The organism is Undibacterium sp. SXout20W, from assembly GCF_049340285.1.
Classification (GTDB): Bacteria; Pseudomonadota; Gammaproteobacteria; order Burkholderiales; family Burkholderiaceae_D; genus Undibacterium.
In genome coordinates this window covers 1-46,411 of sequence record NZ_JBMPPH010000036.1, presented here as the reverse complement: position 1 = coordinate 46,411, position 46,411 = coordinate 1, and the positions used below count along the sequence as shown (strand labels likewise).

At 46.6% G+C, this 46,411-nt stretch carries 36 protein-coding genes and 1 pseudogene; 28 read left to right on the top strand and 9 right to left on the bottom strand.

From position 1 onward, the window contains the following. Nucleotides 1–119: pseudogene (locus ACO0K1_RS15725) on the top strand (IS30 family transposase); the annotation flags it as partial. A 31-nt stretch (nt 120–150) separates the two neighbouring features. Here ACO0K1_RS15725 and upp read toward each other — a convergent pair. After that, complete coding sequence (gene upp / locus ACO0K1_RS15720) at nt 151–783, bottom strand: uracil phosphoribosyltransferase (RefSeq protein ID WP_423027387.1); 633 nt, start codon at nt 781–783, stop codon at nt 151–153. Nucleotides 784–997: 214 nt separating this feature from the next. Here upp and ACO0K1_RS15715 point away from each other — a divergent pair, with 214 nt between their 5' ends. Next, nucleotides 998–6,424, top strand: coding sequence for a hypothetical protein (locus ACO0K1_RS15715; protein ID WP_423027385.1), 5,427 nt, complete (start codon nt 998–1,000; stop codon nt 6,422–6,424). A 211-nt stretch (nt 6,425–6,635) separates the two neighbouring features. On the opposite strand, the gene ACO0K1_RS15710 is transcribed toward ACO0K1_RS15715, so the two are convergent. Together ACO0K1_RS15710 and ompR are read right to left on the bottom strand one after the other, a co-directional pair. After that, the gene (locus tag ACO0K1_RS15710) at nt 6,636–7,997 is read right to left on the bottom strand and encodes an ATP-binding protein (RefSeq protein WP_423027383.1); all 1,362 of its coding nucleotides are present in this window, start codon (nt 7,995–7,997) and stop codon (nt 6,636–6,638) included. Between the two features lie 20 nt (nt 7,998–8,017). After that, complete coding sequence (ompR, locus tag ACO0K1_RS15705) at nt 8,018–8,788, bottom strand: two-component system response regulator OmpR (RefSeq protein ID WP_423027380.1); 771 nt, start codon at nt 8,786–8,788, stop codon at nt 8,018–8,020. Between the two features lie 456 nt (nt 8,789–9,244). Between ompR and ACO0K1_RS15700 the strand changes: the two genes are divergently transcribed. Beyond that, a complete protein-coding gene (locus tag ACO0K1_RS15700; RefSeq protein WP_423027378.1) occupies nt 9,245–9,586 on the top strand; it encodes a hypothetical protein in 342 nt (113 codons plus the stop codon). A 154-nt stretch (nt 9,587–9,740) separates the two neighbouring features. On the opposite strand, the gene smpB is transcribed toward ACO0K1_RS15700, so the two are convergent. Next, a complete protein-coding gene (gene smpB / locus ACO0K1_RS15695; protein ID WP_186910631.1) occupies nt 9,741–10,190 on the bottom strand; it encodes an SsrA-binding protein SmpB in 450 nt (149 codons plus the stop codon). Nucleotides 10,191–10,300: 110 nt separating this feature from the next. On the opposite strand from smpB, the gene ACO0K1_RS15690 reads away from it, so the two are divergent. Together ACO0K1_RS15690 and ACO0K1_RS15685 are read left to right on the top strand one after the other, a co-directional pair. After that, on the top strand, nt 10,301–10,735 hold the full coding sequence (locus ACO0K1_RS15690) for a type II toxin-antitoxin system RatA family toxin (protein ID WP_423027376.1): 435 nt from the start codon (nt 10,301–10,303) through the stop codon (nt 10,733–10,735). Continuing rightward, the gene (locus ACO0K1_RS15685) at nt 10,725–11,018 is read left to right on the top strand and encodes an RnfH family protein (protein WP_423027374.1); all 294 of its coding nucleotides are present in this window, start codon (nt 10,725–10,727) and stop codon (nt 11,016–11,018) included. Before ACO0K1_RS15690 ends, ACO0K1_RS15685 begins: the two co-directional genes overlap by 11 nt. A 27-nt stretch (nt 11,019–11,045) precedes the next feature. Here the strand turns inward: ACO0K1_RS15685 and ACO0K1_RS15680 are convergent, their stop codons facing one another. Next, entirely contained in the window at nt 11,046–11,540 is a 495-nt protein-coding gene (locus ACO0K1_RS15680; protein WP_423027372.1) for a DUF4124 domain-containing protein, read from the bottom strand. A gap of 104 nt (nt 11,541–11,644) precedes the next feature. Here ACO0K1_RS15680 and guaB point away from each other — a divergent pair, with 104 nt between their 5' ends. The 3 genes from guaB to guaA are packed head-to-tail and all read left to right on the top strand — an operon-like array spanning nt 11,645 to nt 15,779. Further along, nucleotides 11,645–13,105, top strand: coding sequence for an IMP dehydrogenase (gene guaB, locus ACO0K1_RS15675; RefSeq protein ID WP_423027370.1), 1,461 nt, complete (start codon nt 11,645–11,647; stop codon nt 13,103–13,105). A gap of 28 nt (nt 13,106–13,133) precedes the next feature. Next, nucleotides 13,134–14,183 (top strand): GGDEF domain-containing protein, encoded by a 1,050-nt coding sequence (locus ACO0K1_RS15670; protein WP_423027368.1) that lies wholly within the window; start codon nt 13,134–13,136, stop codon nt 14,181–14,183. 3 nt (nt 14,184–14,186) lie between these two features. Further along, nucleotides 14,187–15,779, top strand: coding sequence for a glutamine-hydrolyzing GMP synthase (gene guaA / locus ACO0K1_RS15665; protein ID WP_423027366.1), 1,593 nt, complete (start codon nt 14,187–14,189; stop codon nt 15,777–15,779). 376 nt (nt 15,780–16,155) lie between these two features. Here the strand turns inward: guaA and ACO0K1_RS15660 are convergent, their stop codons facing one another. Both ACO0K1_RS15660 and ACO0K1_RS15655 read right to left on the bottom strand, forming a co-directional pair. Beyond that, nucleotides 16,156–16,704 (bottom strand): nuclear transport factor 2 family protein, encoded by a 549-nt coding sequence (locus ACO0K1_RS15660; protein WP_423027364.1) that lies wholly within the window; start codon nt 16,702–16,704, stop codon nt 16,156–16,158. Nucleotides 16,705–16,785: 81 nt separating this feature from the next. Further along, nucleotides 16,786–17,601, bottom strand: coding sequence for an inositol monophosphatase family protein (locus ACO0K1_RS15655; protein WP_423027362.1), 816 nt, complete (start codon nt 17,599–17,601; stop codon nt 16,786–16,788). A gap of 79 nt (nt 17,602–17,680) precedes the next feature. Here ACO0K1_RS15655 and ACO0K1_RS15650 point away from each other — a divergent pair, with 79 nt between their 5' ends. Beyond that, nucleotides 17,681–18,472, top strand: a complete 792-nt coding sequence (locus ACO0K1_RS15650; RefSeq protein ID WP_423027360.1) for an AraC family transcriptional regulator — start codon at nt 17,681–17,683, stop codon at nt 18,470–18,472. A gap of 305 nt (nt 18,473–18,777) precedes the next feature. On the opposite strand, the gene ACO0K1_RS15645 is transcribed toward ACO0K1_RS15650, so the two are convergent. Continuing rightward, nucleotides 18,778–19,029, bottom strand: a complete 252-nt coding sequence (locus ACO0K1_RS15645) for a hypothetical protein (protein WP_423027358.1) — start codon at nt 19,027–19,029, stop codon at nt 18,778–18,780. A 353-nt stretch (nt 19,030–19,382) separates the two neighbouring features. Here ACO0K1_RS15645 and queE point away from each other — a divergent pair, with 353 nt between their 5' ends. The 8 genes from queE to ACO0K1_RS15605 all read left to right on the top strand — a co-directional run bounded on the left by queE (nt 19,383) and on the right by ACO0K1_RS15605 (nt 31,258). Next, nucleotides 19,383–20,018 (top strand): 7-carboxy-7-deazaguanine synthase, encoded by a 636-nt coding sequence (gene queE, locus ACO0K1_RS15640; protein ID WP_423027356.1) that lies wholly within the window; start codon nt 19,383–19,385, stop codon nt 20,016–20,018. Nucleotides 20,019–20,025: 7 nt separating this feature from the next. After that, the gene (queD, locus tag ACO0K1_RS15635) at nt 20,026–20,469 is read left to right on the top strand and encodes a 6-carboxytetrahydropterin synthase QueD (RefSeq protein ID WP_423027354.1); all 444 of its coding nucleotides are present in this window, start codon (nt 20,026–20,028) and stop codon (nt 20,467–20,469) included. Further along, nucleotides 20,432–21,022: a tRNA adenosine(34) deaminase TadA gene (gene tadA / locus ACO0K1_RS15630; RefSeq protein ID WP_423027352.1), complete on the top strand. Its 591-nt coding sequence runs from the start codon at nt 20,432–20,434 to the stop codon at nt 21,020–21,022. Before queD ends, tadA begins: the two co-directional genes overlap by 38 nt. 10 nt (nt 21,023–21,032) lie before the next feature. Beyond that, on the top strand, nt 21,033–21,959 hold the full coding sequence (locus ACO0K1_RS15625) for an LD-carboxypeptidase (protein ID WP_423027350.1): 927 nt from the start codon (nt 21,033–21,035) through the stop codon (nt 21,957–21,959). A gap of 373 nt (nt 21,960–22,332) precedes the next feature. Continuing rightward, entirely contained in the window at nt 22,333–23,655 is a 1,323-nt protein-coding gene (locus ACO0K1_RS15620; protein ID WP_423027348.1) for an MdtA/MuxA family multidrug efflux RND transporter periplasmic adaptor subunit, read from the top strand. A 15-nt stretch (nt 23,656–23,670) separates the two neighbouring features. Next, a complete protein-coding gene (locus tag ACO0K1_RS15615; RefSeq protein ID WP_423027346.1) occupies nt 23,671–26,772 on the top strand; it encodes an MdtB/MuxB family multidrug efflux RND transporter permease subunit in 3,102 nt (1,033 codons plus the stop codon). After that, nucleotides 26,769–29,861, top strand: coding sequence for a multidrug efflux RND transporter permease subunit (locus tag ACO0K1_RS15610; RefSeq protein ID WP_423027344.1), 3,093 nt, complete (start codon nt 26,769–26,771; stop codon nt 29,859–29,861). Before ACO0K1_RS15615 ends, ACO0K1_RS15610 begins: the two co-directional genes overlap by 4 nt. 11 nt (nt 29,862–29,872) lie before the next feature. Continuing rightward, a complete protein-coding gene (locus ACO0K1_RS15605; RefSeq protein ID WP_423027342.1) occupies nt 29,873–31,258 on the top strand; it encodes an efflux transporter outer membrane subunit in 1,386 nt (461 codons plus the stop codon). Nucleotides 31,259–31,465: 207 nt separating this feature from the next. Here ACO0K1_RS15605 and ACO0K1_RS15600 read toward each other — a convergent pair whose 3' ends face one another. Beyond that, nucleotides 31,466–33,130 (bottom strand): MFS transporter, encoded by a 1,665-nt coding sequence (locus ACO0K1_RS15600; protein WP_423027340.1) that lies wholly within the window; start codon nt 33,128–33,130, stop codon nt 31,466–31,468. 654 nt (nt 33,131–33,784) lie between these two features. On the opposite strand from ACO0K1_RS15600, the gene ACO0K1_RS15595 reads away from it, so the two are divergent. The 11 genes from ACO0K1_RS15595 to ACO0K1_RS15545 all read left to right on the top strand — a co-directional run bounded on the left by ACO0K1_RS15595 (nt 33,785) and on the right by ACO0K1_RS15545 (nt 45,916). Next, entirely contained in the window at nt 33,785–34,963 is a 1,179-nt protein-coding gene (locus ACO0K1_RS15595) for an acetyl-CoA C-acyltransferase (protein ID WP_423027338.1), read from the top strand. A 106-nt stretch (nt 34,964–35,069) separates the two neighbouring features. Continuing rightward, the gene (locus ACO0K1_RS15590) at nt 35,070–36,887 is read left to right on the top strand and encodes an acyl-CoA dehydrogenase (protein ID WP_423027336.1); all 1,818 of its coding nucleotides are present in this window, start codon (nt 35,070–35,072) and stop codon (nt 36,885–36,887) included. Between the two features lie 164 nt (nt 36,888–37,051). After that, nucleotides 37,052–37,834, top strand: coding sequence for an SDR family oxidoreductase (locus ACO0K1_RS15585; protein WP_423027391.1), 783 nt, complete (start codon nt 37,052–37,054; stop codon nt 37,832–37,834). Nucleotides 37,835–37,836: 2 nt separating this feature from the next. Further along, complete coding sequence (locus ACO0K1_RS15580) at nt 37,837–38,301, top strand: PaaI family thioesterase (RefSeq protein ID WP_423027334.1); 465 nt, start codon at nt 37,837–37,839, stop codon at nt 38,299–38,301. Between the two features lie 215 nt (nt 38,302–38,516). Continuing rightward, on the top strand, nt 38,517–39,746 hold the full coding sequence (locus ACO0K1_RS15575) for a serine hydrolase domain-containing protein (RefSeq protein ID WP_423027389.1): 1,230 nt from the start codon (nt 38,517–38,519) through the stop codon (nt 39,744–39,746). Nucleotides 39,747–39,756: 10 nt separating this feature from the next. Continuing rightward, nucleotides 39,757–40,752, top strand: a complete 996-nt coding sequence (locus ACO0K1_RS15570; protein ID WP_423027332.1) for an NADP-dependent oxidoreductase — start codon at nt 39,757–39,759, stop codon at nt 40,750–40,752. Nucleotides 40,753–40,812: 60 nt separating this feature from the next. After that, nucleotides 40,813–41,718: an SDR family oxidoreductase gene (locus ACO0K1_RS15565; protein ID WP_423027330.1), complete on the top strand. Its 906-nt coding sequence runs from the start codon at nt 40,813–40,815 to the stop codon at nt 41,716–41,718. 93 nt (nt 41,719–41,811) lie between these two features. Beyond that, entirely contained in the window at nt 41,812–42,708 is an 897-nt protein-coding gene (locus ACO0K1_RS15560) for an alpha/beta fold hydrolase (RefSeq protein WP_423027328.1), read from the top strand. A 10-nt stretch (nt 42,709–42,718) separates the two neighbouring features. Further along, complete coding sequence (locus ACO0K1_RS15555; RefSeq protein WP_423027326.1) at nt 42,719–43,159, top strand: acyl-CoA thioesterase; 441 nt, start codon at nt 42,719–42,721, stop codon at nt 43,157–43,159. A gap of 1 nt (nt 43,160) precedes the next feature. Continuing rightward, nucleotides 43,161–43,604, top strand: a complete 444-nt coding sequence (locus ACO0K1_RS15550) for a GNAT family N-acetyltransferase (RefSeq protein ID WP_423027324.1) — start codon at nt 43,161–43,163, stop codon at nt 43,602–43,604. Between the two features lie 536 nt (nt 43,605–44,140). After that, nucleotides 44,141–45,916: a methyl-accepting chemotaxis protein gene (locus tag ACO0K1_RS15545; RefSeq protein ID WP_423027322.1), complete on the top strand. Its 1,776-nt coding sequence runs from the start codon at nt 44,141–44,143 to the stop codon at nt 45,914–45,916. The last annotated feature ends 495 nt before the right edge of the window (nt 45,917–46,411 follow it).

The window sequence follows — 46,411 nt, the reverse complement described above, 5'->3', positions numbered from 1 at the left end:
TATGGGCGATGAACAGCTTAAATCATCGTCCCAGAAAATGTCTCGGCTTCAAAACGCCGCACCAAGTATTTATGAAGCAGTTACAATCGCATCAACATGTGGTTGCACTTCGAAATTGAATCCGCCTTTTATTATTTTATTTAGATTCGTTTATTTGGTACCAAATAAACGGTCACCTGCATCGCCCAAACCTGGGACGATATAACCGTGGTCGTTTAAGCACTGATCTATTGATGCCGTAATGATAGGCACATCTGGGTGTGCATTTTGCATGACTTTGATGCCTTCAGGGGCTGCTAACAGGCAAACAAATTTGATACTGACCGCGCCGCCAAGTTTCAGACGTGCGATCGCAGCGGCGGCAGAATTGCCGGTTGCTAACATTGGATCAACCACGATGACCAGGCGGTCAGCGATATCTTCAGGCACTTTGTAGTAGTACTCAACAGGTTCTAATGTTGCTGGGTCACGGTATAGGCCAATATGACCAACTCGGGCGTTAGGCAAAATATCCAGCATGCCATCCAAAATTCCATTGCCAGCGCGCAACACTGAAATAACACATAATTTTTTACCGCTGATGGTCGGCGCATCGATCGTTTGAATCGGGGTCTCGATTTTGGTGAATTCGATTGGCAGATCACGCGTTACTTCATAGGCGAGCATTTGGCTGATTTCTCGTAGCAAACGACGAAAATTGTCTGTCGGCGTATCTTTGCTGCGCATTAACGATAATTTGTGTTGCACCAATGGGTGCTTAATTTCAGTGACTAATTCATTCAAGATATTTCTCCAGCTAAATTTGAAGTGACCGCTATTTTACGTCTCCTGACAACGTTATGGGGATGTTTGCATTTGAATAAGCGCGAATAGAGGGGTTTTTCTTGCTTTGCTTTAACGTTTGTTTGTTTTTTCTTCATTGATAATTCAGGGTAAGAAGTTCCGCAGCAGCTAGGCCGGCTGATGTTGGGGGCAGCTATCAAATCAGGAGTGAAGAATGGACAGCAATCAGACACTGTTAAATAAATTTTCTTTGGGAGGATTTTCCCTCGATCGCCATGCCGATCAAAAAGATGATTTCTCGTCCTCTCCTGACGCTCTCGAAACGAATTCCCGTATTGACGTTAAAGGTATACGTGAGGCCATAGCTCGAGTTGAAGCAGAAGCGCGGGCTACGGTGGCAGCTGAAACTCGCCTTAAAGCAGAAATGCAAGCGCGCGCGCTAGCGGAGTCGCGTGCTCAGGTTGAAGCCGAATCGGCAGAGTTGGCACAAAAAACACTTCAACTGGAACAAGAGGCGGTTGAAAGTAGTCAGGCACGATTGTTGGCGGAAAAAAAGTCCCAAACAGCAAACGTTGCCCGCATCGCTGCAAATGAACAAGAAACACGGGGTCTGCACGAGCGTGCAGAGATGGAAAGCAGAGCGCGGGCACAGTCCGAGGAACGGCAAAAATTAGAACAGGAAGCCAAAGTTAAAGCAGAGTTGCAATTTAAAGCTGAGCAGGAAATTGCAGCAAAGGCAAAGGCAGCAGCGATCAAGCTAAGCAAAGAGACAGAAACCGCACGTAATTGGGCGGCTGAGCGTGTAGCAGCATCCGAAGATGCGCGTCAACAAGCCGTCGAACGGGCACGTGCAGATGCGCGTATTGCCGAGCTTGCGCGTGAACGCGAAAGGCGCGAACGCGAAGCGCGTGAAACCTCAGAAGCCTTGATGAAGGTGCGTACCGAGAGTTTGCAAGTCACAAAAGAGCGTGAAGAAGCAGAAACAATGGCGCTGGAATTTGCCCTTAATCGTGCGCCACTCGAAGCACGTGCGCGTGAAGATGCATTGGCACGCGTGGCGATTGAGCAAGAACACGATGCCATTGCTCAAGCGCGCCTGGAATCTGAACGTCGTGCCGCAGAAGCCATTCAGTTGCGTATGCAAGCTGAGCAAGAATTGCATATGGCGGCCAGTCGACGTGAACAAGCCGAATTGACGGCGGCAGCAACAGCCAAAGCGCGCCGTGAAGCCGAAGATAAAATACGTCAGGTGACAGAGTCCAGAATCCGTGCCGAACGTGAGCTGCAATCGACCGCGATGAGCCGGATTGAAAATGAACAGCAAGCGGATGCGCAGGCGCGCACGCGCATGCAGGCGGAAGCAGAAGCGGCTGAGGAAGCGCGTCAACGTCGAGTTGCCGATCAAGAAGCGACAGAAATTGCACGTCAGCGCGTTGCAGAAGAGCAACGTGCTGCCAAGTTGGCGAAAGAAAGAATTGAGATTGAAAAGGTCGCCGTTTTGGCAGCACGCCAGCAAGCGGATGCGGAACAGCAGGCGTTGAGTGCAAGCGCATTTCAGGCTGAACTCCTTAAACGAGCCAATACCGCGGCTGAACTCAAGGCCAAACGTGCACAAGAACTGGCAATAGCCGAAAAAATGCGCGCCGATGCTGAGCAAAAGGCCGCCGCCGCTTTAGAAGGAAAACTGCAGGCTGAGCGTCAAAAAACTGAAGAAGCCGACGCCCGTGCTAAAGCAGATCAAAATCATGCAGAACTCATGCGTATGCAAGAAGGTGCTGAACGCGCTGCCCGTATTGCCCAAGAAACGGAGTATGTTGCGGAAAAAATTGCACTGGAACAAGCGATGGAGCAAGCTGACTTGCAACAACGCATGGCAGAGGCAACTGTCAAAAAAAGCCGCGATGTCACTGAATTACTACGCGTCCAACAACAGCGTGCGCAAGATGAGGCGAAAGCAATGGAGTTACTTGACGAAAAACTCGATGCTGAGCGCCGTCGCGCTGAAGCAGTGCAACAAATGCTGAAGACGGCGGAAGAAAAGCTGGCAATCGAGCAAGCAGCCCAATTGGAAGCAGAAAATAATCAGCGCATTGAAGAAGAGATGAAAGCGTTGGCGCAAGCCAAGGAGCAAGCAGAACGTGAGCAAAGGATTGCTCTCGAATTTGCTGCGCAAGCTGAAAAGCAAGCTTTAGAACAGGCTGAAATCCAGAAAGAAATGCAACGCAAAGCGGCGGCAATGGCTGAATTGAAAAGTCGTCAAGCGGCGGAGTTGACGCGTGCAGAACAAGTCCGCAATGAGGCTGAAAAGCAAGCCATTAGCGCTGCACAAGCAAAATTAGAAGCTGAACAAGCAACGGCGGAAGAAGTCATTGCAAGAGCGCATGCCGATCGCGAACACGTTGCAGTCTTGCAAGCACGTCAACAACAAGAAGCTGAGACTCGGAATGCCCGATTAGCGCTGATTCAAGCAGAGCAAGCACGCTTGCAAAAAATGCAGGAGCATGCCGTGCTACAAAAGCAGGCAGTCAGCGCAGCACAAGCTAAAGTTTTGGAGGCAGAAGAATTAGGTAAAACGCTGAAATTACGTGCAGAATCCGAACAAACGGTATTGAATTCGATTCGGCAGAAGTTGCAAGCTGAGAAGCAATTGACGGCAGAGTTGCAAGCTAAGGCCAAAGTTGAAGAGCAACAACGTAATCAACATTTGACCTTGCTCGAAACCGAGCGCAATCTGCGTGCCGCGACAGAATTGAAGTTAGCAGAAGAAACGAAATTAGCGGAAGAAACTGCGGCGCAAGCCAAAAATGAACAATTGGCTGCAGAAGCTGCTGCGGCACGCGCTAAAGCAGCTGCACAACTGTCGCGCCTTGGTCAGGAAAAAGTGCAATCCCAACAGACCGTTGTAGCCGCATTGGAATTACAAGCCAGGTTAGAACAAGAAAAAACTGAAGCAGCAAAAAATGCAGCACGAGCCGCTGAAGAGAAGTTAGCTGCCGAAAAAATCGCGCATGCCTCAGCGATGGCGGCCGCCAAAGCGGAACAAGAGCAAGCTGTTGCCGCGACCGCCCGCGCTCATGCGGAACAGGAGGCAAGTGAGCTTGCCGAACAAAAATTGCTCGCGGAAAAAGCATTGCAAGAACAAGCTGAGGCTTACGCCGCCAGTCAACACAGGGCGCACCAACTGCTTGTTGAAAAAAATCGCTGTATCGCTGAACTGGAACAAGTTGTATTGCAACGCGTTGCCGAAGATGGCGCGTTGTTAGCAATGACAGAGCAAAAACTGGTTGCGGAGCAATCGGTGCAGCAAGATATACAACGCCGACTTCTGAGCGAAACTGAAGCTAAGGAGTTTGCTGAGGCGAATGCGCATGCAGAACGCGTTGCCCGTCTGGCGGCGGAGGCAACTTTGGCAGCACAACGCGCCTTGCACCAGGAACTTGCCGCCCACGTAGATGCTCAGAATTTGATGGCTGAATTAGCTCGCCAACGCCTGCAGCAAGAGCAACAATTGTTAGCTGCACAACATGAGCGGAATACAGCAGAACAAACCTTAATCGACATGCTTGCTGAAAAAGAGCAAGCAGAAATCAATGCCGCGCAGGCTGCGGAGGCTCGTCTCGCTGTTGAAAAAGAACACGTTACATTGATCTATGCGCGTCAGCAAACTGACGAATCCGCCAAGCAAGCATTGGAAGAATTGAACTCAGCCGAAAAGCGCTGGTTAGCGCAATCCTCTGAAGAAGCCTTAGTAAAGCGTCAGGCTGCAGCGGCGCTGGAGCAAAAAACTTCTCTATTGCTGGAATCGAGCAGAGCAGAGCAGCAGCGACTCGCGATTGAGCAACAATTAAGTTTGGAGTTGGATGCGAAGCTACACGCCGAACTGCAGGCACAATACGCGGCAGAGCAACGTTTAGTTGCTGAAAAAGCGTTTATGAAGCTGACGATTGAGCGTAGCGAACAGGAACAATTAGCCAATGCTGCCGCACAACAGCAACTTTTGACAGAACAATCGATTTTTGCGAAGTCTGAAGAACATGCGCACGCTCAGCGTCTGGCAGCCGAAGCGATGGCTGGGAAGCTGCGCGAAACTGAAGCCTTAGTCACAATGGAAAACCGTCGTGCCGCCGTTGCGCTGGAAGAGTTGAGTGCGGTTCAACAGAAACTTGTTGCCGAACAAAACGCGTTCATGGCAGCCGAACAACGGCAGCAAGCAGAGCGAGAATACTTGCAGCTTGCGGAAATCCGTGCGCAGGCAGAAGAAGATGCGAATGTCGCAATGCAAATGAAATTAAATGCCGAAAAAGACGCCGTTGAATTGGCGCGTATGCATGCGGCCGTCGAAATAGAAGCGTCCGAATTGGCCCAAATTCGTGCAAATGAGTTGCTGGCGTTGCAGCAACTCGAAGCACGTAACGCTGAGTTATTGCAACAAGAAATTGCAGCGATTGCATTGCAAAAACAACGTGAACAAGAAAATGCCGAATTAAAACAGCAAACTTTGCAAACAATTCACGAAAAAATGGACGCGGAGAAACTGATTATGAAAGCCTCTGAAGATCGCTTGAAGGCAGAATCTGAATTAGCAGCTCAAAGCCAACTTCGCGCCCGTCAACTATTGGAAGCTGCTGCAATAGAGCAAGAAAAATTAGCCCTTGAGCAATCCTTGCTGATCTCTACTGACGCGCAAATGCAGCAAGCGCAACTCGCCAACGCTGCATTGAACGAACGTATTCAGCAAGAGCAAGTCTTGGCGGAGCTGGCAGCACAACGGATTGCGGCAGAAAAAAAACTGGCTTGTGATATTGCGTTAAGAGTTCAAGAGGAACAGGCTTTGTTGGCAGATTTGGAGGAGCAAGAGGAGCAACAAGCTGCCTTTGCAGATTTGCTGCTGCAACGTCGCGCTGAACAAGCGGCTGCAAAGCGGGCCTTAGAGCAAGCGCAGGAACAAGCAGTGAAGATGAGCGCCGAGGAATTGCAACAAAAGGCATTGCAGGAAAAGTTAGTGCAACAACTTCGCTTGCGTGAAGAACAACAATTAGCTGGTGTTGTTGCTTTGCAACAGGCGATTTCTGAACAGGAAATAGCATTGCAGAACGAGGCTGAGCAAGCACGTTTGAAATTGGAGGCTGAATATCAGCAGGCAGAAGTTTTAGCAAATGAACTGATTGGCAAATTGCGTCAAAAACAACAACATACGCAAGAGTGGCGCCAACAAGCGCAGCAAATATTGGTCAATGCGCCAGTTGCCGTTACTGCTACTGATGAAGTACAAGAGCAAAGTTCCGTGCAAGTACAGGAACGCTTCCGTTTCCGTATGCGTCCTTCAGTATTTGCTGGGTTGCTTGTGTGTGCCGGCATTGTCGGTGCGGCAGGTGTTGCAGGAGTTGAGTCATATTTTCCTATTTCATCCGCTTTTGCTATCAATACGCCAGCGAAAGTGCAGACTGTTGCAGTCGCTGCGCCTCAGCAAGTTAATTCAAATATGCAATTAACTTATGAGTTGGCGATGCCTTCACAAGCACCTCAACCAGTCTCGGTAAAGGTTTCGCAAAAGAAAGCATCACAACACCAGGCCGCGAAAGAGGATTTGACTGATAAAGCGAAAGCAGACGTGCAAATCGCCCTGTTCGGTTCAAAATGAACTAATGTGTCTTACGAAGCGCTCAATACGAATCCCGTTATTTTTATTAAGTAGCGGGGTTTTTTTTGTAGTGTGAATTTTGAGAGGAGTTCTGGATTGCGGTATTAACGCCACCGTTCAAGACATATACTTTTTAACCATCTAAAGTGAACCCATTTGTCCGGAATGGCGATATTTGCAGGATTGCTCAACAGACTGTATCGAATGAAAGTTATTTAAACTTAATTTCAGGGAATATCATTACAGCGACAAAACCTTTTTGCTCATGGTTGTAAATGCGCATTCTGCCCCGGTGTCTGCGAACAATGCGGTCAACGATGGCAAGTCCTAAACCGGATCCGTTGGCTTGACTTCTGGACGCGTCAGCGCGTGTAAACGGCTTCAGAAGTCTTGCAAGATTATCGCTCGCCGCCCCCTCGCCGTGATCGCGGAAACTGACCAATATGCCTTGTTTTTTACCCCTGCTTTTCAAGCTGCACTGTATTTCGATCACCGTATTGAGTTGATCAGGATTCTTTCCATATCGACAGGCATTTTCGATAAGATTGCTAAAAATCCGACGTAATTCCGTGCTATTGCCAGAAATAATTTGTCCTGGCGTGATCGCTGAGCGGATGTGCAAGTAATTGATTCTCGAATACTCCTGTATCACTTGCTCTAGTAGTTCGCTTATATTAATTTCTTCAAAACGGAGGTTGTCAATTGGCTTGGCATAATCCAGAAATTGATTAATGATCGCATCCATCTGCGTCAGATCTGATTGCATGCCAATCCTTGCTTGCTCGTCGAGCGTTGCCATTTCAACTTCCAGTTGCATGCGCGCCAGAGGCGTACGCAAGTCATGTGAGATTCCCGCGAGAATAACGGTACGATCCGTTTCAATTCTGGCCAAATCTTCGACCATACTATTGAAGCTCGCATTAGTTTCGCGAATTTCTTTTGGGCCGAGTTCTGGTAACGCAGGTGGTTGTTTTCCTTGTGCCAAAAGACGTGCTGCGGAACTCAGACGTGATAATGGGACGTTGATCAATTTTGAAATCACCGCTGCTCCAAGGAGGGTGATAATCAATGTTGTTGATGTCCAGCTGAGAAAAGGCAAAGTAATGGGCGGCTCGATACGATCTTCGTCGAGGCGAAGCCAATACTTGTCGCCTTCGATGTCGAAGCTGACCCAGAACCCTTCAACACCATTGACTGATTTGGCAAAACGGGTGTCTTTGCCCAAATGTATTTTCATTAGATTATTTAACTCTGAGAAAAACGCGCTTGGGGCAGGGGGAGCGGTTCTGTCTCCGTCGTTCAAGAGATAGATCCTGACACTCTCATTATTGGCGAGGTCAAGCAGTAGTTCCTTGCGCCTCTCAGGTGCTGCATGTGTCAGGGCAGCGCGGGTTATGGTAACAATCGACGTGATTTGTGCAGTGAGTTGTTGAGCGCGGGGGTAACGCTCAACTGTGCGAAAACTGACAAACCATACTGCCATACTCGACATGACCAGTATAGCCAGCATAAAAAAAGTACGCCAAAATAGACCACTGCGTAGCCATTCAAAGCTATTTAAATAGGAACGCATTTGCATCTGAAATTAACTACTTAGGCTTTTTGACCATCAGGGATGAACACGTAGCCAAGTCCCCATACGGTTTGAATATAGAGTGGATTGGATGGGTCTGGCTCAATCAATTTTCTAAGTCTGGAAATTTGTACATCGAGACTGCGATCAAACACCTCGTATTCACGACCTCGCGCAAGTTCCATGAGTTTTTCCCGAGATAACGGCTGACGGGCATGACGTGCAAAAACCTTCAGAACTGAAAATTCTCCGGTGGTTAAGGCGACCATTTCATCGTTCTTCTTGAGTGTGCGTGTAGCCAGATCAAGTACAAAATTACCGAAAGTGAAGCTTTGCGGGCCATCGGATGGCGCTCCAGGTATTTCGTCAGGGGCTTTTCTGCGCAATACGGCATTGATCCTCGCGACTAGCTCCCGTGGATTGAAGGGTTTAGGCAGATAATCATCTGCTCCCATTTCAAGTCCGATAATGCGGTCAACTTCTTCTCCCTTTGCAGTTAGCATAATAATTGGAGTGAGATCACCCGCACCGCGTAGGCGCCGGCAAATGGTCAGTCCATCTTCGCCAGGCAGCATTAAATCAAGAACGAGTAAATCGTAGCGTTCGCGAAGCCATAACTTACTCATGGTTTGAGAATTTTCGGCGCCAACAACCTGAAAACCTTGTTCCGTCAGATAGCGACGTAGAAGCTCGCGCAAACGGAGGTCATCGTCGACAACTAAAATTTTTGCCTTCGGCGAGCTATTGACTGCTTTTGCAGAGGGTTCTGCTTGAGATTGAATTTTGTTCATGTGAATATCTTACTGGCATCGACAAGCCTTGGAAACCTGTTACACCATGCACTTACAAAGTGTTACATATATTTCATTTAGTGAAAGATGGACGTAAGTCAGAAGTATTAAACTATAACTATCGATTACTTTGCTCAATTAGCTTGAAGATTCAATGGTAAACCTCGCTGCTCAGACAGAGCCGACCTTTGGGTTTCATGGCGATTATAGTTTCTAAAACGCAATAAGGTTGTATTTTTCTTTCTCAATTTTCAATCAAAACATTCCTTTGATCGTGAATTGGCTTCTGGGTCTTCAGGTTTTGTTTTTGCAAAGAGATACGCGTGTTTGGTGCCATTAAATAGAGTTCTGATCGGTAATAGGTGTTTGCCGAAAAATGACTTTTTTGCGTGAGATTGATATATTTGGTGGGCTTAACGCCTTCTTTTATTATCTGAAATTAAGATTGATAATTCGATGAATGTAGCCGGCGGCAGAATGATGATTCTGATAGCAGCCTTGATCTTTTCAGGCTCAGCGGTTGCTCGCCGAGAGCCAGCAGGCGGACGTGGTCAGAAATTTGCTAAAGAGAGTGGGAAGTCCAACCAATCAGCGCTGGCGTTAAAACGGGCTGAGACCGCACCTCCAGTAACCACTGGTAAGGCTTTAAATGCCGCAGGGGAAGAGGCGGTAAATCAGAAATTACCCTTGAAAAATCAAAACGAAAAGCCGAAGGCGAAACTAAGCCGTGAAGAGCGAATAGCATTAAGGCAACAAATACATGATGTTGAACAACAATTGCAAGCACCAAATAAATAATTGATTGTTCGTTATCCGCCATTTGACTCTTTGAATTTCTCCTGACCGCGGTCGTTTTGTTCACTCTCGATACTCGCGGCCAAGTAAGTCTGCCTCCTACTACCTACCTCCGGCTATTTTCACTTGTTTTCATGTGACGAACACGCGAATTCGCTTAACGTCGGTGCTGCTTCATAATTTTCTGTTGTTCGCGTTGCCAGTCACGTTCTTTTTCTGTATCCCTCTTGTCGTGTTGTTTTTTGCCTTTAGCAAGTCCAATTTGGCATTTTATTCTTCCCTTTACGAAGTGCATGTTGAGCGGCACCATAGTGTAGCCAGAGCGCTCAACTTTGCCGATTAGTTTGCTGATTTCTGCCGCGTGCAGCAATAATTTTCTTGTGCGAACAGAGTCGGGGTGAATATGGGTAGATGCAGTCGGAAGGGCGCCGATATGGGCACCAAACAAGAAAATTTCACCGTCGCGGACGATGACATAGGCTTCCTTTAATTGCAGACGACCTGCGCGGATGGCTTTGACTTCCCAGCCTTGGAGGACGACTCCTGCTTCAAATTGCTCTTCAATAAAGTAGTCGTGAAAGGCTTTTTTGTTATCAGCGATGCTCATTAGGATGAAAATAGGTTACTTTGCCGTATCAAATTCCTGATTGATGATTTCGATACGGTGATGACTCGGTTAAAATGCGAACTTGTGATTCTACCAAATGGTTACCCTGGATGGCAGTCGTACATAAAACAGTTTTTATTGGTTATAGTGCAGCGCAAATGTTTGCGCTGGTAGAGCGTGTTGAAAATTATCCTGAATTCTTACCGTGGTGCGGTGAGGTTCACATTCATGAGAGAACTGATGTTGATTTAATTGCAACACTTTCTATTAATTATCATGGCATTAAACAAAGTTTTACAACCAAAAATAGCAATCAGGCGCCTCACTTGATGGAAATGAATCTGGTTGAGGGGCCTTTTAAGCAATTATCTGGTCGTTGGAAGTTTACTGAGTTGCGCGCCGATGCCTGCAAGATAGAGTTTGATCTGAATTACGATTTTTCAAGTAAATTATTAGAAACTTTGATTGGGCCAGTCTTTAGTAAGATTGCAAATAGTTTTGTCGATGCGTTTTGTGCTAGGGCGGAGTTAGTGTATGGCAGTTGATCAATTCATGACGATACAGGTCTGCTACCCGGGCGTTGCTGAAATTATCATGCGCGACGTTCGAGTTCCTTTAAAGTGCAATGTTCAAGAGGCAATACGACTCAGCGGTATCTTGCTGCGCTCGTCCGAAATAGATCTCGAGAAGCAGAAAGTGGGTGTTTTCGGTAAGCTGAAAGCGCTAGACGCCCAACTGTACCCAAATGACCGGGTTGAAATCTACCGACCTTTATTGGCTGATCCAATGGAAGCGCGACGCCGTCGGGCTTTAAAGCAAAAGAAATAACTATCTTGATATTTAGGTAATGGTTCGTTATTGACAGGCCATGCTCGCTTTTTTTGCGTCCGCCAATTCTTTTGCTCTTTGATCGTCGTTCATGAACGCACGTTCGCCGTTGCTATCAGTGTTCGCGATGCGAGTTCCAGATTCCAAAGTTTTAAGGTACGACTTTATACGTTCACAATTTTTGCTTTTTTCATTTGCTGCTTGCTGGCTATCTGCAGCTTTTTTATCCTTCTCTGCCTGTTCCGCTCGACGCTTGTTGTAGTCTTCGTTCCGACTTTCGGTTGTATTTTGTTTATGAGTTGAGGCTTCTGAGCTTTGGGTGGCTACGGTATTTGTGTGATCGCCAGCGTTGTCAGCTTGATTTTTTGACTTGAGGATGCGGTTTTTGGGTACGGAACTTGGCGGGGGGGTGTCTGAGAACTGCTTAACGCCTTTTTCATCGACCCACGCATACTGAGCGCAGACTGAAGTACACGCAAACATAGTGGCGATGAAAACCAGTAAAGTACCTTGTCGAAGCATAATGTTCTCTTTAAATTTGATGAAAAGATGAAAGAGTTTTACACGTAGAGAGACGAGTTCGCAAGTTTTCTGTATAATTTGCTTTTGCGCCTATAGGAAATGCTATGCGTTTACTCCAAAAAGCACTCACATTCGATGATGTGCTCCTCGTTCCGGCTTATTCGGACATCCTCCCGAAAGACACTTCGCTTGCGACTAAATTAACGCGAAATATTCATTTGAATATCCCGTTAATTTCAGCGGCCATGGATACAGTTACTGAGGCTCGCCTTGCAATAGCGATGGCTCAGGAAGGTGGTATTGGCATTATTCATAAAAATATGACTGCCAAAGAGCAAGCTCGTGAAGTTGCTAAAGTCAAACGTTTTGAATCCGGTGTGTTGCGTGATCCGATCACGATTCCACCTGGTATGAAGATTCGCGAAGTGATCGCGCTGTCTCAGCAATATGGGATTAGCGGTTTTCCTGTCGTTGAGGGTAATGTTGTTGTCGGTATTATTACGAATCGCGATCTGCGTTTTGAAGAAGAACTCGACGCCGAAGCGCGGGCTAAAATGACGCCCCGCGAAAAATTGGTCTACGTTGATGAGTCTGCGGATTTGTCCGAGGCTAAACGGCTGATGAATAAACATCGGCTGGAGCGTGTTCTGGTCGTTAATTCCTCGTTTGAGTTGCGCGGTCTGATTACTGTTAAAGATATTCAAAAATCGACTGAACATCCATTTGCATCGAAAGATGAACTCGGTAAGCTGCGCGTTGGCGCCGCCGTCGGCGTTGGTGTCGATAATGAAGAACGTGTTGACCTGTTGTCAAAAGCTGGTGTCGATGTCATCGTTGTGGATACAGCTCACGGTCATTCAAAAGGCGTACTGGACCGTGTTCGTTGGGTAAAAGATAATTATCCGCATATTCAAGTTATCGGTGGCAACATCGCAACTGCTGCCGCTGCTTTGGCGCTGGTAGAGCATGGTGCTGACGCCGTCAAAGTTGGTATTGGTCCTGGTTCTATTTGTACGACCCGTATTGTCGCTGGTGTTGGCGTGCCGCAAATTTCTGCGATTGCTAATGTGGCAAACGCACTCAAAGGTACAGGCGTTCCTTGTATCGCGGATGGTGGTGTTCGCTTCTCTGGTGACGTGTCTAAAGCCTTGGCTGCAGGTGCTTCTACCGTCATGATGGGTAGTATGTTTGCTGGTACAGAAGAGGCGCCAGGCGAAGTTATTCTATTTCAAGGACGTAGCTACAAGTCTTATCGCGGCATGGGTAGTCTTGGCGCGATGGCGGATGGTTCCGCTGATCGCTACTTCCAGGATTCCGCTAATAATGCGGATAAGTTGGTGCCTGAGGGTATTGAAGGACGGGTTCCATATAAAGGTAGCGTTTTGGCCATTTTGTACCAGTTAGTTGGTGGCGTTCGTTCTTCGATGGGTTATTGTGGTTGCGCTTCCATCGACGATTTACATACTAAAGCTGAGTTTGTTGAAATTACGTCTGCAGGTATGCGTGAATCACATGTACATGATGTGCAGATTACTAAAGAGGCACCGAATTACCGTGCCGATTAATATTTGCTAATTTTGCCGGGAGTTCTGCATGTCGGATAGTTTGGAAGAATTTAGCTCTACTAAAACATTGATGGTTAACACTGGTTTCGAAAGAATGTTAACCGAAAAATTTGATGTGAAGATAGGCCGATTCGAGCGCTTAGGCTTGCAGTTATTCTCGGTGGCAAATTGCTTTATTACCTTTGGTCATGTAACCGGTCGTTCCGGTGGTAGTGGTCGTTCAATCACCGAAATGGAGGCGGGGTTTTCTGACAGCCTGCCATTGTCGGAAGAATTTGTCGTTATTTCCGATTTAATCGAACACGAGGGGTTGGCGACGCATCGCTTTGTTGCTGCCGATCCTTTTATTCGTTTCTATGTCTCTTATCCCATTTACGGGCAAGAGTCAAAATTGGTCGGTTGCATTCGTTTGATCGACTATCAGCCAAAAGAATTTGGGGGGCGCGAGCACTTATTGCTGACGGATTTTGCCACCATCATTGAACGCGAACTGGCGCTTAATGTGATTTGCCAGAATCAGATAGAACTCGTCAAGCAAAACAGAAATTTAAAGCGCGAATCTCTTATTGATCCGTTGCTGGGTACCTGGAATAAAGTTGCTATCGCCCGTTCTTTGCGGATCGAAATGGAACGTTGCACCAAAGCACAAAAACCACTCTCGTTGTTGTTTGTTTATCCTGATCAGATCGATAGATTGCGTGCTGAATTTGGCGCTGCTCTGAGTGATCAATTGTTGATACGGTCTGTGAGTCGAGTTCGCTCCTGTATTCGGCCATTTGATGCCTTGGGACGTTTTGGTAGCGATCAATTATTGATTGTATTGCCTGGTGCCTCGCATTTGGTGGTCATGGCCGTCGCGGAACGGATCAGGCTGGCGATCATGACGCATCCCGAAATGATTGAAGATGTAGAAACTACAATCACGATTTGCGCTGGGGTTGTCTCTACGGATACTTACCCCGATGCTGATCCAGAAATGTTAATCAGCTTAGCTGAAAAAGCCCTGCTATCTGCAAGGAGTGCGGGAAACAATACTGTTGTACAGGCTATGCCCGGTCAACCTGACATGATAATTTGAATTATGCATTCTAAAATACTTATTCTTGATTTTGGCTCCCAAGTTACGCAATTGATCGCGCGTCGCGTTCGTGATGCAGGCGTCTTTTCTGAAGTTCATCCGTATGACGTTAGTGATGAATTTATTCGTCAATATGGTGCAGCCGGGATTATTTTGTCGGGTGGCCCAAATAGCGTTACCGAAGGTGATACGCCGCGCGCACCGATGGCTGTATTTGAGGCTGGTGTGCCGGTCCTTGGCATTTGCTATGGGATGCAAACCATGGCAGAGCAACTGGGTGGTAAGGTAGAAAACGGCCTGGTACGTGAATTTGGTTACGCAGAAGTACGCGCCCGTAGTCATACCGCCTTATTGAACGGAATTAATGATTTCGTGACACCCGAAGGCCATGGCATGTTAAAGGTCTGGATGAGTCACGGTGACAAAGTTAATGAGATGCCGGCTGGCTTCAAGTTGATGGCATCGACAGATAATTGCCCGATTGCGGCGATGGCTGATGAAGATCGTCGTTTTTATGCAGTTCAATTCCATCCTGAGGTAACGCATACCGTGCAAGGCGAAGCAATTATTGGTCGTTTTGTGCACGAAATTTGCGGCTGTAAATCTGACTGGAATATGCCGGATTACATTTCTGAGGCAGTTGAATCCATTCGCGTCCAAGTTGGGACTGATGAAGTTATTCTCGGTTTGTCTGGTGGTGTTGATAGTAGTGTTGCAGCTGCCTTAATCCACCGTGCTATCGGTGATCAGTTGACCTGCGTATTTGTTGATCATGGACTGTTGCGCCTCGATGAAGGCAAAATGGTCATGGAAATGTTCAGTAAAAATCTGGGCGTGAAAGTGATCCATGTTGATGCAACTGCGCAATTTATGGGTCATTTGGAAGGCGTTACTGATCCTGAGGCAAAGCGTAAAATTATTGGCCGTGACTTCGTTGAGGTATTCCAGGCTGAATCGGGTAAATTGAGTAATGCAAAATGGCTGGCACAGGGCACGATTTATCCGGATGTGATTGAAAGTGCTGGAAAAGGCAAAAAAGGCTCCCATACAATTAAGAGCCATCATAATGTTGGCGGCCTGCCAGATACGCTTAATTTAAAGTTGTTGGAGCCACTGCGCGAATTGTTCAAAGATGAAGTCCGTAAGTTAGGCGTTGCGTTGGGGCTGCCGCACGGCATGGTTTATCGTCACCCGTTTCCTGGTCCAGGCTTGGGCGTACGTATTCTTGGTGAAGTGAAAAAAGAATTTGCAGACCTGTTACGTAAGGCTGATGCAATCTTTATCGAAGAATTGCGTAACAATTTTGTTGATAGCAAGGCTGAAAAACCAGTCAGCTGGTACGATGCAACGAGTCAGGCATTTGCAGTTTTCCTGCCAGTAAAATCGGTTGGTGTCATGGGCGACGGCCGCACATACGACTATGTTGTCGCATTGCGCGCAGTACAAACGCAGGATTTCATGACCGCCCACTGGGCACACCTTCCGCATGAGTTGTTGGGAAAAGTCTCAAATCGCATCATTAACGAAGTGCGTGGCATTAATCGCGTGGTATACGACATCTCGGGCAAACCACCTGCAACAATTGAGTGGGAGTAAGGCCGTTTTTTAACCCATTGATTCTGTTTGGTTAAATGAATGCCATTAATGATCTTGATTGCATCATCAATGGCATTTTTCATGGCACTTCGCACATGCTGAAATTGCCGGAATCCAGATACTATGCAGCTGACTTGGTGAGGATCATGGTATTGGACGGCAACTGATATTCGGACTGATACCTGTGCGTCCGGTGTTCATTGGTGGAGAGTATATCGGTCGCAGGTAGTTAAGTCCGCTGATAGTCGTACTTGGCAATCCTGCTTCGGATGCATGAAAAATTAGAATTTATATATAATTTTTGGAACTAAGGCGCGATCCAATGACCGGAATTCTAGTCTGTGTTTGCAAGTTATTGTCTTGCAAATTTTCAAATTTATTTCGTTGTGTGAATATGACGATCTGAGTCAATTCCAGACAATGGCCGAGTCATTTCGAAGGCGCGATCTATTTTTCCATTGATAAAATGAAAGAATACTGCGACTTCACTATTGATAACCTCACCATTTTTAAGCTCCGTTCGCCCAATATGCCTCTCGACAAACCATTCGCCGTCGAAGATGACCTGCTTGATGTCAAATGTCATTGATTTCACGTTCTTCTGCAAATATGCTACATGGCCAATAAAATCTTTTCTAGTCACAATCTTGCCATCGACTTCATGGATAGCATCCTGGGTTAAATATTTATCCGTCGCCTCACTTGGTGATTGATACGGTGCGGTGAAATAATCGGCCATCATTTTTTCAAAATAGGCTCTTGGGGTCCAGCCGTTAATTTGTGGAGTGCTGTTTTGTATTGTCGATACCGGAGTGGCATGGGCTTGATTAATCGTTGTTGTTGTAAGGGTTATGCCCGAGGTAATTAAAAACAGTGCGACAGTTATAACTCCGCGTCTGCCCGAAATGATGAATTTGCTAAACATAGTTATGTTTCCTTGATTTAAATTTCGATTGATTTGAAACGTGGTTGAATGAATATATTGGCGTTCTAAATTCTGGGATGGTTATATTGGCTGATCGTTACTGGGTGATGCGATGGCCTTGCTGAACGCATCGTAGAGATTCGGATGAGTTGCAATGATTCCCCCGGAAGTCAGGCAAAATACTTCACCATGACTGTCGGTAACCTTTACACCGGATTCATTGACGAGTAGCGCACCGGCTAACCAGTCGTCTACATCGGAGCCGTATTCCCAAAATGCGTCGAGCCTACCCGCGGCAACATAAGCCAGTTGCAGTGAAGCGGCAGCCATCATGCGAACGATGAAAACCTCAGGGCCGATACTCTGCAGGGATGCTAATGTCTTCCTATACTCATGCGCGGCTTGGTTCTGATAAGGTGGGAGTGCGGTCGCCACCACGGCATCGGAGAGCATGGCCTTCGAAATCGGGTGTAGTGCTATACCATTGAGATATGCGCCGTCACCCAGTCCAGCTGAAAACATTTCCTTAGTAGCTGGATCATAAACGAAGGAGCGAATCGTTTCTCCGTTATGAATAAGCGCAAGCGATGACGACCACATCGGCATGCCTTGTACAAAATGATATGCGCCGTCTATTGGATCATAGATCCAGTATGTACTTTCATGGCTAGTTTGCTTGAGTGCAGCATTACCGAGTTCAGTATTCCTCCAGCCAAAATCTGGATATAGTGTTTTTAGGTATATTCTTAGTTCTTCATCTGCCGAGGTACTTAATAGACGTACTAAGTCGATCAGTTCTGAAGCTCTTTTGCCTGCTGGCTTTGGCATTTTAGTATGTAGGCGATCAGTAATATTTTTTAGCAATGATTCAATTTGCGATAGATCTAGTGATTTCATTGGAGCCTCCTGAATTAAAAGTATGAGTCTCAAGTATGCTAAACTTCCGGTTGGCGTACTAACGATAAGAAGCCAATTAATGACTAAATCAGGCCACATGAATGTAACTTTTCCAAATGAGCAGCGCATCACAGATGGGCGAGCTGTGCTTGTTCATACGCATCGTCGCGAAGCTGGAGAAGAAAAAACCCTACATAGTCATCCGGAGGGGCAAATTTGGGCTGTTCAAGAGGGACTGGTCACAGCTGAGTTGGCTGAGGGAAGCTGGATTCTTCCGCAGGGACGAATTGGCTGGATACCACCTGGTACCGTTCATGCTGCCAAGGTGTTCAAAACAGCAATCGGCTGGATGGCATATTTACGACCGGACCTATGTGAATCTTTTCCTGACCATCCTGCGGTATTTGAGGTCACTGCACTTTCAAGTGCATTGCTTGACAAAATTTCAGGTTGGGAGCCGTCGACTCCCCACCTATCTCCATCGAAAAGCCGATTGCTCGCAGTGCTCGTTGATGAACTGTTGGCATCGCAGACGGAGCCGATGTATCTGCCAATGCCACGTAACTCTGGTCTTTTGAAAATGTCGTTAGCGATTGCGGCTGATCCATCGGACAAGCGCACTATCTCAGATTGGGCACTGTATTGCGGGATTTCAGAGCGTGGACTTACCCGCCATTTCAGGCTGGAAACTGGCATGAGCCTAGTGCAATGGCGCACTCTTGCGCGTATGAAGCGCGCACTTGAACTACTTGAGGACGATATGAGCGTTACTACGACTGCTCTAGAGGTGGGTTACGAAAGCCTCAGTAGCTTCGTTTCCGCATTTCGACGAACTTTTGGAGTTACACCTTCCAAATACTACAAAAGCTGATGCTGCGTTATTCGATCTCGTTTGGCTATCATGGCATTCAGTGCGGCATGGTTGTATATTCTTTCCTCGAATGATTTTATGTCTGGCAATGACAGGCATAAATTAGCAGCCCCGTAAGCCCGCCTCGTTGCGGGCTTTTTTTTGCTTGATGGAGTATCTAGGGAGGGGGGGATTCTCGGTTTGATTATCGAGCTGAATGGTGCGGTGGTCGCGCATTTTTAGCGAACTGATACCTTTTTATACAGCAATGATTTCGATGCTTTTTTGGTGAGTATTTGAAAGAAAAGAATCCAACTGGGATCGATTTAACTTTCCGCCCACAATGCGCAGGCCGAGACATGGTGGGTATCGTACCAATAGTCTTTGATTCTGGTTGTAATATTAAACGCCTGCATGTCGTCAATAGCTAATTCGGCAATCAGATATGGGTGTGCAGTATTTCCATCACTGATAATTTTCATGCTGACAATGGTGCCAGCGTGTATGTGTTCCAGAAACTCGCGGGCGCTTTCTTCGGTCAGACTATGATGGAAACCGGTGAATATCAATTTGTGCATGTAGTTTGCTTGCCTTGCCACTGGCTATCGTTATGGTAGCGTTGTGGTTAAAAAAGTATCTATTATAGGGTACTCCACCCTGGAAAATTTGTTTTACGACGTATTAGTCATCGCAATAACGTGCCAATTTTGAGGCGCATGCCGCCGTGTGGTTAATAGTTTGACATGTTAAGTTGACGCGAAGAATTTGCTTTGGTCGATGGTGTGGTATCATGCGCGGTTATTCATAATTTGCCTGTGCTTCATTCGGGTAGTTATTTCATCTCGCATTAACGGCCTTCCGCACGAACTATTTTTAAATGTTGGTGTGTCATTGGTTTTGGTTAGGCATTTACACTTAGTAGGAACAAGACGTGACCTATAGCGTCAAAGAAATTTTTTACACTTTGCAGGGCGAAGGCAATCATGCGGGTCGTCCGGCTGTGTTTTGCCGTTTTTCTGGCTGTAATTTGTGGTCCGGTCGTGAAGAAGATCGCTCTACGGCCGTTTGTCAATTTTGTGATACGGATTTTGTCGGTACTGACGGGGTTGGTGGCGGTAAGTTCAAGCTGGCTCAAGAGTTAGCTGCGACAATCGACGCGTTGTGGCCACAATCTTATGCACCGAGCAAATATGTCGTGTTCACCGGTGGTGAGCCCTTGTTGCAGCTTGATTCTGCGCTTATTGATGCTATGCATGCAGTTGGCTTTGAAATAGCGATTGAAACCAATGGCACCTTGCCAGTTCCAGAGGGGGTTGACTGGGTGTGCGTTAGTCCTAAAATGGGATCAGAATTGGTTGTTCGTAAGGGTAGTGAGATAAAAGTTGTTATTCCACAAATCGGTCAGAATATGGCTGTATACGCAAATCTTGATTTTGAACATTACTTCGTACAGGCGATGGATGGTCCTTTGCGGGATGATAATCTACGCCGTGCAATTGACTTCTGCAAACAGCATCCGCAATGGAAGCTGAGCTTGCAGACACATAAACTTCTACAAATTCCGTAAGCTTTTCATGTTAACGATTACCCGAAAAATGGAATTCGATGCAGGTCATCGTATTCCCGATCACAGCAGCCAGTGTCGTAATTTGCACGGTCACCGCTATACCTTGCAAATTACCTTGACCGGTGAAGTGGTGCAGCAGGATGGTGAGTCCGATAACGGCATGATTATGGACTTTGGTGATATTAAGTCGCTCGCCAATAAACACCTCGTCAATTTATGGGACCATTCCTTCATCGTCTACGAGAAGGATTACATCATCAAAAATTTCTTAGAGAAATTGCCTGGTCATAAAACGGTTGTAATTGATCGTGTACCAACTGTCGAAAATTTGGCAAAAATTGCTTTTGATATTCTGAAAGATGTGTATCAGGATCACTTTGGCCGGAATCTGAAGCTGACTAAAGTCACTCTGTATGAAACGCCCAATTGCTGGGCAGAGATCGACGGATAATTTCGTGATAGACGATAAAAATCTGAATGCTGTTCCTGATATTGTGGATCAGGCAGCTTCAGATATTTTTTTTATGCGGGCAGCTTGTGAGCAGGCAAAATTGGCCTGGAATGAGGGTGAGGTTCCTGTCGGTGCGGTTGTGGTGAAGGATGGGGTTGTTATTGCTAGCGGTTACAATCGACCTATTGTTGATCATGACCCGACTGCCCACGCTGAAATTATGGCCTTGCGACGCGCGGCGGAGGTGTTAGGTAATTATCGGTTGCCTGGCTGTGAGCTCTATGTCACGTTAGAACCATGTGTGATGTGTGCTGGCGCGATGATGCATTCACGACTGGCACGCGTTGTTTTTGGTGCGAGCGATGCCAAGACGGGGGTTGCTGGTTCTGTCATCAATATATTTGAGCAGTCAAAATTGAATCATCATACGCAAGTCAGTGGTGGCGTTTTGGCTGAAGAATGTGCACAATTACTAAAAGATTTTTTTGCCAATCGACGTCGTGAAGTCGCAGAAAAAAAACGTCTGGCGAAATCCACAATCCCATTCCTCTGAATTGCCCCTTATGCAAAATACCATTGCAGCGCCGCACAATTCATTCTCTCCTTTACATATTGCCATCGTTGCGCCAAGCGGCGCGCCGCTTGATGAGGATGCCGTCCTCAGAGGGTTAGCCTTTTTACGGCAGCTTGGTCACCAGGTCCATAGCTATTATCAACCAGAAGAAAAATTCCAGCGCTTTGCAGCGAGTGATCAACTGCGTGTTGCGCATTTTCATGCCGCCGCCGCCAATCCTGATGTGGATGTAGTGATCGCTTTGCGGGGCAGTTACGGTTTGTCGCGCTTGATGCCGTATCTGGATCTGGACTTGTTGGCTCAGAGTGGGAAAATATTTGTTGGTTATAGTGATTTCACTTTAATGCACCAGGCGATGCTTGCGCGTGGCGTAAAGAGTGTTGCCGGGCCAATGCTGGGCGATTTTAGTCATATTGACGGTGTTTCTGACTATACTTTACAGCAGTTTTCTACATGCTTATCTGGAAATGCGCATCGCGTTGAATTCATGAGTCAGGGTGCGCCCGATATGCAATTGAATGGACGATTGTGGGGGGGGAACCTCGCGATGTTAGTGCATACCTTGGGTACGCCATATTGGACGCAAATAGATGACGGGATTTTATTTTTAGAAGATATTGGTGAGCATCCCTATAGAGTAGAACGGATGCTATTGCAATTGCATTTTGCCGGTGTGCTGGACAAACAAAAGGCTATCATTCTGGGGGACTTTTCCGGCTATCGCCTGGCACCCCATGATAATGGCTATGACTTTGCCGAAATGTTGAAGTATGTGCGCAGTATCCTTCGGATTCCGGTATTAAGCGGGCTACCATTCGGTCATATTCGAGATCATGCGAGTTTGGTCATTGGTAGTGATGCACATGTGCGGGTGGAAGACGGCAGCGTAATGCTACACATGCAATATTTATTTTGAACTTTTTGTAAGCTCTGGCATCAGAGGCTAGATATTAGTGTTTATTTGAGGACATACATAAAATCGCAACTGTTTTTTGTGTGTCTTTTTTGTTTTTGGTTCAAAATTTTTTGTACAAAAATATGATGAAAATTCATTTACTGAAACAAAATCTATACAAACCACTGATTGCCATTCGAATAATGCCTCCCCTATGATAGAACCCCTTATTTGCCAAAGTTGAGCGACGCGACCCCATAAATGCAAAAATGTCCGCATAATACTTGTCGATTGTCAGCTACTTGTCTGTTTTTATCTGCTCCGTGTTTGCTCCATGTTTGTTATTAATCATTTTGCTGCTACAAAATGAAAACTACTTTTTCTAAAAAATATCATGTCAGATTCTAAGAATAAATTCTCTCGTGGCGTACGTTATGTTGTTACGACGGCTGTGGTCGTTGGTGTTGTAGCGGGCATTTGGTGGATTACGCATAAGCAGCCGTCTGCGCAAGGTGGCTGGCAAGGTAAAAATGGCATGGCGGTAGCAGTGGGCGTGGCACCTGTGGTTCGCCAGGATGCGCCTTTGCAAATGGCTGCGTTAGGCACTGTTAATTCGACCTATACAGTGACGGTACATAGTCGCGTTGACGGGCAACTCCAAAAAGTCCATTTTACCGAAGGTCAGCAGGTCAAAGAAGGTCAGTTATTAGCAGAGCTTGATCCGCGCCCTTATCAAGCTGCGTTGACGCAAGCTGAAGGTCAATTGCTACGCGATCAGGCTTTGTTGAAAAATGCGCAATTAGATTTGCAGCGCTACCGTCAATTATTGGCTCAAAATTCGATTGCTAAGCAGCAAGTGGATACGCAAGAAGCATTAGAGCAGCAATATCAAGGAACGGTAAAGAACGACCAAGGTCTTGTAGACAATGCGAAATTACAATTAAGTTATAGCCGTATTACTGCACCGGTCTCTGGTCGGGTTGGTTTGCGTCCGGTTGATCCGGGAAATATTGTGCATGCCAGTGATGCGAGCGGCGTTGTGGTCATTACCCAAATCGATCCGATCAATGTTTTGTTTTCAGTTCCTGAAACGAGTTTGACTAATGTGTTAAGTGCCTCGCAAGACGCGAAAGGGCGGTTAAAAGTCGAAGTCTGGGATCGAGATAATTCGCACAAAATCGCGGATGGTATGTTGCTGGCAATTGATAATCAACTTAATACAGCAACGGGTACAGTCAACTTGAAAGCGAAATTTTCAAACGAGAAGCAAGCTTTATTCCCGAATCAGTTTGTTAATGTGCATTTGCAATTGGGCTCAAGAACCAATGTAGTTACGGTTCCCACGGCTGCAATTCAATTGGGTAAAGTAGGCAGCTACGTTTATACGGTGAACGAGGATTCGACAGTTAGTATAAGTAAAATTGTGCCGGGTCCCGTCTCTGGCGATAATACGATAGTGGAAAGTGGTCTCCAACCTGGCCAAAAAGTTGTTATCGACGGTCTTGATAAGTTGCGTGACGGAGCAAAAATTAAATTGGTTGATCGCAACGCGAAAACCGATGCGGGCGCAGGAGCAGGAGCCGCGGCGGGAGCAGGTGAGGGCTCGCGTGGACAGCATAATCGTCATAAAGGCGATGCCAGCAGCGCGTCTTCTGCAGCTTCAGTCTCAGCGCCAGCGTCAGCGTCAGCTTCAGCTTCAGCATCTGCTCCAAATTAAACGCAAGGAAATTGCATGAATCCGTCCCGCCCGTTTATTTTGCGGCCAGTCGCGACCACTTTATTGATGATCGCGATTATGCTTACTGGCTTTCTGGCATGGCGCTTATTGCCGGTATCAGCGCTACCTGAAGTTGATTACCCGACCATTCAGGTCGTTACTTTATATCCGGGTGCAAGCCCTGATGTCATGACGTCTTCGGTGACAGCTCCCCTTGAACGCCAATTCGGTCAAATGCCAGGATTGTCGCAAATGTCATCCTCGAGCTCAGGTGGTGCATCTGTTATTACACTGCAATTTAGTTTGGATTTAACGCTCGATGTGGCTGAACAAGAGGTGCAGGCAGCGATTAATGCAGCAAGTAATTTATTGCCTAATGATTTACCTAACCCGCCGTTATACAACAAAGTTAATCCTGCTGATACGCCAATCATGGCGATTTCGATCAGTTCACCAACCTTGCCACTAACGAAGGTTGAGGATCTCGTTGATACGCGGTTAGCGCAAAAAATATCACAGGTGCCAGGCGTTGGTTTGGTAAGTATTAGTGGTGGTCAGCGTCCTGCAGTGCGGGTGCAAACGAATACCAAAGCCTTGGCTTATCGTGGTTTGACCTTGGAAGATATTCGCATTGCGATTGGGAATGCCAACGTCAATCAGGCCAAAGGAAGTTTTGACGGACCATTGCAAGCGTCGACCGTAGATGGTAATGATCAATTAAAATCCGCCGAAGAATACAAGGATGTCGTTGTTGCCTATCAAAATGGTGCGCCAGTTCGCTTGCGTGATGTGGCAAACGTTGTCGAGTCCGCTGAAAATGTGCATCTTGCAGCGTGGGCAGGTTCGACGCCTGCGATCATTTTGAATGTTCAGCGTCAGCCGGGCGCTAATGTCATCAAAGTCACCGATAAAATTAAGGCCCTATTGCCACAACTTAAAGCAGGTTTGCCTGGTGCCGTGGATGTAGAAGTATTAACGGATCGTACGGTAACTATCCGGGCATCAGTAGAGGATGTGGAGTTTGAGCTGATGTTGTCTGTGGGGCTAGTTGTCATGGTTATTTTTATTTTCCTCAGAAATATACCAGCGACAATTATCCCGGCGGTGGCAGTGCCGCTATCATTGATTGGCACATTTGGCGTGATGTATCTGACCGGATTTTCGATCAATAATTTGACGTTGATGGCACTGACAATTGCCACCGGCTTTGTGGTCGATGATGCGATCGTGATGATTGAAAATATTGCGCGCTACATAGAAGAGGGCGAAGCGCCAATGGCGGCAGCTCTCAAGGGATCGAAGCAAATTGGTTTTACCATTATTTCTTTAACGTTTTCCCTCATTGCGGTTTTGATCCCACTATTGTTTATGGGTGACGTGGTTGGTCGCTTATTCCGCGAGTTTGCAATTACCTTAGCGGTATCGATTTTGATTTCGGCGTTTATTTCGTTGACATTAACGCCGATGATGTGTGCGCGTTTGTTGAAGCACGTGCCAGAAGAAAAGCAGGGGCGTTTTTACCACGCCAGCGGACAATTTTTCGATAACATCATTGCGTATTACGGTCGCCAATTGCAATGGGTTTTAAATCATCAGAAATTGACGCTGTTAGTTGCACTTGGTACCTTGGTTTTTACTGCAGTATTGTACATTTTGGTGCCTAAAGGTTTTTTCCCTTTACAAGACACAGGCGCCATCCAGGGTATCAGTGAGGCATCACAATCCATTTCATTTCCTGCAATGGCGAAGCAACAAGAGGCTTTGGCGAAGAAGATATTGCAAGATCCTGCGGTTGAAAGCTTGTCATCATTTATTGGTGTCGATGGTGCAAACGCATCACTCAATAGTGGCCGATTGTTGATCAATCTGAAGCCCAAAGAAAGTCGCGATAATATTCGAACGGTGAATAATCGATTGCAGCAAATGGTCAACGACATTCCGGGGATGTCTTTATATTTGCAACCAGTTCAAGATTTGAGTATCGATGCCCGCGTCAGTCGTACGCAGTATCAGTTCACTTTGCAGACAACTAATCCAGAAGATTTATCGACCTGGACGCCTAAATTAATTCATGAATTGCAAAAAATACCTGCCTTGGCAGATGTTGCCAGCGATTTGCAAGATAAAGGTTTACAGGCCTTTGTCCGGATTAATCGTGATACTGCATCACGTTTAGGTGTGACTACCGCTGCAATTGATAATGCTTTATATGATGCATTTGGACAGCGGTTGATCTCTACGATTTTCACGCAAACCAATCAATATCGCGTTGTCTTAGAAGCTGATCCCGCAGCACAAAAAGGACCATTGTCCTTGAAGGGCATTTATGTGCCGACTTTAACCGGTGGTCCGGTGCCTTTAGATACGGTCGCTACCATTGAAGAGCGTTCCGCCTCGTTGACGATCAATCATTTGGGGCAGTTTCCGACAGCCACCATTTCGTTTAATTTAGCGCAAGACGCATCGTTGGGGGAAGCTGTTGAAGCAATTCATCAGACGGAAGCGCAATTGGGCATGCCAGCGAGTATAGAAACACGCTTTCAGGGTGCTGCGATGGCATTTCAGGCGTCCTTAAGTAATACCTTGTGGTTGATTTTGGCAGCGATCATCACGATGTATATTGTCTTGGGTGTGTTGTATGAGAGTTATATTCATCCCATTACTATTTTGTCGACCTTGCCATCGGCGGGCATCGGAGCGTTGCTGGCGTTATTGGTCAGCGGTACCGAACTCAGCGTGATTGCGATTATTGGTATTATTTTGCTCATCGGTATCGTCAAGAAAAATGCGATTATGATGATAGACTTTGCCTTAGAAGCAGAGCGCGATCATGGAATGGCGCCACGCGAAGCAATCTATCAAGCTTGCTTGCTGCGGTTCAGACCAATTTTGATGACGACGATGGCAGCATTGCTGGGGGCTTTGCCGTTGATGTTGGGCGGTGGTATGGGGTCAGAATTGCGTGCGCCGTTAGGGATTACCATGGTTGGTGGGTTAATGGTAAGTCAGGTATTGACCTTATTTACGACACCTGTGATTTATCTTGCCTTTGATCGTTTGGCACGCCGATTTGGCAAGGTTTCCGCACCGATTGTTGTTGAAGAGGCCGAAGCATGATGTCCTCCGGGCCATTTATCCGCCGTCCGATCGCGACGACGCTATTAACCCTGGCAATTTTTTTGGCGGGGATGCTGGCCTTTAAATTATTGCCGGTTTCTCCTTTACCGCAAGTTGATTTTCCGACGATTTCTGTGAATGCCAGGTTACCAGGAGCCAGTCCAGAGACGATGGCTGCGACGGTCGCGACGCCGCTTGAGCGAGCGTTAGGGCGGATCGCTGGTGTGACCGAGATTACCTCGTCAAGTTCGTTGGCATCAACCAATATCACTTTGCAGTTTGATCTGGATAGAGACATTAACGGCGCAGCGCGTGATGTTCAGGCGGCAATTAATTCTGCTCGTTCATTGCTGCCTACTGGGATGCCAGCGAATCCTACTTACCGCAAGGTGAATCCGGCTGATGCTCCTATCATGATTATCGCTCTGACGTCAGACTCAATGACGCGTGGGCAAATGTATGACGCCGCGGATACGATACTAGGACAAAAATTAGCGCAAGTCAGCGGCATTGGTAATGTGATTGTCGGTGGCGGCTCGCAACCTGCCGTGCGGGTTGAAGTCAACCCTATGCAATTAAATCATTACGGCATAGGAATGGAAACAGTACGGGCGGCGATCACGAATACCAATGCTAATCGTCCCAAAGGGTTTATTGAGAATGAAACTCATCATTGGCAGGTGCAGGCAAACGATCAGGCACAAGTGGCGAAAGACTATTTGCCATTAATTGTCAGCTATAAAAATGGAAATCCAATTCGAATTGCTGATATTGCCGCGGTCAATGATTCTGTTGCCGATGTACGAAACGCGGGTTTGTACGGAAAGCAACCCGCCGTCATGTTGATCTTATTTCGTCAGCCAGGCGCCAATATTATTGAAACCGTAGATCGCGTCAATTCCTTACTTCCCAGCTTGAAAGCATCAATTCCTGCAGCCATTAATATGGATGTCGTGATGGATCGCACGCCAACTATTCGTGCATCCTTATTTGAAGTTGAAAGGTCTCTGATTATCTCGATTGCTTTAGTGATTTTGGTGGTTTTTTTGTTTTTACGAAATGGTCGGGCAACAGCGATTCCGGCTATTACTGTGCCAGTGTCGTTGGTGGCAACGTTTGCAGTGATGTACGTCGCAGGTTTTTCATTGAATAATCTGAGCTTGATGGCATTAACGATTGCCACTGGTTTCGTTGTCGATGACACCATCGTTGTACTAGAAAATATTGCACGACATGTTGAAAATGGCATGAGTCCTTTTCAGGCGGCGATCAAAGGCGCAAAAGAAGTAGGATTTACCGTGCTATCGATGAGTATTTCTTTGATTGCTGTATTTATTCCGATTCTGTTGATGGGCGGGATTATTGGCCGTTTATTCCGGGAGTTCGCTGTCACATTGTCGGCCGCAATTTTGGTTTCCTTATTGGTCTCCTTGACGACAACGCCGATGTTATGTGCGTTATGGTTGAAGCCTCATAGCGAACGCAAGCCCGGTAGATTGTTCCTACTCAGTGAACGCATATTTGAACGTATGTTGGGTGCATATCGCCTTTCCTTACATTGGGCTCTGGCGCATGGCCCCATTATGATGGTGATATTGTTCGCGACAATTGCGTTAAATATTTATCTTTACATCATCGTTCCTAAAGGCTTTTTCCCGCAACAAGATACTGGCCGTCTCAATGGCATGATCCAGGCAGATCAAAGTATTTCTTTTCAGGCGATGCAGCAAAAATTAAAGCGATTCATCGATGTTGTTGGCGCTGATCCGGCTGTTGATAGGGTCATTGGATTTACCGGTGGTGGTCAGAGAAATATGGCCAATATGTTTGTTTCACTTAAACCTCAGTCGCAGCGAAAAGAGACAGCAGATCAAGTTATTGCGCGTTTGCGTAAGACCTTGTCGAAAGAGCCAGGAGCGAGTCTGTTCTTGCAATCAGTGCAAGATATTCGCATTGGTGGTCGTGCCAGCAATGCGCAATATCAATATACTTTACAAGGCGACAGTTTGGATGAGCTTCGCTTATGGGCTCCAAAGGTGGAAGCGGCAATGCGCAAGTTGCCGATGCTGGCCGATGTAAATACCGATCAACAAACGAAAGGTTTGCAAACGAGTCTGGTTTTTGATCGCGACGCCATGGCTCGCTTAGGATTGACACAAAATCAGGTTGACTCTGTGCTCAATGATGCATTTGGTCAGCGCCAGGTTTCGACCATTTACAATGCTTTAAACCAGTACCATGTCGTCCTTGAGGTTGCTCCTGAATACTGGCAAAGCCCGGAAGGTTTGAAGAATATCTATATGCAAACGCCTGGTGGACAACCAATTCCAGTATCAGCGTTTGCTCGTTGGGAACCAACGACGACCTCGCTGGCAGTGAATCATCAGAGTCAATTTGCGGCGACTACCGTCTCATTTAATTTGCCTCCGGGGACATCCTTGTCTGATGCCACTAAAGCGATTGATGGGGCCTTGGCAGAAATTGGCTTACCAACGTCGGTGCAGGGCAGCTTTCAAGGAAGTGCGAAAAGCTTTCAGGATTCACTCAGTAGCCAACCTTTCCTGATTTTGACTGCCTTAATTGCGGTCTATATTGTGCTCGGCATGTTGTACGAGAGCGTCGTACATCCATTAACAATTTTGTCGACCTTGCCATCGGCTGGTGTAGGGGCATTGCTGGCCTTGATGGCGGTAGATTCCGAATTTAGCATCATCGCTTTGATCGGTATTTTGTTGTTGATTGGTATCGTTAAAAAGAACGCCATTATGATGATTGACGTAGCTTTAACTGCCGAACGCGAGCAGCAATTGCCACCTGAAGAAGCGATTTTGCAAGCGTGTTTATTGCGTTTCAGGCCAATCATGATGACCACATTGGCGGCACTGTTTGGCGCACTCCCATTGGCCTTGGGTCATGGTGATGGCTCCGAAATGCGAACCCCTTTGGGTATTTCTATTGTTGGCGGTTTGATCTTGAGTCAAATGCTGACTCTCTACACAACGCCAGTTGTTTATCTGTATTTAGATCGCTTCCGTCTATGGTGCTCTGCGCTGCTAAATGGTGGTCGAGTTGCTGTCGAAAAATACTAGGATTCATTGTTATGTTAAAAAAAATGTTTCGCCCTAAATTAACAGTCAGTTTGATTGCATTAAGTTTGTCAGCTTGTGCTATTGGTCCTGATTATGTAAAGCCAACGATAGCGACGCCCGTCAATTTTAAAGAAGATGGTCGTTGGAAAACGGCGCAACCGATGGACGTAAGTTCGCGAGGTGCATGGTGGGAAGTATATCAAGATGAACAATTAAATAATTTGATCAAGGTGCTGAATGAACAAAGCCCAAGCATTGCTCAGGCCGAAGCACAGTATCGTCAGACCAAAGAATTACTGAATCAGGCGGAAGGTAGTTTGTTTCCTCAAATTAATGGCAATGCTGGTGCAAAACGCGGTGAAATAAATGCCGGGGGGGCAATCGCGAAGCAATATACAGCAGGTCTCTCCGCTAGTTGGGAAATTGATCTTTGGGGGAGTGTTCGTCGCGCCATCGAAGCAGGTAAAGCTAAAGAAGATGCCAGCGTTGCACAATTGGCAGCGATTAAGTTAAGCAGTCAGGCACAATTGGTGACAGCTTACTTGCAGTTGGTCGCCGCCGATGTGCAGCTGAAACAATTGCGCGAGAGCGAAAAGGCCTTGAATGATTCGTTAAGCCTGACCCGCAATCAGTTTAATGCGGGCATTGTTTCTGATGCCAATGTTGCTCTGGCGGAAAGTCAGCTTAAGACGGCGCAGGCAGCAACCATCGATAAGCAACTCACGCGTTCACAATTGGAGCATGCCATTGCTGCTGCTTTAGGTAAGCCGCCAGCGAGTTTTTCTTTAGATGTATCCAAATCGATTCCGCATTTACCGCAATTGCCATCGATATTGCCTTCGCAGTTGCTTGAGCGTCGCCCGGACATTGCGGTCGCTGAACGGAATATGGCGATGACGAATGCTGAAATCGGTATTGCGCAGGCGGCGTATTTCCCGACCATTACGTTGTCGGCAAGCGGCAGTTTTACAGGTAACGTCTTGTCGAATTTAATTAGCGCCCCAAATCGTATCTGGTCTTTGGGGCCACAGTTGGTCGGTAGCATTTTTGATGCTGGCGTTCGCAAATCGCAAACCGCACAAGCAGTAGCAGTCTATGATCAAAGCGTCGCAAGTTATCGTCAAACGGTCTTAACGGCGTTCCAGAACGTTGAGGATGATCTGGTCGCCCAAAACTTGCTGCAGCAGGAAGAGAAATTGCAAAACGACGCATTAATCGCCGCCCAGCGTTCAGAGAAAATTACCAATAATCAGTATGCTGCTGGTACCGTCAGTTACATTAATGTGTTAACCGCGCAAACCACGAGAATCAACGCCGAAGCCAGCCTTTGGAATGTGCGCAACCGCCAATATGCAAATAGCGTTGCTTTCATTGCGGCGATTGGCGGAAGTTGGTAATTGATAATTGGTGTTGGTCATTGCAGGTCTGTTGCCAGTTGTCGGAAGTTGAAAATCTGAAATCTAAATTTTGAATCTGTTCAAACCAAAAAAATATGACGATTAAAATTTAGTATTCGATCTGATTGTCATATAAAAAAAGCCGCTTGCATGTAAATGCAAGCGGCTTTTTTATGTCATAAACAGACTGCGATTGCTTGTTCTTGCTCAATCACCTTCGTAAATGTCATTGTCTTTTGTTTCACGGATAAACAGACCACCGATAACAACAGTCGCCAGAGCGATCACGATTGGGTACCATAAGCCGTAGTAAATGTCGCCCTTGAATGCCACCAATGCGAAGGCCGTGGTGGGCAACAAACCGCCGAACCAGCCGTTACCGATATGGTATGGCAGAGACATGGATGTGTAGCGAATACGAGTTGGGAACATTTCAACCAGCATCGCTGCAATTGGTGCATAAACCATCGTCACGTAGATCACTAGGATGATCAGCAGAACCAAAACCATTGGCTTATTAATTTGCTCTGGATCGGCTTTTGGTGGGTAGCCAGCAGCTTTAATGGCATCAGCAAGTTCTTTTGAGAATGCCTTATCTTTTGCCGCAGCTTCTTCTTTTGGCAGTCCTACAGCGCTATAAGAAGTCAGTACTTTATCGCCAATTTTGACAGTTGCTACCGCGCCGGCTGGCGCTACTTCGTTGGAGTAATTCACGGATGCCGCTGCCAGTTTGGCTTTGACGATATCGCAGGAAGAATTGAACTTTTTAGTGCCGGTAGGGTTGAATTGGAATTGGCAGTCGTCTGGGTTAGCTGTAACAACGACTGGCGCATTTTTCAATGCAGCTTCCAACGCTGGATTGGCATAGTGTGTCAATCCGCTGAAGATTGGGAAGTAGGTAACGGCAGCCAGGAAACAGCCAGTCAGAATGATTACTTTGCGACCGATTTTGTCAGACAGCGTTCCGAAAACGATGAAGAACGGTGTGCCAATGACGAGTGATGCTGCAATCAGCAAGTTTGCTGTTGCTCCGTCGACTTTCAGCGTTTGCTGCAAGAAGAACAGTGCATAAAACTGGCCTGTGTACCACACTACCGCCTGACCCATCGTCAAACCGATCAAGGCAAGGATAACGATCTTGAGATTTTTCCATTGTCCAAATGACTCTGTCAACGGCGCTTTGGATGTTTTACCTTCTGCTTTCATTTTTGCAAATGCTGGCGACTCATGCATAGAGAGACGGATCCAGACGGATACAGCTAACAAGAAAACAGACACTAAAAACGGTACACGCCAGCCCCATGAAGTAAATTCATCTTCACCGATTGCCTGGCGGGTTCCCAAAATAACTAACAGGGACAAAAACAAACCCAACGTTGCCGTCGTTTGGATCCATGCAGTGTAGGCGCCGCGCTTACCATGTGGGGCGTGTTCCGCGACGTACGTTGCCGCACCACCGTATTCGCCCCCTAAAGCCAGACCTTGAAGAATTCGCAGTGAAACCAAAATAATTGGCGCTGCCATGCCGATGGTGGCAAAGTTAGGTAGCAGACCAACGCAGAATGTTGAGCCGCCCATAATCAGAATGGTAACGAGGAACGTATATTTACGTCCGATCATGTCGCCCAGACGGCCAAATACCAAGGCACCGAATGGACGTACGATAAAGCCAGCGGCAAATGCTAACAAGGCAAAAATGAATGCGGTGTTGGGGTCGGTGCCTGCAAAGAATTGCTTGGCAATAATGGCGGCTAAAGAGCCGTATAAATAAAAATCGTACCATTCAAAAACGGTGCCTAAAGAAGACGCAAAAATTACTTTGCGTTCTTCCGCGGTCATTCCGCCTGACCTTGCGATAGGTGCTGTCGCCATGCTTGTCTCCTGATTATGTTTTAAAGTATGTTGGCAAAGCGTGCTTGATAAAAATACGAGCTACATTTTTTGCACAGACTGAGTGTGCGAGTTAAACCTTACGCAATACTGTCTTCAAACTTACAGAAACTTACACGGCAACAATTTTTGCTGAGATATGCGCTTCATTTACGATTCATTTGTTAAAAATTGTTAATGACACACACGGAACGCTACCTATTTTGGGGATATTGATCAGGTTTACGGATTTTTTCCTCATCCGACCTTCAATTCACAGTTTCATACAACACATTTTGTTGTATTAAAAAGAAGTTATTCTGTCCGTTGAAAAAAATAAATTATTTTCGAACGGTCGTGCTATATTATGTTTTTTTGTGTCGTGATTGGCTTCAGTTTAGGGCTACACTTTTCTATTTCGTACCAAGTCAGGATGCGTGCTTTTTGTGGAATTATTCTGAATTGTAAGTAGCTTACGTATTGTTTCGTAAATCGTCGTTGTTCTGAGGTGAAGGCGGGTGTTTTTAAACGTTCTTGGTTGCCCTTAGTTGCCCTTACTTGCCCTCGGTTGGCCTTGGTTGCCGTTACTTATTTGAAGTCGATGATGCAAAATAGTTTTTCTTTTTACTCATACTCATACTAATACTGGAGACCCACATGTCTGATGCTGTCATTGTTTCTACCGCGCGTACTGGCCTCGCAAAATCCTGGAAAGGCGCATTTAATATGACGCATGGTGCCACTTTAGGTGGACATGCATTAGCCGCTGCCATTGCGCGTGCTGGGATTGAATCTGGTGAGATCGAAGATGTGATTATGGGCTGTGCCACACCTGAAGGCGCCACTGGCAGCAATATTGCACGTCAAATCGCTCTGCGCGCCGGGTGTCCGGTAACGACGGCTGGTATGACAGTGAATCGTTTTTGTTCTTCAGGTTTGCAAACCATTGCCTTGGCGGCACAGCGAATTATCGCTGGCGAAGGCGATGTGTACGCAGCGGGTGGTGTTGAATCGATTTCTTGTGTACAAAACGAAGCCAACACCCATATGCTGGTTGAACCATGGTTAAAGCAACATAAGCCAGAAGTGTATTGGCCAATGTTGCAAACGGCAGAAACCGTAGCGAAACGTTACAACATTTCCCGTGAGCGTCAGGATGCCTATGGCGTACAAAGCCAACAACGTGCATCGGCTGCACAAGCAGCTGGTTTGTTTAACGCTGAAATCGTTCCAATGACGACAATCATGGGCGTGGCTGATAAAGCAACAGGCATGCTGGTTACGCGTGAAGTGACGATTTCATCCGATGAAGGAATTCGTGCTGATACTACGTTAGAAGCAGTATCCAAGATTCGTTCGGCTTTGCCGGGTGGTGTGATTTCTGCCGGTAACGCCAGTCAATTTTCAGACGGTGCTTCGGTGGCGGTGTTGATGAGCAGTAAGCTGGCTGAGGCAAAAGGTTTGCAGCCTTTGGGTATTTTCCGTGGTTTTGCGATTGCAGGTTGTGAGCCAGACGAAATGGGTATTGGTCCAGTCTATGCAATTCCTAAATTGCTTAAAAAAGCTGGATTAAAAGTAGAAGATATCGGTTTGTGGGAATTAAACGAAGCGTTTGCTGTGCAAGTCTTGTACTGTGCAGATACGTTGGGCATTCCGATGGACCGATTGAACGTGAACGGCGGAGCGATTGCCGTCGGCCATCCATATGGTGTTTCTGGTGCACGTCTGACAGGTCATGCCTTGATTGAAGGCAAGCGCCGTGGTGTTAAATATGTGGTCGTCACAATGTGTATTGGCGGTGGTCAAGGAGCCGCTGGTCTATTTGAAGTGGTCTGACGTACACTAAGGCTTGGATAGAGTCGAGATTCATGCATGAGTTTGTCGTCAATATAACTGATGCATGAATCTTTTTTTCAGGTGTTCATATTTCTCAGATATTGCCATGCAATCAAAAATCCTCTCCCGCCGTGATCTCGAATTTTTACTGTACGAATGGTTGGATGTTGAAACGTTGAACCAACGTCCGCGCTTTGAAGACCACAATCGTGAAACGTTTAACGCTGCATTAGATACGTGTGAACAAATCGCGACAGATTTATTTGCGACCCATAATAAAAAGAACGATCAGAACGAGCCGCACTTCGATGGCGACGTTGTGCACATGATTCCAGAGGTGAAACAGGCTTTAAACGCCTTTTGTGACGCTGGCTTGTTGGCGGCAGGTCAAAATTTTGAATTTGGTGGTATGCAGTTGCCTTGCGTCGTCGAGAAGGCTGGGTTTGCCTATTTTAAAGGTGCCAATGTCGGTACGGCGTCTTACCCGTTTTTAACGATAGGTAATGCCAATACCTTGCTGAAATGCGGCACGCCTGAACAAATTGAGTTATTCGTTAAGCCGATGCTTGAAGGCCGTTTTTTCGGGACGATGTGTTTGTCTGAGCCACAAGCAGGTTCTAGTTTGTCGGATATCGTTACGCGTGCCGAGCCACAAGAAGATGGTACTTACAGGTTGACCGGCAATAAGATGTGGATTTCCGCCGGTGAACACGAATTGTCGGAAAACATTGTGCATCTGGTGCTCGCCAAAGTGCCTGATGAACACGGTCAATTAATCCCCGGTGTAAAAGGGATTTCCCTGTTTATCGTACCTAAATATTTGCTCAATGCTGATGGCTCATGCGGTGAGCGCAATGATGTCGTGTTAGCTGGCCTTAATCATAAAATGGGTTATCGCGGTACGACAAATTGTTTACTCAATTTTGGTGAAGGTAAATTTAAACCATTGGGCAAGGCAGGTGCAGTCGGTTATCTGGTAGGTACTCTGCATCGTGGCTTGGCTAATATGTTTCATATGATGAACGAGGCGCGGATTGGTGTGGGGTTAGGGGCCGTGATGCTTGGTTATACTGGCTATTTGCACTCTCTCGATTACGCACGCAATCGTCCACAGGGACGTGCGCCGCTGAATAAAGATCCTGCAGCGCCTCAAGTGCCTATTATTGAACATACCGATGTCAAACGTATGTTGTTGGCGCAAAAATCCTACGTCGAGGGTGGGCTTGCATTAACCTTGTATTGTGCACGTTTGGTGGATGAGGAGCGCACTGGCACAACGTCGGAAGCGCGCCAACATGCATCCATGATTTTAGAAATTTTGACACCCATTGCCAAATCTTGGCCATCACAATGGTGTCTCGAAGCGAATAATCTCGCCATTCAAGTGCACGGTGGTTACGGTTACACGCGTGAATACAATGTCGAACAATTTTATCGGGATAACCGCCTTAACCCTATCCATGAGGGAACCCATGGAATACAAGGGTTGGATCTGCTCGGCAGAAAAGTTGTCATGCACGATGGCGCGGCGTTAGAAGCGATCGGCGAATTAATGCATAAGACCTTGCGTCTGGCCGCAAATCGCCCTCAATTAGTCGAATACGGTAAAGCATTAGCCAGAGTATTACAGCGTCTGGCACAAGTCACCAAGCAACTGCACGCCTGCGGGGATACCAATAAAACCCTGGCAAACGCATCGGCTTATCTTGAGGTATTTGGACATGCCGTCGTCGCTTGGATCTGGTTGGAGCAAGCGTTGCTGTGCCTTGGAAAAGAAGCTCACCATGATGCAGATTTTTACGCCGGTAAACTGCAAGCATGTAAGTACTTTTTTAATTGGGAGTTGCCTAAGGTACATCCACAGCTTGATTTGCTCGGCAATATCGACGTCACAACCTACGAGATGAAAGATAGTTGGTTTTGAAATTAGTTTTTAGATTTAAATAATACTGGGTGGGAGTACCTTTTTTTATCTTTGATTTAATAAGGATATAAGTGGTTATTTTGCTACATACTCCCCTGGTTTTTTAAATACGGCAGAAATTCATCATATTAAAATAATAAATTGGAGACCATAAAATGAAAGTAGTGCGCACAGTTCAGGAATTATTCAATCTCAACGGCAAAACGGCATTGATTACCGGTGGTTCGCGGGGACTAGGTTTGCAGATGGCTGAAGCCTTGGGTGAGCAGGGCGCACAGATTGTCATTTCAGCGCGCAAACAGGCTGATTTGGATGAAGCCGTTGCACACCTGCAAAGCCGTGGTATTCAGGCCACTGCAATCGCCGCAGATTTGTCAAAAGAATCCGCGGTAACTACCTTACTCGACGGCGCTCTGGAAAAGCTCGGACATATCGATATTTTGATCAATAATGCTGGCGCTACTTGGGGGGCTCCGGCGGAAGATTATCCCGTTGAAGCATGGGATAAGGTCATGAATTTAAATATCCGCAGCATCTTTTTGCTATCGCAAGCTGTTGGAAAACGTTCAATGATTCCGCGTCGATCTGGTCGTATCATCAATATCGCGTCGATTGCTGGCCTTGCCGGAAACGCGCCAGGCACCATGCAGACGATTGCCTACAATACGTCGAAAGCCGCAGTCATCAATTTTACGCGTACGCTCGCTGGCGAATGGGGTGTTCATGGAATCACTGTCAACGCGATTGCACCCGGATTTTTTCCTTCAAAAATGACGAAAGGGATTCTTGATCATTTGGGCGAAGAAAAACTCTCCAAAGAAGCACCGCTGCAGCGTATTGGCGATGACGAAGATCTGAAAGGTGCCACTTTATTGTTTGCCTCCGACGCTGGCAAACACATCACGGGGCAGACTCTGGCGATTGATGGCGGTGTGTCGGCGGTGTAATCATGGAGCCAACTACGTCTCCACAGATCGGCTTGCCGCAGCCATCGCCCACACTGAATCCATTTTTGCATGACTTGGGTGTCGAATTTCTGGAAATGGAAAACGGCACTGCAAAGTTGTCCTTAGACCTGAGCGAAAAACACATGAATAGCTGGCAAATCACGCACGGTGGCGTGATTATGACTATGCTTGATGTGGTAATGGCGATGGCGGGTCGTTCTTTACATGCGGATTTGAAAGGTGTTGTTACCGTCGAAATGAAAACCAGTTTTCTGCAGCCAGGTGGTGTTGCAGGTGGTCGGATAGAAGCACGAGGAAAAGCGTTTTATCAATCATCGACCATGTGTTTTTGTGAGGGCGAAGTATGGAATGGTGATCGTTTAGTTGCCAAATCGATGGGAACGTTCAAGTATCTGCGACGTTTAAAATCGGGTGAAAATATGAAAAAGCTTTATGGTAGTGATTAGGATTGCATAAAAATAGTGATACACAAGAGTTCTGCGTTTGAAATTGAGTTGATGTTTAGTTTGATGTTTAGTTTGAAATTTCATAAAAAATAGAACCAGGAGACAACATGCAGCGTAACAAATCAACAGCTGCGCGCCAGCGCCGCAACATCAGCACCGCAAGTAAAATTTTCTTCGCTGTTTCGAGCATTTTTATCAGTAACGCGCACGCACAAATGACCTTACCCGATCCCGCAACGACGGACCCGAAAACGCTAGCCTGGATGCAGGGTTTTCCACCTCCAGCCGATAAAATTATTCAGTTTGCGAATGGCAGTAATTATCAATTCCCGAAAACGCGATGGGCGTTTTCTCACGGCCGCGAGCTCGGCCCTACGGCAAACGTCTGGCATGGCAACGGTCATGTTTCTGTGCTCGCATCTGCGCCGCGCGAACTGGATGGCGTGGCATTTCAGGATGAGCACGGAAAAGACGCTACCTGGGCCAGTATGTTGAATACGACCTATACCGATAGCGTGTTAGTGATGCACAAAGGTAAGGTCGTGTATGAAAAATATTTTGGTATTACAACGCCTTATTTGCCACATATTGCGATGTCGGTCACTAAGTCGTTTGTCGGTACGATGGCGGCAATGTTAGCGGTTGAGGGAAAGCTAGATCCTTCTGCGCTCGTGACAAAATATGTGCCAGAGCTAAAAGATTCTGCGTATGGTGATGCCACCGTGCGCCAAGTCATGGACATGACAATCGGCGTCAAGTATTCGGAAGCATATGCTGACCCGAAAGCAGAAATTTGGGACTATGCGCGCGCTGGCGGTTTGTTGCCGATAGCTGCGGATTATCAGGGGCCACGTACTTACTACGATTTTTTAACGAAGCTGCAAAAAGAAGGCGAACACGATGTGGGTTTCGCATATAAAACAGTGAATGCCGAGGTGCTGGGTTGGATTGTTCGCCGCGCCTCTGGAAAATCATTGTCCGATTTGATGTCGGAACGGATCTGGCAAAAGTTAGGCACAGAAAATGATGCTTACTTTTCTGTTGATCGAATTGGCACGGAGCAGGGCGGTGGTGGTTTGAATCTGACCTTGCGTGATATGGCACGATTCGGTGAAATGATGCGCCTTAACGGTGAATATAATCATCAACAAGTGATCTCCGCCGCCGTTGTTCAAGAGATACGCCAAGGTGGGGATCCAGCCAAATTTGTCAAAGCGGGTTATCCCTTGCTGAGTGGCTATTCGTACAAAGATATGTGGTGGGTGTCACATAATGCACACCAAACCTATGAGGCACGCGGTATCCACGGTCAACGCATTTATATTGATCCGGTTGCCGAGATGGTCATTGTCAAATTTTCGTCGCATCCGGTTGCCGCTAATGGTGCTAGCGATGCGATTACTTACCGTGCTTTTTCTGCCGTCGCCAATCATTTAATGAAATGAGAAATTTATCATGAGTCAATATCAACGTGTCGTCCTTGCTTCTCGTCCAGAAGGTAATGTGGTGGCCGAGAATTTTCGTCTGGAAACGCTGACTATTCCCGACATTAAGGAAGGCGAAGTACTGATCCGCAATCATTTCTTGTCGCTCGATCCTTACATGCGTGGCCGTATGGAAGACGCCAAAAGTTATGCGGCTCCGCAACCACTGAACGAAACCATGATCGGCGGCACGGTCGGTGAAGTCATCGCCAGTAAAAATCCGCGCTTTGCCGTTGGCGATAAAGTACTTGGGATGTTAGGTTGGACTGAAGTTGCCGTCTCTGACGGCGTTTTATTGCGCAAACTTGACACCACGCACATCCCGCTGTCTGCATACCTTGGTTCAGTCGGTATGCCAGGTTTAACTGCATGGTACGGACTGACGCAAATCATGCAACCCAAAGAAGGTGAAACAGTCGTGGTCTCGGCCGCGAGTGGTGCGGTCGGTAGCGTGGTGGGGCAATTGGCAAAGCAAATGGGTTGTCGGGTTGTGGGTATTGCGGGTGGAAAGGATAAATGTGCTTACGTCGTCAACGAGCTCGGCTTCGATGCTTGCGTGGATTACAAAGCAGGGCAGTTACAAACCGATCTTGAAGCAGCAACCCCCAATGGCATCGATGCCGTTTTTGAAAATGTCGGCGGTGAAATATTTGACGCTAGTCTGGCACGGATGAATCCGTTTGGACGGATTGCATTATGCGGCATGATTGCGGGCTATAACGGTGAACCTATCAGTATCAAAAATGCGCGGGTATTTTTGACAATGCGTTTGACTTTGCGCGGCTTTATCGTCTCAGAACACATGGATTTGTGGCCTCAAGGTTTGAAGGAATTGGGTGCTAAAGTTGCTAGTGGTCAGTTGAAATTCCGTGAGTCCGTGGCTGATGGCATTGCCAGTGCGCCAGAAGCATTTATTGGCTTACTCAAGGGACAAAATTTCGGTAAGCAATTGGTCAAGCTTAGTTAGTCAATGCTTTCCACGAATTTTACGCTTTAAACAACATAAAAATAGTCAACAGGAGACGTAATGAAAGTATTTAAAGACAGAGTTGCCGTGATCACTGGCGCTGCGAGCGGTTTTGGGCGGGAATTTGCGCTCATTGGTGCACGGCTGGGTATGAAGCTGGTACTGGCCGATGTTCAGCAAGATGCCTTAGATAAAACGAAAGCAGAATTGGAACAACAAGGCGCACAAGTAGTGGCGCAGTTATGTGATGTTCGTCATGCGGAACAAGTGCAAGCGTTGGCTGATGCAGCAATGGAACGCTTTGGTGCGGTGCATTTAGTGTTTAACAATGCTGGTGTTGGTTCTGGTGGCTTGATTTGGGAAAATACGCAGGCCGACTGGGAATGGGTATTAGGCGTCAACCTGTGGGGCGTAATTCATGGCACCAGAATTTTCACTAATCTGATGCTGGCATGTGCCAAAAAAGACCCTCACTATGAAGGTCATATCGTCAATACTGCGTCGATGGCTGGCTTGTTAAACGCGCCAACGATGGGTGTTTATAACGTTTCCAAGCACGCAGTAGTGTCTTTGTCGGAATCTTTATATCAGGATTTGCAGCTCGTCGAAGCGCCTATTGGTGCCTCCGTATTGTGCCCCTATTTCGTGCCGACAGGTATCTCTCAATCGCATCGTAATCGTCCGGATGATGTCAAAGGCGACACCCCAACCACGAGCCAGCGCGCAGCACAGGCGATGTCAGACAAGGCAGTGAATTCCGGAAAAGTGACAGCGCAAGAAGTGGCAGAAAATACGTTTAAAGCGATCAGTAATCAACAATTCTATATTTTCTCTCATCCTGGTGCGTTGAGTAATGTCCAGGAACGGATGGAAGACATTGTCCTCCAAAGAAATCCCGGTGATCCATACAAAGCTGCGCCGCACATTCGTGACATGTTGCGTGAAAAACTGAAAAACTCAGCATAATTTTGTAGAGCTCAGTACAAATTGACGCAAAAAATTACGCAATACAGTTTATTCCTCGATTAATCTAGTGCGACAGTGGTAGGGAGAGCAGTAATGACCGCGAGTATCAAGGCAGGCCAATTTGCCAAATTAGATAATGGCACGCAATTGCATTACGCCAGTGCAGGCGAAGCAGGGCGGCCACTCATTTTATTTGTGCATGGTTTTCCAGAGTTTTGGTATGAGTGGTCTGCACAATTGCCAGAATTTGGATCCGATTACTTTGCTGTCGCACCAGATTTACGAGGGTTTAATCTATCCGATATGCCGTCTGATTTAGGGGCTTACAAGGCGCGTCATATTGTCGATGATCTGCGTTTGCTGATTGCTCATCTTGGCTATGAAAAAGCCATTATTGTCGCGCATGATTGGGGCGGTGCGGTGTGTTGGAATATGGCGATTGCCTTGCCAGACTTAGTGCAAAAGCTGATTATCATTAACTCACCGCATCCTTACTTGTTTATGGAGGCATTGGCGAAAGATCCTGCGCAGCAAGCCGCCAGCGAATATATGAATTGGTTGCGTAATCCCGGTTCTGAAGAAGCGCTGGCGAAAAATAATTTCGCTTTGATGGACGGTTTCTTTAATGGCATGGGACAAGGAGATGCGAGCTGGTACAACGACGCCACGCGTGCCGCTTATCATGCATGTTGGGCGCGGGGATTAACAGGTGGCGTCAACTATTATCGTGCCTCACCTTTACATCCGGCGACGGCGACGCATCGCGGCCCACTGCAATTAAGTCTTAATCCGACAGATTTTCATGTCAAAGTGCCAACCCGGATTATCTGGGGTGAAAACGATAAGGCACTGCCAAAAACCTTGCTTGATGGCATCGAGAATTTTATCGATGATGTGAAGATTCAACGTATTCCAGAGGGTTCACATTGGATCATTCATGAGCAGCCGGAGCGCGTGAATCAATTAATTCGTGAATTTCTTGTTGATTAAAGGATGATCAATGGCACAGGCTGATTTTGCTTTTTTCCACTCTCTACGAGTACGTTGGTCAGAAGTAGATATGCAAGCCATTGTTTTCAATGGGAATTATCTCAATTATTTTGACGTTGCTTTTACTGAATATTGGCGCGCATCTGGCTTGCCAAATGTGGTGGAGCAGGCGGCAGAAGGGCGCGAGCTGTTTGCCCGCAAAGCGACGGTAGAATATTTTTCTCCAGCACGTTTTGATGATGTATTAGAAATTGGCGTCAGATGCAGCAAGCTTGGTCATTCTTCTATGCAATTTTTAATAGAAATATTTCGTCACGACGAACATTTAGTCTCTGGTGAGCTGGTGTACGTCTATGCCGATACCGGACTTCGTAAAGGGGTTGCTGTACCTGACACGTGGCGTGAGATAATTAGCGGCTTGGAAAAAGTCAGGCCGACTGGAGGTAATTAACATGGCAATATTAAAATCAGGAACAAGCATTGTGTTGGGTGATTGGGCGAGTCTACAAAAAGATGCCCAGGCAGTCAGATATGCCGTTTTTGTTGTAGAGCAAAAAATCCCTGCTGAATTGGAGTGGGATGCCATGGACGCCCAATGTTTACACGCCGTCGCCTACGACGCCCAACAGCAGGTTGTTGGTACTGGACGCCTATTGCCAGATGGTCATATCGGTCGCATGGCAGTCATGGCCAGCGCTCGCAATTCGGGTGTTGGCGCGGACATCTTGCGAACACTGATGGAACAGGCGAAGTTACGTGGCGATAAGTTAGTCCAATTAAATGCGCAACAGTCCGCTGAGCCATTTTATGCAAGGGAAGGGTTTGCCCGAAATGGTGACATCTTCATGGAGGCAGGCATTGCTCATATTTGTATGGCATACGAGTTTAATGTGTAATATTTAGAAATTATTTGGACTCATCATTAGATGACCAGGCGTTGATGAGCTTGGTCATTACTGTTTGTAAATATGACTATTGTGATTTGAGCGTAGAGGTGGTCGTTTTATCCGGCCATCTTTTCACCGACTCATTTTTGCAGCTAGTTAGTTGTCATTGCTCTCTTCCATTCTTCCGCTCTCGCTGTCTCCCGTTCTCCCTCGTCAATTCCTCCTATATATCATTTGCATTGACGCAAATTTTCTGTTCTTACCTCAACTCTAGTCGTCTGACCGTCTTTATATTTATTTTGCAAAGAAAAAGTTATTTTTTAGCAATTAGTTGTTGTGATTGCAAATAGTTGACTGTATTATTAAATAATCTAGCTTTTTTGCAACAATTTGTCTCTTTATTAAGATTGAATTTTGCCTCTGGCGTCGCAATAAGTTTGATCAAAACGATGATTTGAAGAAGTTGCCAATGCGATTTTCTAACAGAGCTTGGCCTTAATCGTTGCCTCATTCTCTATGAGTATTTTCTAGTTTTAGGATCAATAATGAAGATTGAAGATACAAAGGTGTCGTCCCGTTTCATTTTGGGTTTCGGTTTGGTGTTAGGATTTTTGGCCTTGGTATTAGCTTTCGGTATCGTGAATATGCAACATATTCACCAGCGCATGCAACAACTGGTCAAGTTTAACGTCGAAGAAACCAGGTTGGCGCGTGTCATGTATCTCACGGTGACAGAAAGAGCGCTGGCGCTCCGCAACGTGATTCTATTGGCCGACGACAATGGCCGGCAGTTGGAGATTGAGCGGATAAAAACACAAAAATCTAAATATGATGAAGCAGCTAGTCAACTAGAGGCTTTGTTAAAAATGGATCCTGATCCTACGCCTGTTCAGTTGCAACTGCTCAGTGAGATCAAAGCACAGGCGGCATTGGCGCAACCCTTCATCGAAAGAGCCTCCGCGCTCGCCTTAGATAAGAATAGTGAAGACGCCTATAAGGTACTGCGAAATGAATATCGACCATTGCAAAAAAAATGGTGGGATCAAATCAACGCATTTATTACCGATGAAGAAGATCAAAATAGAGATGCTGCGGCACAGGCTGAGGAAGAATACAAGCATGCTAAAAATATGATGTTGTTGTTTGGCGCGCTTGCATTATTGATCGGCATTGCTGCCGCATGGCTAATAATCCATAGCCTGCTCAAGCAGTTAGGTGGTGAGCCTCGCTATGCGGTTCAGATTGCTGAAAAAATTGCGGCTGGCGATTTGAGTATGGAAATCCGGCTTGACCATAGTAATGAACACAGTCTGATGTTTGCGATGAATGCGATGCGCAATGGTTTATCCGACATCGTTGGGATGGTCAGAATTGGTACAGAAACCATTGCTTCAGCGTCGCAGCAAATAGCCACGGGTAATATGGATTTATCGTCACGATCTGAGGAGCAAGCTGGTTCATTAGAAGAAACGGCGTCCTCGATGAAGCAGTTAACTTCTACTGTGAAGCAAAATGCCGAGAGCGCACGGCAGGCAAATCAATTGGCACAATCCGCGTCGGATGTTGCGGTGAAGGGCGGGGCCGTTGTCAATGAGGTAGTGCACACAATGGGTTCTATTAACGAATCCTCTCGCAAAATCGTTGATATTATTGCGGTCATTGATGGGATTGCCTTTCAGACCAATATTCTGGCATTAAACGCAGCGGTAGAAGCCGCGCGCGCTGGCGAGCAGGGGCATGGTTTTGCGGTAGTTGCCTCTGAAGTGCGTAACTTGGCGCAACGCTCGGCTGAAGCTGCACGAGAAATTAAGAATTTGATTGATGACTCTGTCAATAAAGTCGCAACGGGCGCCAAATTGGTTGATCAGGCCGGCGAAACAATGGAAGAAATCGTGACCAGTATTCAAAAAGTGACTGGCATCATGAGTGAAATAATGCTGGCAACGCAAGAACAAACCAGTGGCATCGAGCAAATCAAGGAAGCGATTGTGCAAATGGATGACGTAACGCAACAAAATGCCGCACTGGTTGAAGAAGCGGCAGCGGCCGCCTCAGCATTGCAAAATCAAGCGGATAACCTGAGTGATCTGGTCCGTACTTTTCAGTTGGTTGGTCAACAAAATACGTCAACGATATCCGAGTCTGAGCATCTGGCAAGACGCAGAACAGATCAGTCCAAGGTCGTTCCTTTGATTAAGAAAACCTCGCAAAGTGAGCGACTTGTTCCATCAGTGAAAAAAATTAAACGACTTGCCAATATCAATTCCAATACCAAGACCTCAAGCGATGTGATGTCTCCTGACGAATGGGACGAGTTTTAGCCTTGCCAGTCATTGCAGATGCCCGGTCGCTGACGCTAAGATTTGTCTGCGGTTACGGCGTTCGGCATTTTGTCTGAAAAGTGACTTTGCTCACGGTACGAAGATCGAACGCATGCGACCCATCTCAATTGTCATTGTCCTTGAACTTTGGTATGTTTAGGCATGTTTCGCTTTTTGGTTGGGTTCTGCGGAGTAATGCTATTGTTAACGTTCATTGATTGGTCATATTTTTTTTAATGATTCTGAAATAGTCGTATTCGCCATGCAAATTGCGTTGCACATCTTTGAATAGCAAAAATAGTAAAACAGTAAGAACAGTAAAATTCTTAATTCAGGACATAAATTGAAGAGGAGGTTGATTCATGAACGCCCCCTATGTCAGGATAGATGTCGCGTCAATTAATTCACATCAACCGTATTGGGGCGGAGTAAAGACATGCAGTGAATCGTTATCCAGCAGAACGCAAGGAGGCCATCCTTAAGCAGATGATGCCG

What these genes read in the sequence shown, in the direction of transcription:
- ACO0K1_RS15715 (WP_423027385.1), top strand. Translation starts at nt 998, where the DNA reads ATGGACAGCAATCAGACACTGTTAAATAAATTTTCTTTGGGAGGATTT.
- ACO0K1_RS15710 (WP_423027383.1), bottom strand. Translation starts at nt 7,997, where the DNA reads ATGCGTTCCTATTTAAATAGCTTTGAATGGCTACGCAGTGGTCTATTT.
- ompR (WP_423027380.1), bottom strand. Translation starts at nt 8,788, where the DNA reads ATGAACAAAATTCAATCTCAAGCAGAACCCTCTGCAAAAGCAGTCAAT.
- ACO0K1_RS15700 (WP_423027378.1), top strand. Translation starts at nt 9,245, where the DNA reads ATGAATGTAGCCGGCGGCAGAATGATGATTCTGATAGCAGCCTTGATC.
- smpB (WP_186910631.1), bottom strand. Translation starts at nt 10,190, where the DNA reads ATGAGCATCGCTGATAACAAAAAAGCCTTTCACGACTACTTTATTGAA.
- ACO0K1_RS15690 (WP_423027376.1), top strand. Translation starts at nt 10,301, where the DNA reads ATGGCAGTCGTACATAAAACAGTTTTTATTGGTTATAGTGCAGCGCAA.
- ACO0K1_RS15685 (WP_423027374.1), top strand. Translation starts at nt 10,725, where the DNA reads ATGGCAGTTGATCAATTCATGACGATACAGGTCTGCTACCCGGGCGTT.
- ACO0K1_RS15680 (WP_423027372.1), bottom strand. Translation starts at nt 11,540, where the DNA reads ATGCTTCGACAAGGTACTTTACTGGTTTTCATCGCCACTATGTTTGCG.
- guaB (WP_423027370.1), top strand. Translation starts at nt 11,645, where the DNA reads ATGCGTTTACTCCAAAAAGCACTCACATTCGATGATGTGCTCCTCGTT.
- ACO0K1_RS15670 (WP_423027368.1), top strand. Translation starts at nt 13,134, where the DNA reads ATGTCGGATAGTTTGGAAGAATTTAGCTCTACTAAAACATTGATGGTT.
- guaA (WP_423027366.1), top strand. Translation starts at nt 14,187, where the DNA reads ATGCATTCTAAAATACTTATTCTTGATTTTGGCTCCCAAGTTACGCAA.
- ACO0K1_RS15660 (WP_423027364.1), bottom strand. Translation starts at nt 16,704, where the DNA reads ATGTTTAGCAAATTCATCATTTCGGGCAGACGCGGAGTTATAACTGTC.
- ACO0K1_RS15655 (WP_423027362.1), bottom strand. Translation starts at nt 17,601, where the DNA reads ATGAAATCACTAGATCTATCGCAAATTGAATCATTGCTAAAAAATATT.
- ACO0K1_RS15650 (WP_423027360.1), top strand. Translation starts at nt 17,681, where the DNA reads ATGACTAAATCAGGCCACATGAATGTAACTTTTCCAAATGAGCAGCGC.
- ACO0K1_RS15645 (WP_423027358.1), bottom strand. Translation starts at nt 19,029, where the DNA reads ATGCACAAATTGATATTCACCGGTTTCCATCATAGTCTGACCGAAGAA.
- queD (WP_423027354.1), top strand. Translation starts at nt 20,026, where the DNA reads ATGTTAACGATTACCCGAAAAATGGAATTCGATGCAGGTCATCGTATT.
- tadA (WP_423027352.1), top strand. Translation starts at nt 20,432, where the DNA reads ATGAAACGCCCAATTGCTGGGCAGAGATCGACGGATAATTTCGTGATA.
- ACO0K1_RS15625 (WP_423027350.1), top strand. Translation starts at nt 21,033, where the DNA reads ATGCAAAATACCATTGCAGCGCCGCACAATTCATTCTCTCCTTTACAT.
- ACO0K1_RS15620 (WP_423027348.1), top strand. Translation starts at nt 22,333, where the DNA reads ATGTCAGATTCTAAGAATAAATTCTCTCGTGGCGTACGTTATGTTGTT.
- ACO0K1_RS15615 (WP_423027346.1), top strand. Translation starts at nt 23,671, where the DNA reads ATGAATCCGTCCCGCCCGTTTATTTTGCGGCCAGTCGCGACCACTTTA.
- ACO0K1_RS15610 (WP_423027344.1), top strand. Translation starts at nt 26,769, where the DNA reads ATGATGTCCTCCGGGCCATTTATCCGCCGTCCGATCGCGACGACGCTA.
- ACO0K1_RS15605 (WP_423027342.1), top strand. Translation starts at nt 29,873, where the DNA reads ATGTTAAAAAAAATGTTTCGCCCTAAATTAACAGTCAGTTTGATTGCA.
- ACO0K1_RS15600 (WP_423027340.1), bottom strand. Translation starts at nt 33,130, where the DNA reads ATGGCGACAGCACCTATCGCAAGGTCAGGCGGAATGACCGCGGAAGAA.
- ACO0K1_RS15595 (WP_423027338.1), top strand. Translation starts at nt 33,785, where the DNA reads ATGTCTGATGCTGTCATTGTTTCTACCGCGCGTACTGGCCTCGCAAAA.
- ACO0K1_RS15590 (WP_423027336.1), top strand. Translation starts at nt 35,070, where the DNA reads ATGCAATCAAAAATCCTCTCCCGCCGTGATCTCGAATTTTTACTGTAC.
- ACO0K1_RS15580 (WP_423027334.1), top strand. Translation starts at nt 37,837, where the DNA reads ATGGAGCCAACTACGTCTCCACAGATCGGCTTGCCGCAGCCATCGCCC.
- ACO0K1_RS15575 (WP_423027389.1), top strand. Translation starts at nt 38,517, where the DNA reads ATGACCTTACCCGATCCCGCAACGACGGACCCGAAAACGCTAGCCTGG.
- ACO0K1_RS15570 (WP_423027332.1), top strand. Translation starts at nt 39,757, where the DNA reads ATGAGTCAATATCAACGTGTCGTCCTTGCTTCTCGTCCAGAAGGTAAT.
- ACO0K1_RS15565 (WP_423027330.1), top strand. Translation starts at nt 40,813, where the DNA reads ATGAAAGTATTTAAAGACAGAGTTGCCGTGATCACTGGCGCTGCGAGC.
- ACO0K1_RS15560 (WP_423027328.1), top strand. Translation starts at nt 41,812, where the DNA reads ATGACCGCGAGTATCAAGGCAGGCCAATTTGCCAAATTAGATAATGGC.
- ACO0K1_RS15555 (WP_423027326.1), top strand. Translation starts at nt 42,719, where the DNA reads ATGGCACAGGCTGATTTTGCTTTTTTCCACTCTCTACGAGTACGTTGG.
- ACO0K1_RS15550 (WP_423027324.1), top strand. Translation starts at nt 43,161, where the DNA reads ATGGCAATATTAAAATCAGGAACAAGCATTGTGTTGGGTGATTGGGCG.
- ACO0K1_RS15545 (WP_423027322.1), top strand. Translation starts at nt 44,141, where the DNA reads ATGAAGATTGAAGATACAAAGGTGTCGTCCCGTTTCATTTTGGGTTTC.